The sequence below is a fragment of the Lentzea sp. genome (assembly GCF_036380075.1).
Lineage (GTDB): Bacteria > Actinomycetota > Actinomycetes > Mycobacteriales > Pseudonocardiaceae > Lentzea.
In genome coordinates, this window is sequence record NZ_DASVFL010000112.1 from 1 (window position 1) to 57,252 (window position 57,252).

Sequence of the window (57,252 nt, forward strand, 5' to 3'; positions counted from 1 at the left end):
ACGACTCGAAGCCCACGCCGGGCGGTTTCCGCTGTGTCACGGGGAGAACCTCCTGACCGCGGAGCGCATCGCCTCCGCGAACGCGGGGCTGCCCTTGTGGCCGCTGTCGTCCACGAGGGTCAGTTCGGCGTCCGGCCACGCCTTGGCGAGCGCGTACGCCGTGTCGGCCGGGCAGCTCAGGTCGCGCCGGCCGTGGACCAGCACCGCGGGAATGCCCGCGAGCTTGTCGGCGTGTGCCACCAGGTTGTCGACGAAGCCGCCGTTCGCGTAGTAGTGCGCGATGATCCGCACGAGCGCGATCACGTCGTCGGACGCGCGACCGGCGAACACGTCCGGCTGGCCGTAGTCCTCCAACGACAGCACGGTGTCCTCCCACCGCACCCACTCCAGCGCCGCCGCCTCGCGCACCTCGCGGTCCGGGTTCTCCATCAGGTCCGCGTAGGCCCGCACCACGTCCGGCGCGTCGCCCACGTGTGCGCTGAAGCGGGCCCACGCCTCCGGGAAGAACCGGGAGACGCCCCGGTAGAGCCAGTCCAGCTCGCGGGCGGACGAGAGGGTGATCGAGGCGAGGATCATCTCGGAGACGCGCTCCGGGTGGCGTTGCGCGTAGGCGATCCCGAGCGTCGAGCCCCAGGAACCGCCGTACACCAGCCACTTCTCGATGCCGAGGTGCTCGCGGAGCCGCTCGGCGTCGGCGATGAGGTGGTCGGTCGTGTTCACGCCCATGTCGGCCGACGGGTCGCTCGCGTGCGGCGTGCTGAGGCCGCAGCCGCGCTGGTGGAAGATCACCAGCCGGAACTTCGCCGCGTCCAGCGCCCTGCGGGCGCCCTTCGACGGCGAACCGGGGCCGCCGTGCAGGAACACGGCCGGCTTGCCGTCCGGGTTGCCGACGACCTCCCAGTAGACCTGGTTGCCGTCGCCGACGTCGAGCATGCCGTGTTCGTTGGGCTCCACGACCTTCAGCGTACCGACCCGGACGTCACGTACCGGGCGTCCGAGCCGGTTCCCACTCGACACCCTTCGCCCGGGACGCGGCGAGCGCCCACAGCGCCACCAGGACACCGGCGCCGCCGCTGAGCAGGAACGTCAGCGACGGCCCCACGGCGTCGAGCAGCAGGCTTCCGCCGATGTACGACACCGCCGCCGCCACACCGATCCCGCCGTAGAAGTTGCCGAACACCCTGCCCGTGCGGTCGGCGGGCACGAGTCGCTGGACCAACGTGCTGTGCGCGACGTCCATCGCCGCGATCCCCAGTCCCCGCACGGCTTGCAGCGCGAACGCCGACGCGACGCCCCACGCCAGGCCGGTGAGCATGTTGCCGGCACTGCTGATCACGAACCCGGTGACGAGCAGCGCCACCATGCTCCACCGCGCCGATCCCCTGGACAGCAGCGCGTACCCGAGCAGCAGCCCGATCCCGACCGCGCCGAGCACCACGCCGGCAGCGCTCTCGGACCGGCCGAACGACACCATCGTCAGCTGGAGCACCGCGACGTCGTCGATCGCCGTGCACGCCACGACACCGCAGAAGCCCAGGAACACGATCCGCAGCGCGCGGTTGTGCCAGATCTCCCCCAGCCCGGCCCTGGCGTCGGCGAGCACGCCCGTGCCCGGCTCCGACGGCACGACCAGCCTCGGCAGCCGCAGCAACAGCACCGCGGACAACAGGAACGAGACCGCGTCCACGAGCAGGACGCCCCGCGTGTCCAGGAACGTCAGCAGCACCGCCGCGAGGAACGGTCCGATGACGTCGGCGCTGTTGGACCCGAGTCCGAGCGCGGTGTTGGCCTGCGCGAGGTCCTTCCCGTCCACGAGGCTCGGGACGGCGGCCCGCGAGGCGGGGACGAAGACCTGGCCGAGCACGGCCCGCAGCCCGACGAGCACGAGCAGGACCGGCAGCGGCGGCAGGGTGACCGCGATGACCGCGAGCAGCACGCCCTGCGCGACCTCGCACACGATCATGACGGTGCGCCGGTCGAACCGGTCGCTGACGACACCCGTCAGCGGGCTGAGCAACGCCGGCGCGAAGTCGCCCACCAGCAGCAGCGCGGCCACCGCGACGGCCTTCCCGAGGATCGACTGCACGTGGACCATCAGTGTCACGAGGCTGAGGGCGTCGCCGACAACGGAAACGACCCGTGCGGTGCTGAGCACGCGCAACGGGCCGTTCTCCTTCAGAAGCGTCAGCACATGGCTTACTTTGCCAAGGCCTGGTCCAGCTGGTCAGCCAATTTGTTCATGATCGCGGCGTAGGAGGAGTAGCTGAGCGGCGCGACGGCGTTCCACTCGACGAACCGGTTCGCCTGCACGGAGGGCAGCGCCTGGAAGACCGGGTGGCCCTCCTTCATCTTCTCCGGGCCGAGCACGTGCTGGCGGGTGTCCCACATGATCACGTGTTCCTTGTACGTGCCGGAGTTCTCCCACGACAGCGACTGGAAGTAGCCGCCGCCCTCGCTGTCGGGCTTGTCCGGCGTGAGCAGCGGCAGGCCGAGCTCCTTGACGTACCAGTCGAGGTCGGGGTTGCGCGCGGGGACGGCGACGTAGAAGAGCTTGGGGTCGCCGGCGACGACCTGGATCTTCTGGTTCGCGTCGGTCATCTTCCTGCCGATCGCCTTGAGGCGGTCCGCGGCCTTGGTGAACGCCTCCTCGTCGGCCTTCACCTTCGCCGAGTCGACGTCACCACCCAGGGACCTGGCGAGCTCCTTGTAGCGCTTGACGCCCTCGGGCAGCTGGATCTTCGACTGTCCGATGCCGACGGTCGGGGCGATCTTGGCGACCTTCTCCTCGAACTCGGCGGTGAGGTGCCAGAGCCCGGAGACCTCCGGGTAGTAGCCGGCGACCACGAGGTCGGCGTCGAGCGCCGCGAACTTCTCGAAGTCGATCTCGCCGTAGCCGGGGCCGGTGATGTCGGTGACCTGGCTCGGGTCGGTGCTGCCCGCCTCGGGGTCGGTCGTGCCGTCAGCGCGCTTGAGCGGGCCGAACGTGCCGACGACGTTGACGCCGAAGTCCTTCAGCGCCCCCGCGGCGGACACCTGCGCGACGACGCGCTTGGGCCGCTCCGGTGCGGTGACCTCCTTGCCCCGGTCGTCCTTGAAGGACCACTGACCGGATCCCTGCTGCTGCTCCGCGGGAGCGTTCCCACCGCACCCGGCGACCAAGCCGAGCAGCAGAACCGCGGCGACTGTCCTGCGCATCTGTCCACCTCCTGAGTTTAGGCTTGCCTAACCTATCAAGAGGCTATGCGGTGCCGGACACGCCGGGGTCGGTGTCGCCGACCGGAACCGGCTGGTCACCGCACGGAGCCGGCCACGCGCAACGAGCACCATCCACAAAGGACCGGTATGTTGCTTTTCGTGTTCAACTCATCACGCATCGCAACCACGCTCCTCGCGGCCGCGGGCGCCACGCTCGCCGCCGCCTCCCCCGCTCTCGCGGACAACGACTCGAACTTCGGCGGCGGGGTGAACGCCGCCAACAACTGGAACTTCACGGCCGCCGCCGTGTGCCTCCAGGAGGTGGCCGTCGTGCCCGTTCTCGGCGACTACGTCAGCGACCACGTGAACAACTGCTCGAACGGGAACGTGCTCGACCTGTCCGTCGGCTGAACCCCGGCGGCCGTCCGGCCGTACGCCTCCTCAGAAGCCGATCCCGACTCCTGAGGAGGCCGCGTGCCCGGCCATCGCGCTGCCAGGACCACCGCTCTCGCCGCCGTGATCGCCGCGACGGTGGTGTCGATGCCCTCGGCGCACGCTCAGCCCGCCGCCGACGCGCTGAAGACCTACAACGAGCTCACGCAGCAGGCGGAGAAGCTCAGCCAGGACCACCTCAAGGCCCAGGGCGACCTCGCGCAGGCGAACGCGGTCGCGGGCGCCGCCACCGAGGCGGAGAAGAAGGCGCTGGCCGAGTCCCAGCAGTTCCGCGGCCAGGTCGACGTGCTGACCGAGGCGACGTTCGAGGGCGCGCGCTTCAACAACATCTCGGCGCTGCTCACCTCGTCGTCCCAGCAGGACTTCCTGGAGCGGATGCAGGCGATGACCATCATCGCCGCCGACCAGAACGAGGCGGTCGCCCGGCTCGACGCCACGTTGAGCGCGGCCAGGAAGGCGCGGGCCGACGCCACCGCCGCCGCGAGCGCCGCGGAGAAGTTCGCGGCCGACGTGTCGACCCGCAAGGCCGCGATGGACGAGCAGGTGACGGCGGCGCGGACCAAGTACCAGTCGCTGTCGGCCCCGCAGAAGCAGACGCTCAAGGCTCCCGGCGACACCTCGTCGGTGCCCGTGCCGGCGGGCGCGGCCGGCGCGGCGCTGAACTTCGCGCTGAGCCAGCGCGGCAAGCCGTACGTGTTCGGGTCCAACGGGCCCGACTCGTGGGACTGCTCGTCGCTGATGCAGGCCTCGTACCGCTCGGCGGGCGTGACCATCCCCCGCGTCACCTACGACCAGGCGAAGGTCGGCCGCTCGGTGAGCCGCGCCGAGGTCGCGCCCGGTGACCTCGTCATCTACTACTCAGGGCAGTCGCACGTGGCGATGGTCGTGGACAGCACCCGCGCCGTCCACGCGTCCACCGAGGGCGTGCCGGTCAAGATCGCGGACATCGACTCCATCGGACCCATTTCGGTGATCCGCCGCGTCGTCGGGTGACGCTCGTCTCCACCCCGCGATAAACCCACGTGGACGACTGTGAGAGCGTGCGGGCGGGCAACTGCTGGGGTCCCGGTGCTGGACGAACATCAGGTCGTTCCGTAACCTGTCCGAGACCTTCGGCCCAGCAGTTAACCCACTCGGGGCACACGCCAAGGTTGCCGCCTCACGCGCAGTAGTTCTCGCGGGGCAGCTGCCAGGAAAAAGGAGGACCCGCGACGTGGTGTCGCAACCCTCGCGCCGTACCGTGCGTGGAGCGTTCGTGGCGACGGCAGCAGTCGTCGCGGCAGCACTCCCCACGACCCCGGCCACCGCACAGCCTTCGCCGTCCGACGCGCTCAAGAAGTACAACGAGCTGTCGGAGCAGGCTTCCAAGTTCAACCAGGACCACCTGAAGGCGAAGGACGACCTCGCCGCCAAGCAGGCGGAGCTGGACAAGGCCAAGGGCGACCTGGCCAACGCCCAGAAGGCCGAGGAGTCCCTCCGCGGTCAGGTGGACGTCCTCACCGAGGCCACCTACTCGGGCGCGCGCTTCAACCAGATCTCGGCGTTGCTGGTGAGCGACTCGCAGCAGGACTTCCTCAACCGCATGTCGGCCATCAACATCCTCGCGGCCGACAACGCGGAGGCGCTGAAGAAGCTGACGGACGCCGTCGACGCGGCCGACGCCGCGACGAAGACGGCGAACGACGCCACCGAGGCGTCGAAGAAGCTGCTCGTCGAGATGGACCAGAAGAAGGCCGACCTCGACAAGCAGCTCGGCGAGGCGCAGGCCCAGTACCGGTCGCTGAGCCAGACGGTGAAGAACCAGCTCCAGGCGTCCGGCGACATGTCGAACATCTCGGTCCCGGCCGGCACCGCCGGCAAGGCCCTGCAGTTCGCCCTCGCCCAGCGTGGCAAGCCCTACGTCTACGGCTCCAACGGCCCGGACTCGTGGGACTGCTCGTCGCTGATCCAGGCCGCGTACCGCTCGGCGGGCGTGAGCATCGGCCGCACCAGCTACGCGCAGGCGGCGGCCGGTCGTTCGGTCAGCCGCAGCCAGGTGCAGGCCGGCGACATCATCGTCTACTACTCCAGCCAGTCCCACGTGGCGATGGCGGTGGACGGCATCCGTGCCGTGCACGCCTCGACCGAGGGCGTGCCGGTGAAGATCGCCGACATCGACTCGATCGGCCCGATCTCGGTGATCCGCCGCATCGAGGGCTGATCCCCCGCTTCGCGTGGAACGCCTCCTGCCTCCGGGCGGGAGGCGTTCCGCTTTCACCCCCTCGGCTGCACCTGCCGCGCCTGAACGGCGGACAGCGGCCGGGCTGACTAAGATCCACTTCGGGCACCACCCGGTGCCACAGGTCCGAAGTGGAGCGTTCATTGGACACCTTGCAAGCAGGGCAGGAACTGACCCGCGGCCAGCAGCTCACCACCGCCAACGGCTACAACCTGACGCTGCAGTCCGACGGCAACCTGGTGCTGTCGGAGAACACCGGCACGGTGTGGGCCAGCGGCACCGACGGCAAGGGTGCCGTGCGCGCCGCGCTGCAGGACGACGGCAACTTCGTGCTCTACACGAGCGACGACAACGCCGTGTGGGCCACCGGCACCCAGGGCAACGACGGCGCGCGCCTCGTCCTGCAGGACGACCGCAACCTGGTCGTCATCGCGGGCGACGGCAGCGCGAAGTGGGCCAGCGGCACCAACACCGACACCCCGCAGTCCGCCCCCGAGGCGCCGGCCGCGCCCGTCGAGGAGGCTCCGGCCGCCCCCGCCGAGGAGGCCCCGCAGGCCCCGGCCGCGCAGACCTACACCGTGCAGAGCGGTGACTCGCTGTGGGCGATCGCCGAGCGCTTCTACGGCGACGGCAACCGCTACGGCGAGATCGCCTCGGCCAACGGCATCTCGAACCCGGACCTCATCCACCCGGACCAGGTCCTCACCATCCCCTGACCACGCCGGTCAGACCGCAACGGGCCCGGACCCCCGATGAATAGGGGTCCGGGCCCGTTCGTCTGCGGTCTGTCCTGCCGCGGCCTGTCGTGCCGCGGCCTGGGGGCGGGCTCAGCCCTCCTGCTCCTGCCGCGCGATGGCGAAGGCCGGGTTCCCCTCGTCGTCCTGGCGCACGTCGAGCACCTTGTCGTCCAGGTACTGGGCCGCGGCCGGCTCCATCAGGACCTTGGCACCGGCGGGCGCCGCCACCACCTCGTCCCCGTCGACGGCCTCGCTCAGCGAGAGCTCCAGGGCGGCCTGGTCGTTCTGGTCCGCGGAGAGCGCGAAACGCAGGCCGACCTCGTCGTCGGCGGCCTCGGTCTGCGACGTCAGCTCGTTGATGACCTCGGCGGCCATCGGCGTCACTTCGAGCATGTCGGCCCCTCACATCAGGAAACAAGAAACTCGTTCCAGGTTCCCGGGGTGGGCCGGGTTCAACCACTTCTCGCCGGATCGGTGCCTGATCGCGCTCTGGGGCGGGCGTTGGCGCGACTGTTTTCGCAGGCGAAAGCGTTGTGGGGCGGAAGCGGCCGGATCGCGGTGGTTGGACCAGTGCCAGACGATTCGGCTTCGGTTCGACGGACGCGGGATGGCAGGGCTGCCGACGCCGTCCGGTCATCGGCGGGGCGGTACCCGAGGACGGCCCCGCAGTGCGCCGGCTGAGCCGGACCCACGACGCCACGCGGCACCGGCCGCGGCGCGCGGACCTCGAAGCGAGGACCGCTACGCCACGCGGTGCGCCGGCCTGGCCACCTCGTTGCGCACGTGACCGCACGCCGAGCACACCCGCGGCACGGGGACCAGCTCCGCCACCAGCCGCCACGAGTCGGCGAACGACGGCGCGTGCTCACCGGGCACGAGCAGGCTGTCCAGCACCTCCTGGCGGCGGCGGCCCTTCTCGCGGCTGCGCTCCACCGGGTCGCGGCGGTGCGCCAGGGCACGCGACTCCGCCCGCGCGCGCTCGCCGTCCGAGGTGAGGGCGGAGCGGGTGCGCGGGGCGTGCAGGGCCGCGTTGCGGCGGTTGACGCGGTACCACTCGCCCAGCGACATGCCGGTCAGCGGCGGGCGGGCCAGGCTCGCGCCGTCCGCCGTCCAGGTGCGCAGGCGGGCCCGCAGGAACTCGTGGGCCACCTGGTCGCGGGAGCGCGGGCGGCCCTGGCGGGTGCCGTCGGGCTTGGTGTCGACGGCCACGAGGAGGGCGTCGACGCTCCAGCCGGCCCTGAACCAGGGCTCCAGCAGGCGCCGGACCCACCGGCGGTCGGCGTCCGGCCACAGGGCGCGTTCGCACAGGGCCTCGACGGCGATGTCCACGTCGGCGTCGGTGGAAGGGACCACGCGGCCCGGCCAGCGACTGGGTTCGATCTGCATCGGGACTGACCTCCTTCTAGCACGCACACGAACACCTGTTCGACATGCTGCCACGGGGGTCTGACAAAAAATGAACATCTGCCACTTGACCAGGCAAAACTCACCCGATCAGCACAGTGCCCACGCGCTGCGGGCGGCCGAACGGGCGTTAATCTCCGGCCATGACGCACGAAGAGCCCCACGACGAGGTCACCGGCGACCGGATGAACTGGCTGCGCGCGGGCGTGCTCGGCGCGAACGACGGGATCGTGTCGACCGCGAGCCTCGTGGTCGGCGTCGCGGGCGCCACCACGGACCGGGCCCAGATCCTCGTCGCGGGCCTGGCGGGGCTCTTCGCCGGCGCGATGTCCATGGCCAGCGGCGAGTACGTCTCCGTCAGCAGCCAGCGCGACGCCGAACGCGCCCTGCTGGCCAAGGAGCGCCAGGAGCTGCGCGACATGCCGGAGGAGGAGTTCGAGGAGCTCAAGGAGATCTACCGGGGCAAGGGGCTGGACGACGAGACGGCGGAGGAGGTCGCCCGGCAGCTCACCAAGCACGACGCGCTGGCGGCCCACGCCGACGCCGAGCTCCACATCGACCCGGACGAGCTCACCAACCCGTGGGGCGCCGCGATCGCGAGCTTCATCTCGTTCACCATCGGCGCGCTCCTCCCCCTCGCCGCGATCGTCTTCACCCCGACCGGGCTGCGCGTGCCGGTCACCGTCGTCTGCGCGGTCCTGGCGCTCGCCCTCACGGGCTTCGTCAGCGCGCGGCTCAGCGGCGCCGGGCGGGGGCGCGCCGTCGTCCGCAACGTCGCGGGCGGCCTGATCGCGATGGGCGTCACGTACGCGATCGGCTCGCTCGTCGGCCAAAGCATCGGATAGCGCCGGAGTGGGTACAGAGCCCGGCATGAGTGAAGAACGCGCCGGCTACGTCCCCGAGGACCTCGACTTCGAGGGCCTCGACGAGGACAACCTCCAGAAGGACCCGCTCGAGGAGGCCATGGACCCGCCGGAGGACTGGGCCGAGTCCACGAAGTACGGGATGACCGAGTACGAGCAGGCCCACCCGCGTCCGCTCGACGAACGCCTGGAGGAAGAGCGCGGCGATGTCGGCGAGACGGGTGCATGATCGTCACATGAGCCTCGGCATCCCGGAGAAGATCACGGCGTTGCTGTTCGACCTCGACGGCGTGCTCACGAGCACGGCCGTGCTGCACCGCCAGGCGTGGAAGCAGACGTTCGAAGCACTGGGCCAGCCGTTCGGCGAGCAGGACTACCTCGCCTACGTCGACGGCAAGCCGCGCTACGACGGGGTCCGCAGCTTCCTCACCTCGCGCGGTCTCACCCCGTCCGAGGACGAGGTCCGCCGCATCGGCGACCAGAAGAACGACCTGGTCAACCACATCATCGACGAACAGGGCATCAGCCCGTACGACGGGTCGGTCCGCTACCTCAAGGCGGTGCGCGAGGCCGGCCTGCCCATCGGCGTCGTCACGTCGTCGGCCAACGCCATGCGCGTGCTGCGCGCGGGCAACCTGCTCGACTACGTCGACGCGCTGGTGGACGGCAACGTCATCACCACGTCGAACCTGAAGGGCAAACCGGCGCCCGACTCGTTCATCGAGGGCGCCAGGAGGCTGAAGACGGCACCGGAGCACGCCGCCGTCTTCGAGGACGCGATCGCGGGCGTGCAGGCCGGGCACGACGGCGGCTTCGGCTTCGTCGTGGGCGTCGACCGCGGCCACCACGCGGAAGCCCTCAGGACGCACGGCGCCGACGTGGTCGTCGACGAGCTCGACGAGCTGCTGTCATGAGCTACGCGGTCGAACCGTGGCAGCTGCGCTGGCAGGGCCTGTCGGTCGGCAACCTGCACCAGACCGAGTCGACGTTCGCGCTGGCGAACGGGCACATCGGCATGCGCGGCACGCTCGACGAGGGCGAGCCGCGCGGGCTGCCGGGCACCTACCTCAACGGGTTCTACGAGCAGCACCAGCTGCCGTACGGCGAGGCCGGCTACGGATACCCCGAGGCGGGCCAGACGGTCGTCAACGTCACCGACGGCAAGATCATCCGCCTGCTGGTGGAGGACGAGCCGCTGGACATGCGTTACGGCGACGCGATCGAGCACGAGCGCACTCTCGACTTCCGCACCGGCACGCTCAGGCGCCGGACGGTGTGGGAGTCGCCGACGGGTCGCCGTGTGACCGTGCGCAGCGAGCGGCTCGTGTCGTTCACGCAACGCGCGGTGGCCGCCATCCGCTACGAGGTCGAGCCGGAGGAGGACCTGCAGCTCGTCGTGCAGTCCGACCTGCTGGCCAACGAGCCGATCAAGAGCCGCAGCAGCGACCCGCGCGTCGCACTGGCCCTGGACGCCCCGCTGGTCAACGACTTCACGATGGCGGAGAAGTCGCGCGCGGTGCTGTGCCACCACACCAAGGTCTCCGGTCTGCGCATGGCCGCCGCGATGGACCACGAGATCGAGGTGACCGCGCTCGCCGAGGACGGCACCGAGCCGCGCACGGAGATCCGCGCCGAGGACGACCTGGCCCGCTTCACCGCGGCCGTGGACGTCAAGGCGGGCAGCACGCTCAAGCTCACCAAGTACCTCGCCTACGGCTGGTCCGGCCAGCGCTCGACGCCCGCGCTGCGCGCGCAGGTGGAGGCCGCGCTCGCGGGTGCCCGCCAGACCGGCTGGGACGGGTTGCTGCGCGAGCAGAAGGACTTCCTGGACAACTTCTGGGAGGTCGCCGACATCGAGATCGACGGCGACGACGAGCTGCAGCAGGCGATCCGGTTCGCCCTGTTCCACATCCTGCAGGCCGGGGCCCGCGGGGAGACCCGCGCCATCCCCGGCAAGGGCCTCACCGGACCCGGCTACGACGGCCACGCGTTCTGGGACACCGAGATGTTCGTGCTCCCGGTGCTCACCTACACGCTGCCGGACGCCGCCCGCGACGCGCTGCGGTGGCGTCACTCCACTCTGGACAAGGCCAGGGACAGGGCGAAGGTGCTGGGGCTCAAGGGCGCCGCGTTCCCGTGGCGTTCGATCAACGGCGCGGAGTGCAGCGCGTACTGGCCGGCGGGCACGGCGGCGTTCCACGTCTCCGGCGACGTCGCCTACGCCGTCCAGCAGTACCTGCACGCCACGAACGACGAGGACTTCGACCGCGACGAGGCGACCGAGATCCTGGTGGAGACGGCGCGGCTGTGGATGTCGCTCGGGCACCACGACCGGCACAACGGGTTCCGCATCGACGGGGTGACGGGGCCGGACGAGTACTCGGCGATCGTCGACAACAACGTCTACACGAACCTGGTCGCGCAGCAGAACCTCCGTGCCGCCGCCGATGCGGCGGAACGCCACCCGGACCGGGCGGACGTGTCGGAGGAGGAGATCGCGGCGTGGCGCAAGGCCGCCGACGTGATGTCGATGCCCTACGACGAGTTGCTCGAAGTGCACCCGCAGGCGGACAACTTCACCAAGCACGCGGAGTGGGACTTCGAGGGCACGCAGGAGGACAAGTACCCGCTGCTGCTGCACTTCCCGTACTTCGACCTGTACCGCCGCCAGGTCGTGAAGCAGGCGGACCTCGTCCTCGCGATGCACGTCCGCGGTGACGCGTTCACCGCGGAGGAGAAGGCCCGCAACTTCGCCTACTACGAGGCACGTACCGTGCGCGACTCGTCGTTGTCGGCGGGCACGCAGGCCGTGCTGGCCGCGGAGGTCGGCCACCTCGGCCTGGCGTACGAGTACCTCGCCGAGGCGGCCTTCACGGACCTGCGCGACCTGCACGGGAACGTCACCAACGGCCTGCACATGGCGTCGCTGGCGGGCGCGTGGACGGCGCTGGTGGCCGGGTTCGGCGGGATGCGCGACCACGGCGGCGAGCTCACGTTCGCCCCGAGGCGCCCGGACGAGCTGGCCGGCTACTCGTTCCGGATGGCGTTCCAGGGAACCAGGATCCTCGTCGAGGTGCGCGGCGACGAGGCCACCTACCGGATCGTGGACGGCACCGAGCTCAGGACGAAGCACCACGGCGAGCCGATCACCATCACGGCCGGTGCGCCGGTGACCGTGCCGATCCCGAAGACCCCCGAGCTCGAACGGCCGCGGCTGCCGTTCGGCCGCGAGCCCAGGAGGCGTTAGCCCGGGAGGTGGGAGACCTGGTAGTGCGCGATCAGGTCTCCCACCACCAGCACGCTCAGGTTCACGGTGATCGCCGGCCTGTCGGCGAACGAGAAATCGACTTTCAGATAGCCGAGAACCATTTCATCGTCGCCGCCATCAGCGGCCCGCTCGGCAGCGGCGCCTGGGTGCTCGTCGGCCTCTCCGCGGTCCTCTCCCCCGTCCTCGTCCAGCCGCGCCGCCACGCCCTGCCGATCGCGCTCGCCGTCCAGGCCGCCGGCATCGCGCTGCCCGCGGTCGTCGACGGGTCCGCGCCGGTCGCCGTCGTCCTGTTCGGCGGCACGTTCCTGGGCATCGCGGCCACGGCCCTCAAGCTCGGGGCCGGCCTCGGCGTCCCCCGCGCCGCCGCCATCCTCACCGCCGGCTACTCCGCGGGCCAGATCGCCGGCCCGCTGGTCGCCGCCCCGTTGCTGCGCCACGGCTACGACGCGGCGCTCCTGCTGGCGGCGGCGATCGTGGCGGTAGCCGCCATCACAGCTCCAGCACCACTTTCACGTCGTCCGGCCGGTGCTCGAAGGCCTCGGCGAACGACTCCAGCGGCACCCGCCGGGTGATCATCGCCGACAGCCAGCCGTCGTCCGCGCGGTCGAGGACCGCGGACGCCTCCCGGTAGTGCCGCACGTTCGCGTTGACCGTCCCGAACACGATCCCGTTGCGCAGCACCAGGTCGCGGTTGGCCTGCCCGATGTCGGCCGGCACGACCTCGGTGGACGGCACGCCGGTCAGGCACACCAGGTCGCGGCCGAGCAGCCGCGCCACCAGCGAGGGCGCGCCGGTCGCCTCGATCACCACCGGGCAGTCGGGCAGCTCGCGGTGGTAGGTGGCTCCCAGCGACTCGACCAGCGCGGGCTTCGGGCCGTCGGTGGCGAGGTCGAACACGTGCACGTCCAGCCCCCGCTGCACCCCGATCAGCGCCGCCAGCAGCCCGATCGGCCCTGCCCCCGTCACCAGCACGCTCTCGAACGGGAACAACGCCAGCCGGTCGAGCCGCTCCCACGCCTTGACCACCACCGACGCCGGCTCGACCAGCACACCCGTCGGGGAGCTGACGCCGACGGCGTAGGCCGCGGGCACGGTCCACAGCGTCGAGGCGTACCCGTCGAGGCCGGTGATGCCGCGCTCGGTGTATCGGCCGTTGCGGCACATGTCGAACTCGCCGCGCGCACACGCCACGCACGGCACCGGGTCCGGTCTGCGGACCACCCCCGCCACCAGGGAGCCCGGCGCGAACCCCGGCCCGCTGATCACCCGCCCGAGCGACTCGTGCCCGATCACCAGCCGCCGCCCCACCCCGAACTCCCCGCGGACGATCTCGCGGTCCGTCGCGCAGATGCCGACCGCCAGCCCCTCGACCAGCAGGTCGTCCGGTCCGGGTACCGGGTCGGGCAGTTCGGACAACGACAACGACCCGGCCTGTGCGAGATCCACCGTCAGCGCGCGCATGAGAACCATTCTTGACAGATCAACACGATCACGCTGACTATGAGAGCGCTCTCACGAACCCTGTCCTCAGTGAGGAGATAGTCGATGCGCAAGCTCCTGCTGCTGGCGACATCGGCCCTACTTGGGCTGACAACGATGTCCGCGCCCGCACAAGCCGCCCCACCGAGCCAGCTCCCGCTCACCGTCACCAACAACTCCGGCCGCGGCGACGCGGTCCACCTCTACGTCACCGGCATCTACAACGGCCGGCTCGGCTACGTGAACGGCAACGGCCAGTTCACGCCGTGGTCCGGCGGCGCGATCCCGCCGGTGCCCGCGCCGGACTTCTCGATCCCCGGACCGGCCAACGGCTCCAGCAAGACCCTGCAGATCCCGCTGAACCTGGCCGGCGGCCGCATCTACATGGCCTTCCGCGACAAGCTGAAGTTCAGCCTCGTCCCGGACGGGCTCGTGCAGCCGGCGCCGTGGGCGGGCGGCGACCCGAACCGCGACATCCTGTTCGACTGGAGCGAGTTCAGCTACGACGGCGGCGGTCTGTGGCTCAACAGCTCGCAGGTGGACATGTTCGCGGTCCCGCACGCGGTCGAGGTGACGTCGCAGGGCGGCGCCACGAAGAAGGCGGGCCAGCTCGTCGCGAACGGGCGCAACCGCGTCTTCGACCAGCACCAGCAGCTCGGCGGTGACTGGGCGAGGCTCGCGTACACCCGCTCCGACGGGACGCGCCTGCGCGTGCTGAACCCGAGCAAGGGCCTCGACGCGGGCCTGTTCTCCAGCTCGTACTTCGCCGGCTACGTCAGCAGCGTCTGGTCGACGTACCAGAACACGCCGCTGACCGTCGTGCCCTACCAGGCGGAGCCGAACCGCAAGTTCACCGGCCGCGTCAGCGGTGGCGTCATGCGGTTCACGAACACCTCCGGCCAGCAGGTGGCGGAGTTCCAGCAGCCGTCCACCCGCGACGTGCTCAACTGCGACGGCCGGCTCGCCGCTCCGAACAACGAGCTCGGCGCGATCTCGCGGTCGCTGTGCGCGGCGCTCAACCGGTCGACGCTCGGGTTCCTGCACACCCAGCCGACCTACAACGCGAGCGAGTTCTACACCCGCGCGACGACGAACCACTTCTCGAAGATCGTGCACGCCAACATGAGCGACGGCAGGGCCTACGGCTTCGCCTTCGACGACGTCGGTGGCTTCGAGTCACTTGTCCACGAACCGAACCCGCGTTCGGCAAAAATCACGCTGACCTCTTTTTAATCCGAAGGCTCCTTGATTTTGATCGACTTTCGCTCCACTGTGTGAGAGCCGTCGCCGCGGCTCTCACACAGTGGAGTCTTCCGTGTGCGTACGGGTCCTGCTGGTCGACGACGACGAGCGAATCCGGCAGGCGTTGTGCCTCGCCCTGTCCGACGAGGGTTTCACCGTCGACGAGGCGGGTTCCGGTGAGGTGGCCCTGCGCAGGCTCGAGACCGAGCACTTCGACGTGGTCCTGGTCGACCTGACCCTGCCCGGACTCGACGGGCTGGACGTCGTGCGGACCCTCAGGTCCCGCGGTGACCTGCCCATCATCGTCGTGACGGCGCGGGCGGACGCCCGCGACATGATCGCCGGGCTGGAGGCGGGAGCGGACGACTACGTCACCAAACCGTTGATGGGGGACGTTCTCGCGGCCCGCGTCCGCGCGTTGTTGCGCAGACGCGGACCGGGCAGGGAGGCAGTTCGCGTGGGCGAGCTGGAAATCCGTCCGCAGGAAGGACTCGTGCACCGTGCGGGCGAACGCGTTCATCTCACCAGAACGGAATTCCGGCTGCTGCTGGAACTCGCTGGTGCGGGCGGCCGAATCGTCACGAGAGAACAGCTGCTGCACAAAGTGTGGGGATATGACTACTTCGGCGACACCCGTCTGCTGGACGTGCACATAAGAAGGCTGCGGCGAAAGGTGGAGGCGAACCCGGACGATCCGGCGCTGGTGCTGACCGTGCGCGGCGCGGGTTACCGGATGGGCTCGTGAGGCTCACCCTGCGCCGTCGCGTCACCCTCTCGTTCAGCCTCGGCCTGCTCGTCGTGACGAGCGTGCTGGCGTTCGCGACGTGGAACCTCGCCACCGGCTACCTGCTGCGGCAACGGGAAGCGGGCGCGGCGCGGCAGGCGGAGCTCAACGCGCGGCTGGCCGGGGCGTCGCCGTCGGCCGCCGCGCTCGGCGACCTGCTGGCCGGTCCCGACTCGGCGATCCTCGTGCTGACGCCGTTCGGCCCGGTCACCGCGGGACGGCCGGTGGACCCCGGGCTGCTGCCCGCCGAGCTGCTGGAGCACCCGCCGGGCACCGCGACGGTCACGGTGGACGGGACACCGATGCTCGTCGTGGCGCGGCCGCTGCCGGGCGGCGCCGTCTACGTCGAGCTGTCCGGGTTGCAGCAGCTCGACGGGACGTTCGCGTTCCTCGGCGCGATGCTCGTCGCCGGGACGATCGGGTCCGCGCTGCTCGGTGCGGCGCTGGGCTCGTGGGCGTCGGGACGGGCGCTGAGACCGCTGGCGGAGCTGAGCTCCGTGGCCGGCCGGATCGCCGGCGGCGACCTGCGCGCCCGGCTGCCGGCGCAGGACGACCCCGACCTCGCGGCGCTGGCGGCGAAGTTCAACTCGACGGCCCAGGCGCTGGAGCAACGGGCGTTGCGGGACGCGCGGTTCGCCTCCGACGTGTCGCACGAGCTGCGGTCGCCGTTGACGACGATGGTGAACGCGGGCGCGGTGCTGCGCCGCCGCCGCGAGCACCTGCCGGGCACCGCCGGGACCGCGCTGGAGCTGCTGACCTCGGAGGTCGACCGGTTCGCGCGGATGGTCGTCGACCTGCTGGAGATCTCGCGGGCCGACCAGACCGACGACCCGCCACCGGAGGAGATCGCACTGGACGCGTTGGTGCGCAACGTGGTCGCGACCCGCGAGCCCGTGCCGCTGGACCTCGAACCCGCGGTGGTGATCGGTGACCGCCGCCGGCTCGACCGCGTGCTGACGAACCTGCTGGACAACGCCGACCGGCACGCGGGCGGCGCGGTGCTCGTGCGCGTGCGGGAGTGCGGCGGCCGGGTCAGGCTGGCGGTGGAGGACGCGGGGCCCGGCGTGCCGGAGGACCTGCGGGAGCAGGTCTTCGAACGGTTCGCGCGCGGCGTCATGGCGGGCAGCCGGGGTGACGACACCGGCAGCGGGCTGGGGCTCGCGCTGGTCCGCGAGCACGTGCACCGGCTGGGCGGCCGGGTGTGGGTGGAGGACCGGCTGCCGGCCGGGGCGAGGTTCGTGGTGGAGATGGTCTTACGGAGTTCTGACGGCTAGTCGTCCGGAAGCGCCCGGCGTGCCGTGCGGTCCTACGGTCGGTGCATGCGAGTACTGATCACCGGCGGAGCCGGGTTCATCGGGTCGCACGTCGCGGACGAGCTGGCCGCCCAGGGACATGACTGCGTGCTCCTCGACGCGCTGCTGCCCGAGGCGCACGGCTCGGTCCCCGTGCTGGACCACGAACTGGTGGTCGGCGACGTCACCTCCCCCGACGTGCTGCGGCCATTGCTGTCCACAGTGGACGCGGTGTGCCACCAGGCGGCGATGGTCGGGCACGGCGTCGACCCGTTCGACGCGCCCTCCTACGCCCGCCACAACGACCTCGGCACGGCGGTGCTGCTGGCCGAGATGCACCGGGCCGGGGTGTCGCGGCTGGTGCTGGCGTCGTCGATGGTCGTCTACGGCGAGGGGCGGTACCGGTGCCTGTCGCACGGGATCGTCCGCGCCGAGCGCACCGCGGCGGACCTGGCGCGGGGCGCGTACGAGCCCAGGTGCTCCTGCGGCGACTTCGTGGTGTCCGAGCTGGTGCCGGAGGACGCTCCGCTGGAGCCGCGCAGCACCTACGCCGCGACGAAGCTGGCGCAGGAGCACCTGGCGGTGGCGTGGGCCCGGCAGACCGGCGGGAGCGTGTGGGCGTTGCGGTACCACAACGTCTACGGTCCGCGGATGCCGCGCGACACCCCGTACGCCGGGGTGGCGTCGATCTTCCGTTCGGCGCTGCAGAACGGCGTGGCGCCGCGGGTGATGGAGGACGGCCGGCAGCGGCGCGACTTCGTGCACGTCACGGACGTGGCGCGGGCGAACGTGCTCGCGCTGGCGTCGCCGCGGCCGGGCTTCGAGGCCGTGAACGTCTGCTCCGGCACCCCGCACACCATCGGCGACCTGGCGTTCGCCCTCGCCGACGCGTGCGACGGTCCCACACCGGAGATCGTGGGCGGCGCTCGGCCCGGCGACGTGCGGCACGTGGTCGCGTCGCCCGCGAAGGCGCTGGACGTGCTGGGGTTCGAGGCGCGGGTCGGGTTCGAGGAGGGCGTGCGGGACTTCGCGTTCGCGTCGCAGCGGGAGTCCGTCACCAGTTCGTGAGCACCAGGTGGTTCACCGCCAGGGCGGTCAGCGCCTGGGCGGTGAGCCACCGCCGGTCGAGCCCGGCGGTGCCGACGAGCAGCCAGATCGCGAACGGCAGCCAGATCCGTTCGGTCTCCGCCTTGCTCAGCCCGGACAGGTCCGCGGCGAGGACAGCGGTGCCCGCCGCGAGAACCCACCTGTCCCTGCGCAGTCCCGCGATCCCGGCCGGGCCGATGACGAGCGCGAGCGCCGCGAGGTTGGCCCACACCCAGTACCAGTACGGCCGGGTGGCGCCGATCCCCTGGTAGTAGCGGAGCTTGACGAGCTCGTAGCCCTCGAACCACCAGAACCCGGCGACCGCGAACGCCGCCACGACCGCGAGCACGCCCGCGGCGGCCAGGCCGGCTTTCCGCGCTGTGGCGGGCAGATCTCCCTTGACCCAGACGGCGGCCAGCGCGAGCGGCGCCAGCAGCACCAGGCCGTAGGACAGGAACAGGCACCAGCCCAGCACGACGCCGCCGAGCAGCGGCCACCGCGTCAGCAGGTAGAGGCCCACCGCGGCGACGCCCAGGAACATGCCGTCCGCCGACGCGCCGACCCACACCGCGCCGGGGAACAGCACCAGGAACGGCAGCACTGCGTTGTCGCCGATGGCCTTGGGCACCGCCACGACCGCGAGCGATCCGACCAGGACGCAGAAGAGCGACGCCGCCGCTCCCCCGCCGAGCCCGACGCGGTCGAGCCAGGTGAACGTGAGCAGTGCCGCGGGCGGGTGGCCGGAGACGTGCGTGGTCCACGAGTCGGGCTGGAAGTCGGGGATGCGTCCGGCGAACCCCCGCAGCATCGCCGGGATGTCGGTGACGCCGGGAACCTCGTGCAGGTACTCGTCCTCGGTCGTGAGCCGGGTGGCGAACCTGTCCCAGCCGTCGACCATCGCCAGCGAGAACGTCCACGCCGTCGCCGTGGCGTAGGCGATCGGCAGCGCGTACCGGTGCTGAGCGAGCTCGGGTCCCTTGGCCACCACCAGGAACGCGATCAGCACCGCGGCGGGGGTTCCCGGACCGACGTGCGGGTGCCAGTTGCCGAACAGCGGTGCCGCTGCGGCGTAGAGGATGTCGGGGTCGTGGGCGTTGACGACGATCCCGACGACGACGGCGGCCGCGACGAGCACCCCTGCGATGACTGAACGCACCGCGCCCAACCTAGGGGGTCGCGCGGGTGCGCGCCGGTCGCGCAAGACAACCGTAAGAACTCTTTCGTGCGTCACAATTCCGTAAGCACCACAACGCTTTCCGGTGGTCCAGGGTGGATCCATGGATGTCGTGTTGCCCTGTCTGGACGAGGCCGCCGCACTGCCCGCGGTCCTCGCCTCCCTGCCTCCCGGCCACCGCGCGATCGTGGTGGACAACGGGTCCGTCGACGGTTCTCCCGACGTCGCCGCCTCTTGTGGCGCCCTGGTCGTGCACGAGCCCCGGCGCGGCTACGGCGCCGCCGTGCACACCGGCCTGCTCGCCGCCACCTCGGACGTGGTCGCGTTCGCCGACGCCGACGGCTCGCTGGACTTGGCCGAGCTTCCCGCGATGGCGGCGCTGCTGGCCGGCGCGGACCTCGTGGTGGGCCGCCGCAGGCCGGTGACCGCGGCGGCGTGGCCGTGGCACGCGCGGGCGGGCAACGCGGTGATCTCGGGTCTGCTGCGGCGCCGGGGCCTGGACGTGCACGACATCGCGCCGCTGCGGGTGTGCCGGCGGGAAGCGTTGCTGGCGCTGGACGTGCAGGACCGCGCGTTCGGCTACCCGCTGGAACTGCTGGTGCGCGCCGCCTCCGCGGGCTGGCGCGTGCGCGAGGTCGACGTGGCCTACCGCCCCCGTGCGGCGGGCACGCGGTCGAAGGTGTCCGGTTCGGTGCGCGGCACGCTGCGGGCGGCGCGCGACATGGCGGGGGTGCTGCGGTGAGGTTCTGCCTGCTGGTCATGGCGAAGTCCCCGGTGCCCGGCCAGGTGAAGACGCGCCTGTGCCCGCCGCTCACGCCGGAGGAGGCCGCGTCCGTCGCGGCGGCGTCGTTGCTGGACACGATCTCCGCCGCCCTGGAGACGCCGGACGCGGTGCCGGTGGTGGCACTGGCCGGGGTGGTGCGGCGCGATGACGTGCGGGAGGCGCTGGCCGAGTGCGTGGTGATCCCGCAGCGGGGTTCGACGTTCGCCGAACGACTGGTGCACGCGCACGCCGACGTGGCGCGGTTCGGGATGCCGGTGGTGCAGATCGGCATGGACACGCCCCAGGTGACGCCTTTTCTGCTGGAGTCGTGCGCGGAGTTCGACGAGGCCGCGCTCGGGTTCGCCGCGGACGGCGGCTGGTGGGCGCTCGGACTGCGGGACCCGCTGCGGGCCTCCGTGCTGCGGGACGTGCCGATGTCGCGTGCCGACACGGGCGCGCGGACGCTGGAGGCGCTGGACGGGTTGCGGGTGCGGCAGTTGCCGGTGCTGTCCGATGTGGACACGATGGACGACGCGCGCGCGGTCGCGGCCCTGGTGCCGGGCAGCCGGTTCGCGTCGACTCTGACCGAGATCGCGGCGGTGCCGCGATGATGTTCGACCAGGCCTTGAAGGGCCGCCCCAGCTGGCTCGACCTCCCCGGCACCACACCGCGCGAGCTCAGCGTCGCCCGGTGGCAGGCCGAAGCCGACGACGGCGACGGCGTCCTGCTCGACGCCTGCACCGGCCCCACCCTCGACGTCGGCTGCGGTCCCGGCCGCCTCGTCACGGCCCTGCTGTCGCGCCACGTCCAGGCGCTCGGCATCGACGTGTCCGGCGAGGCGATCCGCCGCACCACCGCGCGCGGCGGCATCGCGCTGCGCCGCGACGTGTTCAAGGAGCTGCCCGGCGAGGGCCGGTGGAGGCACGTCCTGCTCGCCGACGGCAACATCGGCATCGGCGGCGACCCCGAGGCGCTCCTGCGGCGCGCGCACCAGCTGCTCGAACCCAGCGGCACGGTCGTCGCCGAGGTCGAGCGGCCGGGATCCGGGCTGACCGTCGGACGCGCCCGCGTGCGCACCGGGAACGCCAACAGCGGCTGGTTCGAGTGGGCCTGGAGCGACGCGGAGTCCCTCACCGGCGACGGGTTCTTCCTGCTGTGGCACCGGGAACGCGCCGGCCGCTGGTTCGCGTGCTGGGAGAAGCTGTGAGAACACCGGCCTTCAGGACACCTGCTTTCAAAGCACCGGCCCACCACACCGGTGTGACCAGCCGGGTCGGCACGTGGCTCGGCATCGCGTTCGGGCTGTGCTTCGTCACCGGGCTGATCAGCCACGGCGTGCAGCACGACTGGCCGTGGCCGACGCGCCCGGTGCACCTCTACCGCGTCACCCAGGGCGTGCACGTCGTCTCCGGCGTCGCGGCGATCCCGTTGCTGCTGGCCAAGTTGTGGAGCGTCTACCCGAAGCTGTTCGAGAAGCCGCTCGTCAAGTCCGTGCCGCACGCCTTGGAGCGCGGCTCGATCCTCGTGCTGGTCGCGGCGTCGTTCTTCGAGCTGGCGACCGGGCTGTTCAACGCGGCGCAGAACTACCCCTGGTCGTTCTACTTCCCCACCGCTCACTACGCCGTGGCGTGGATCGCGATCGGCGCGCTGCTCGTGCACATCGCGGTGAAGATCCCGGCGATCCGGCGAAGCCTCGAACCCGCGGCCGAGGAGCGGACCGTCCTGTCCCGCAGGGCATTCCTGCGGACGACCGCGCTCACCACCGGTGTCGCGGTGGTCGCGACGGCGGGCGTCACGGTGCCGTGGCTGCGCAAGGTCTCCGCGCTGGCCTGGCGGTCGGACGGCGGCCTGCCCGTCAACCGGACCGCGAAGGCCGCGAACGTCGTCGTGCCGCCGGACTGGAAGCTCAAGGCGGGCACCAGGAGCTACTCGCTCGCCGAGCTGAGGGCGATGCCGCAGACGACGGTCGAGCTGCCCATCGCGTGCGTCGAGGGCTGGAGCCAGGACGCGACCTGGACCGGCGTGCGGGTCGCCGACCTCGTCAGCGGCGGTGACGTGCGGGTCGAGTCGCTGGAGAAAGACGGGCTCTACCGGGCCACGACGCTGCCCGAGGCGTTCGCGCGGGATCCGTTGACGCTGCTGGCTTTGCAGCTCAACGGAGAGGAGCTGAGCCCCGACCACGGCTACCCGTGCCGGCTCATCGCACCGAACAGGCCGGGCGTGTTGCAGACGAAGTGGGTCACGTCGCTGGAGGTCCGGGCATGAACGCGGTACTCGGTGCGAGGGTCGCGCTCGCAGCGGCGGGAACCGCGCTGGGCGTCTGGGGAGCCTGGCTCCTGCTCCCCCAGGTCACGGTCGAGCTCCTGATCTGGCTCGGCGGCGGGGTGGTGCTGCACGACTTCCTGGTCGCGCCGCTCGTCGGAGCGTCCGGCCTCGTCGTGAAGCGGGCGTCGGTCGGCGTGGGCCTCGTCGTCAGCGGAGTCGTCCTGCTGCTCGCGGTCCCGTTGCTGTGGCGGCAGTTCGGCGGTCCGGTCAACCCGGGCCTGCACGACCGCGACTACCCCACCGGCGTCGCGGTCGTGCTCGGCGTGACCTGGGCCGCCGTGGTGCTATACGAGGTCGCGGCGCACCTTCAGCAGCGTCGCCGCGCCCACGAACACCACGACGTACCCGACGAGGAACAGGGCGGCGGTCGTGCCGCTCACCCCGGTCAGGACGCCGGGAGCACCGGCGCCGCCGACGGCGCCGGCCAGGTTGCCCGCCGAGCCGCCGGGCAGGACCTCGGTCAGCGACTCGACCGGCCCGAGCAGGGCACCCACGCCCCGCAACAGGTTCTCGGTGACGATCGCCCACATCAGCCCGAGGCCGACGGCCAGCGCGGGCCCCTTGGTGACGACGCCGAGGAACACGCCGAACCCCGTCCACATCGCGGCGATCAGCACTGACGCGGCCAGCGCCTTCAGCGCGGCGGTGCCGGGCAGGCTCCAGTCCCAGCCCTCCAGCGACGCCACGGTGACCGCCGCGGCCAGGTCGACGACGAACGTCAGCGCCACCAGGACGACCACGACGACCGCCAGCGCCCCGAGCGTGCCCGCCATCGCCGAGACGCGGCGCGGGCCGGCGGTCAGCGTGGTCTTCCAGGTGCCCCAGCCGTAGCCGCTGCCGACCGCCAGCGCCGCGAGCACGAGGATGATCGCGCCGCCGAACATCGGCAGGCCGCGCACGACCGCCGCGCCGACGTTCTCCGGCTGCATCGCGCTGATCATCTGCTGCTGCGACAGGCCGCGCGAGCTCATGTCGCCGTCGAGCGCGAGGTAGTTGAACACGTAGCCGAACGTCAGCGTCATCACCAGCCAGACACCGATCAGCACCCACGTCGCCGGCCACTTCCACAGCCGCAGCAGTTCGGCCTTCACGCTGCCCATCAGGCGGCTCCCGTCATCTCGAAGAAGACCTCTTCCAGCGTCCGGCGCAGCGGCCGGACCTCCCGCACGTCCACGTCGGCGGCGACCAGCGTCCGCACCACCGCGCCCGCGTCCGCCTCCCGCACGTGCAGCACGTCGCCGTGCAGTTCGCTGCCCTCGACCAGGACGTGCGCCTTCTCGATCGGGTCCGCCCTGACCAGCAGCCTGCTGTCGCCGCGCAGCTGCTCGACCGTGCTCTCCGCGACGAGCTTCCCGTTCGCGATCACGCCCACCCGGTCGCAGATCTCCTCGACCTCGCCGAGCAGGTGGCTCGACAGCAGCACCGTCTGGCCCTGCGCCGCGAGCGCCCGCACCAGCTCGCGCATGTCCGCCATGCCGGCCGGGTCGAGGCCGTTGGTCGGCTCGTCGAGGACCAGCAGCTCCGGCCGGCCGAGCAGCGCGGCCGCGACGCCGAGCCGTTGCTTCATGCCCAGCGAGTACCGGCGGAACTTCTCGTCCGCGGCGCCCGTGAGGTCGACCTGCTCCAGGACGGTCTCGACGTGCCGGCGGCCGGCGCCGCGGCGGGCCGCGTGCACGCGCAGGTTGTCGCGCCCCGACAGGTACGGGTAGAAGCCCGGCCCCTCGATGAGCGACCCGACCCTCAGCAACGCCTTGGGGGTGCCCGGCGCCTCCCCCAGCACCAGGGCCGAGCCGCTGGTCGGCCGCACGAGCCCCAGCAGCATGCGGATCGTGGTCGTCTTGCCCGCGCCGTTGGGGCCGAGGAACCCGTAGACCTCGCCCCGCCGCACGGACAGACTGACCTCGTCCACCACGGCGCGGTCGCCGTAGCGTTTCGTCAGCTTCTCCGTCGTCACGATCATGGCGGTAATAGTCGGCCGCGCGGGGGCGCACGGCGTCCGCTCCGGAGCGTCATGAAGATACGCACATCTGCGTACGTCCCCGGCCGTAGGGTCGGCACCATGCGGATCAAATGGCAGGACGGCGCGCTGACGCTGGCGCTGCTCGTCTTCGGCCTCGCGGGCACGCGGTTCGCCGCGCGCCTGCAGGGAGCGGACGCCCTCGACGCCGTCGGCTACCTGCTCATCGCCGTCGCGGCCGCGGGTCTGCTGGTCCGCTCGGCCCGTCCGCTGTGGACGGTCGCGGTCACGACGGTGGCGATCGCCGCCTACCTGGCTCTCGGCTACCCGTTCGGGCCGATCCTGATGAGCGGTGTCGCGGCGATCTACGCGGTGGCCGTGCACGCGCGCATCGAGCTGGCCGCGGCGTCCGCGCTGTTCTACGCGCTGGTGATCCTGCCGTGGTGGAACGACTCGCTGACGTCGTGGGTCACCTGGTCCGCGGGCTGGATCCTGCTGCCCGGCGCGGCCGGTGTGCTGATGAGGCTGCGCCGCAAGTCCGCTGTGGACGTTCGCGAACGCGCCGTGATCTCCGAACGGCTGCGGCTCGCCCAGGAGGTCCACGACGTCGTCGGCCACGGGCTGAGCGTGATCGCCATGCAGGCCGGCGTCGCGCTGTACGTGCTGGACAAGGACCCCGCGAAGGCCCGCGCGTCGCTGGAGGCGATCCGCGACACGTCGAAGGAGGCGCTGGACGGCCTGCGGTCCGAACTGGACACGTTGCGCGGCTCGGCCCCGCTGACGCCGTCGATCGGCCTCGCCGACCTCCCGGCGCTGGCGTCGCGGATGCGCGAGGCGGGCCTGGAGGTGTCCGTCGAGGTCGACGAGGTCGAGCTGCCGGACACCCACCAGCTGGCCGTGTACCGGATCGTGCAGGAGTCGCTGACGAACGTCCTGCGGCACTCCTCCCCCGGCGTCACGGCGTCCGTGCGCGTGTACACCGTGCGCGGCGAACTGGTGGTGCACGTGACCGACACCGGCACACCGGCCGTGTTCACCGAAGGCCACGGCATCACCGGCATGCGCTCGCGGGCCGAGGCGCTGGGCGGCACGCTCGAGGCCGGCGGAGCGCACGGTTTCGCGGTGATCGCCCGGATACCGTTGCCCTCATGATTCGCGTGGTGGTGGCCGACGACCAGCCGCTGGTCCGCATGGGGTTGCGGACGTTGATCGAGACCGAGGACGGCGTGCAGCTCGCCGGCGAGGCGGCCGACGGCCGCGCGGCCCTGGCGCTGATCCAGTCGGTGCGGCCCGACGTGGTGTTCCTCGACATCCGCATGCCGCTGATGGACGGCCTCGAGGTGCTGCGCCGCGTCTCCGCAGACCCGGCGTGCGCCGACGTCCGGATCGTGGTGCTGACGACGTTCGACCTCGACGAGTACGTGTTCGAGGCGCTGCGGACCGGCGCGTCCGGGTTCCTGGTGAAGGACTCCGACCCGGCCGACCTGCTGCGCGCCGTGCACGTGGTGGCCGACGGCGGGTCGTTGCTCTCGCCGTCCGTCACGCGCCGGGTGATCGACAGGTTCGCGTCCGGCGCCTCGGCCCGTCCCGTGCCGCACCTGGACCGGCTGACCGACCGCGAGCGGGAGATCATGCGGCACGTGGCCTCGGGCGCGTCCAACGACGAGATCGCGGACCGGCTGGTGATCTCGCCCGCGACCGTCCGCACGCACGTGTCGCGGGCGATGGTGAAGCTGGGCGCCCGCGACCGCGCCCAGCTCGTGGTGTTCGCCGTCCAGTCAGGCCTGACCTGACGCGAACGCCGCCTCCAGCCCCCGCGCGATCTCCGGCGGGATGGAGTCGTACGGGCGCGGCGGCTGCGGGTCGTACTCGATCCCGACCTGCACGGCCTGCGCGACCACCTCGCCGAACTCGGCCTCGACCAGCCGCAGCGCCATGTCGATGCCCGCGGACACCCCGGCGCCGGTCACGACCTTGCCGTCGAACACGACCCGGTCGGTGCTGACCTCCACCCCGCGCACCGCCAGGTCCTCGCGCGCGGCCCAGTGCGTGGTCGCCCTCGACACCAGGCCGGCCTCCGCGAGCAACGTCGACCCGGTGCACACCGACGTCGTCCACTTCGTCGTCGGGTGGACCTCGCGCAGCCACTCGACGACGCCGCCGGAGTCCGCCAGCAGTTCCTTCCAGTGCCCGGATCCCGGCACCACGACGATGTCGGTGGACTTCAGCGAGTCGAACGTGTCCGTCGGCACGACCGTCAGCCCGTTGTCGGACCGCACCGGGTCCAGCGTCGCGGCGACGAACCGCGCGGTGACCACCGGCACGGCGGCGATCACCTCGTACGGCCCGACGAAGTCGAGCGCGGTCATGTTCGGGTAGAGCACGAAAGCGGCGTCCATCAGGCGACCCCCGTCGTCCGGAAACGGGCGCGGTAGCTGCCCGGCGACACGCCGAGCACGCGCAGGAAGGCCCGGCGCAGGGTCTCGGCGGAGCCGAACCCCGACTGGCGGGCGACGAGGTCGAGCGGGTCGCCGGTGCTCGCCAGCCGGTCGGCGGCGGCCTCGACGCGGGCCCGTTCGACGTACTGGGCGGGCGAGGTGCCCACGGAGCGCGAGAAGACGCGGGCGAAGTGCCGCACGCTCATCATCGCCTTGCGCGCCATCACCGGCACCGTCCACTCGCGTGTCGGGTCGGCGTGGATGTCGTCGAGCAACGCCCGCAGCGAGCCGTCCCGCACGGGCTTGCCGCGGGTGTGCACGCTGAACTGCGACTGGCCGCCGGAGCGTTGCAGGAACACGACCAGGTACTGCGCGATCCGGCGGGCGAGCGCCGGTCCGTGGTCCTGCTCGACCATCGCCAGCGCGAGGTCGATGCCCGCCGTCACCCCGGCGGACGTCGACACCCGGCCGTCGCACACGAAGATCGCGTCCGGCTCGACCTCGACGCCGCGGTTCTCGAGCTCCCCGGTGAACGCCCAGTGCGTGGTCGCCTTCTTGCCGTCGAGCAGTCCCGCGGACGCCAGCACCACGGCGCCCGTGCACACCCCCGCGACGCGGCGCGACCTCAGCGCGAGACGACGCAGGTTCGTCGTGAGCACCGGGTCCGCCGCGGCGTCGTCGTAGCCCCAGCCGCCGACGACGAGCAGCGTGTCGATCGGACGGTCCAGCGTGCGCAGGTCGGCCCCCGCCTCGACCCGCACCCCGGCTGTGGCGGTGAACGGGCCTCCCCCGAGCGTGGCGACGGTGACCTCGTAGCGAGGCGCGCCGTGGTTGGCCGCCTGGAACACCTCCACCGGTCCCGCCAGGTCCAGCAACGCGGTGCGGTCGTACCCCACCACGACTATCTCCCTCGGATTCCCCACACCTCCACTTTCCCCATCTCGTGTGAGGGCGGCAACGCCAAGTCCCCCTCGCATTCGGCCACCCACGTAAACTGGCCGGCGATGCGGAGAGTCCTGCCCCTGGTGGCGATCAGCCTGCTCGCGGTCCTGCTGGTCGTGAGCGACCACCCGTTCCCGCCGCCGTCGGACCCCGACCGCGAGTCGAGGACCGCGGTCGTCGCGCTCGGCGACAGCACGATGTCCGGTGAGGGCGCGGGGAACTACGAGGCCGGCACCGACGGCGAAGAGGGCGGCAACTGGTGCCACCGCTCGCGCGACGCCGAGATCATGAAGACGGCGGTCGAGGCCGACCGGCGGTTCAACCTGGCGTGCTCGGGCGCGAACTCCGACAAGCTGCGCACCGAGCAGCTCCCCCGCCTGCGCGAGATCGCGAACTCGCACCGCGTGGTGGCGCTCGTCGTGGCCATCGGCGCGAACGACGACCCGCGCTTCTCCGACATCCTCAACAAGTGCTTCGAGGCGTGGGGCAAACGCAGCGACTGCACCTCCGCGGTGGCTCCGGAGTGGACCAAGCGCGTGCGGCGGATGGTCCCCAAGGTCGAGAACACGCTGAGCGCCGTCCGCCAGACCATGCGCGACGCCGGCTACCTCGACTCCTCCTACCAGCTGGTCGTGCAGTCGTACGCGGCCCCGGTGTCGCCGAAGATGCCGCGCTCGCTGCAGAACCTGTCCGGCTGCCCGCTGCGCACGACGGACCTGCAGTGGGTCGTCGAGGACGCGGTGCCGGAGCTGTCGAACGGCCTGCGCACCGCCGCGGGCAAGGTGAACGCCCGCTTCCTGGACCTGGCGCGCGCCGGCGAGGGCCACGAGGCGTGCGTCGGCGGGGACGACCCGTCGTCGGAGTGGTTCACGCGGCTGTCCGTCGACTGGGACGGCCTGCGCGACCAGGCCCGGTCGTCGCACGCGCTGCAGGAGTCGTTCCACCCCAACGCCCGCGGCCACGAGCAGATCAGCCGGTGCCTGGCGGAGTTCCTGGCCTCGGACAAGCGCGACGGGGCGTGCGTGCCGCGGCTGGACGGCACGCTGGGGCTGACGACCGAGAGCTGACGCCGGGGGACGGCCCGTCGCCGGGCCGTCCCCCTCACGCCTCGACGGTCACCTGGTGCGAGACGGGCAGCACGCGCAGGTTCGCCGCCGCCCGTTCCAGCTGCGAGAGCACGCTCGGCCGCATCCCGGCGATCTCCTGGTCGGCCAGCGCGCCCGCCATCTCCTGCAGCAGCACCTGCTGCGGGTGGTCGCCCTCGGCCTCGGCCACGGCCAGCACCCGGAAGGGCGTGCCGGGCGGGAAGAGCACGCGCTCCTCGGTCGACGCGGTCACGCGGTCCGCCACCTCGACGCGGCGGCCGGTGGCCGACCAGATCAGGTACTCGGTGGCGCCCTCGATGCGGCCCGCCGGGTTCACGACGGCGTCGAGCAGGCCGTGCTCCACCAGCACGTCGCCGCTGCGGTAGCGGCGCGGGCCGGTCTGGCCGGTGACGCCCCACACCGTCGCCACGCCGCTGTGCACGGGCAGGCGGTTCAGGCCCGAGACGATGCAGGCGACGTACGGGCGCAACCGCCCGAGGCGGCCCATGCGCAGCGTGTCGACGACCATCTCCTCGTCCTGCGACACGTACGCGAGCAGTGCCGTCAGGTCCGTGACCATGGCCTCGAACGCCGCCGGGTCCTCCTCGGCGTCGGGACGTTGTGCGAGCAGACGGCAGACCGTGGCCGCGAGGGCGCCGTAACGCTCGCCCAGCGCGCGTCGGACCGTGTCGCGTTCTGCGTCCGAGCTGCTGTGCTCGGGCAGAACGGTCTCGCGCTCGACGCTGCCGTCGTCCGGGAGCTCCCACAGCGCCAGCGGCGCCAGCGGCAGCGGGCCGTCCACGCGGAAGCGGATGGGGGCGGAGTCCGGGTCGTCGGACGGGAACGCGGCCTCGTCCGGGTCGTCGAGCGCGTGCGACGGCACGGTCGCCATCGCCGGACCGGCCTCCATCGACGCGTACGCCGGGCGTTCCGGTTCGGGGTCGGCCGGCGTGACGGCGGCGAAGAAGCCGGTGCCGTTGTCCGTCGAGTCACGGGCCGACAGCGCCTGCTTGGCCGCGTTCAACGCCGAGGCGAGCTGGCCGGAGCCGGCCGCGGGTGCGGCGGGAGGAGCCGCCGGAGGCGGCGGGGGCGGAGGTGACACCTTGGCGTCGCAGAACACCAGCCGCAGCAGCTTGCGCACCTCGGGTTCGAGGCGTTCCACGAGAGCGGCACCGTGCACCGCGACCGCACCGGGCGTCGTACGTCCGGGCGTGCCCACGGTCAGACGCGCCCACTCCGGGTCGACGGGCTGAGAGCGCACCTCGGCCGCGTTGTACGGCTCGTCGTGCTCACGCACCCACAGGCCCGAGGGCACGACCTCCAGCACGACACCGTCGCCGAGGGAGAACACGCCGGGTGAGACCTCGGCGAGTCCCGGCACCGGCGCGCGATAGCCGGACACGGTCGGGAAGGTCTCGTCGGGCAGGAACGTCACCTCGGTGACGAACGGCCGCCACGTCTGCTGCCCGCGCGGGTCGACCGCGATGACCGCGGGACCGCCGGTGCGCAAGTTGCCGGACGGCAGGCCGGTGAACATCGCGATCGGCTCGCCGAGCTGGTCCGCGACGAGCCGTCCCAGCGAGGCGTCGACGCCGTACGGGACGAGCCGCACGCGCGACCGGGCCGCCTGGGGCAGCGCCGTGAGCAGGCGGCACACCTCGTCGGTTGGGATCGCGGACTGGCCGGGACCGCCGACGACGACCGTCAGCACGTTCTCGCGGCACGGCAGCGCCACGATCGGCCGCGAGTCCTGGGCGGACGGGTCGAACGGCGGCTGCTGCGCGCGCAGCCACAGGCCGGCGGGCACGGGTTCGGAGATGCCGACCTCGCCCGTGGGCCACGGGGAGTTCGGGTCCATCGCCTCCCACTGCGGCACCGGGAAGCGGCGGCCGAACGGCATCGGCGACGCGTTGGGCTGGAACTTCACCCAGCTGCCGTAGCCCTGCGCGCCCACGACGAACGCGGCGCCGGGCACCGTGGTCAGCACGCCGTCCGGCGCCACGACCTCGGCCTGCAGCTGCTCGGACAGCCACTGCGCGGGCGCCGTCGGCCGCATCGAGCCCGCGTGCGAGACCGCGAGCCGGATCGGCCCGCGGCCGTTCAGCGCGGTCACGACGTGCGGCCAGAAGGTGCTCTGGTCGCCGCTCGGGAAGTCGACGACGACCACGGTGCGGCCGCGGTCGACGGGCAGGGTGCGCGCGAGGTTGGTCGCAGCCTGGTTCGGTCCCTCCGCGGAGGAGACCACGAGCGTCGCCCCGACGAAGTTCGCCGCGTACGGCTCCCTGCGGGGTGCTGCCGGTTCCGGCGGCGGTGGCGGTGGTGGCGCCACTGCTGCCGGGGGCTGCTCGACGGGGTACAGATCCGAGTTCGTGAGCTCGCTCGAACTCGGTGTCTGTGTCTGCTGGTCGCCATGGGCGGCGGCACGTCGGCCCATCAAGCGCCTGATCACCTCCGTGCCATCCCGTTCACTCGCCCTTTCGGCTTAACCGGGCAACGGTGGTGCACGCTATCAAGACGCGCAGCATCCATGTCACCCAGTCGGGTGGTTTGACCTCATCCGATCGATACCCACACGGCGCGCGCTCGTCCACACACCCCGTGAGGACCGATGATCGCCGAGGCCGAGTAGGCCTTCCGCCCGTCCCTGCCGAGCTCCCACGCCAGGAGCACGTGGTCCACGCCGAGCTCCACCGGGTGCTCCACCTGCGCGACGAACGTGCCCAGCACGAACGCGGGACCGCCGTCCGGGGCGACGGGCTGCGCCGACGGGCAGTCGAGCGCGGCCCAGACGACCTCCGGCAGGACGTGGGTCCCGTCGTTCGGCAGCACGTCCGAGGGCCGCCAGACCCCGGCCCACTCCGGCCGGCCGTCGAGCGGGCCGAGCAGCGCCCCGATGCCGTCGTCCCGGCCGGAGCCGCACCCGAAGCAGGTCGGGAACGGGTGCCGCTCGCGCCACGGCACCTTCGCCTGGGCCTCCAGCGCCTCGTCGAGCGTCGGCGCGGCGGGCACGTCGAGGTCGAGCACCGCGGGCTCGGCCGAGGCGACCACGGTCTCGCCGTCGAGCAGCTCACCGTCGCGGACCTGCATCTCGCGGTCCAGCGGAACGGGTGTGCGCAGGCGGACGCTCACGGCGCGCGAGTCGACGTGCGCGGCGAGCAGCCCCGCCGAGTAGCCGCCGTTGCCCGACCCCGGCGGGCCGTTGAACCGGGACGCGACCAGCACGGTGCTCACGACAGCGCCTCCGCGTACACCCACTGGCCGTTCTCGCGGACGAACCTGCTCCGCTCGTGCACGATCCCGCCGACGTAGTGCGCCCGGAACTCGACGACGCCCTCGTTCTGCAGCAGCCCGCCGTTCTCGGTGGCCACGACCTCGAGCTTGAGCCAGCGGTCGGTGGAGTCGATCCCGGCGGTCTCGGGACGGTTCTTCGCGGCCCACGTGCGCAGCAGGTAGTCCTCGTCGGACACGGCGAAAGCGCTGTAACGCGACCGCATCAGCTGCTCGGCGGTGGCCGCGGTGCGGGCCCCGGAGTGCAGCGCGCCACAGCAGTCCACATAGGACTGACCGGTCCCGCAGGGGCACAGTTTGGTGTTCACGTCCACATCATGCCTGGTGAACCCGTTAGAACCGATGGCGCACCGCGTACGTACCCCTTGTCAGGACTGACTCGCGGGAGGCGGAGGAGGCTGGCGTGAGCGTCGACAGCAGGACTGAGCTCGTACCGCTGCGCACGTGGTTCGGGCTGCGGTGGCGCGGCTACGACCGCGACGAGGTGGACGACTACGTCGCCGAACTGGAGGCCGAGCTCCGCCTGGTCACGGCCGACCGCGACGCGTCGGAGGCCCGCGCGGACGCCCTGGCGAGCCGGCTGATGTCGGTCCAGGAGGAGAACGTGGCGTTGCAGGACGGCCTGCACCGCATCTGCCTGACCCCGATCGACCCGAAGGGCCTGCCCGAACGCCTGGCCCGCATGGTCGCCCTGGCCGAGGAGGAACGCCGCGACGTCATCAGGGACGCCCAGCTCCAGGCCCTGATGATCGTGGGCGAGGCCGAGCAGCGCGCCCGGCAGCTCGACGAGGAGGCCGCCGCGAAGCGCGAGGACGTCCGCGAGGACTTCCGCCTGGCGATGTCGGCCCGCCGCGCCGAGGCGATGCGTGCGCTGGCCGAACTGCGCAGCGTCGCCCGGGACGAGGCGGAGCGGATCATCGCGGAGGCGAAGGTGCAGAGCCTGCACATCGAGTAGCCGCCGGGCGGGGTCGCCGCTAGGCGAAGAACCGGTTCATCCCGTCCACGTCCGACAGGAACGTCTCGATCCGCGCGACCTTGCCGTCCCGCAGCGTGAAGACGGTCGCGAGGTGCTCGTCGAGCACGGCGTCGTCCCTGGTCGCGGTGTTGTGCAGGTTCAGCGCCACGTTGTCGCGGCTGACCAGCACGTGCAGCAGCGCGAAGTTCACGCCGAACGACGAGATGAGCTCGGCCCGCTCCGCCACGCCGGCGGGGCCGGTGGCGGTGCCGGAGATCCGGTTGTCGCCGGGCAGGGTCCAGGTCACGTCCTCGGTCATGAGGTCGCGCAGCAGCGACCAGTCCTTGCCGCCCAGCGCCTTCATGAAGGTCGCCGCCACGTCCTGCTTGACCTGTTCGGCCGTCATCGTGCACTCCTCACTGTTCGATTCAATTCGAACCGTAACAGTTCGATTCAAGTCGTACAATCGGGCCGTGGAGAACGACGAGGGGCCGGCCAGGGGCGACATCACCATCGAGGCGGTGCTCGCGGCGCTGGACCACCCGCTGCGGCTGCGGGTGGTCAGGGCGCTCGCGGCGACCCGGGAGATGACCTGCCAGGAGATCCTCCCGGAGGTCACCAAGAGCACCGCGAGCCACCACTGGAAGGTGCTGCGGGAGGCCGGGGTCGTCGAACAGCGGCGCGAGGGGCGGTACCTGTACCTGCGGCTGCGGCGCGACGACCTGGACAGCCGGTTCCCCGGCGTGGTGGACGCCGTCGTCCTCGGGTGAGCGGACTCAGGCGGTGTCCACGACCTCGTGCATGCCGAGGCGGCGGTTCAGCGCACCGGTGGCCCGTGCGATCGTCCTGCGCGGCAGCAGCCGCGGGACCCACGTCATCGACCGGTTGACGAGCCGGCTCGCCGTCCGGCCCGGGAAGGACACCGCGCGCCGCCGCGCGAAGTCGTCGAGCGTGCGGGCCGCCACGGTCTCGGGCGTGTCCGCGATCGGGTGGATCGTGGCCGACGTGCCGTCGAAGAACGCCGTCGCGACCGGGCCGGGGTGCGCGGCCATGACGTGGACGCCGGTGCCGCGCAGCTCCTCGGCCAGCGCCTCCGTGAACGACAGCACGAACGCCTTGGTCGCGGCGTAGGTGGCCTGGTACGGCATGGGCTGGAAGGCCGCGGTCGAGGCGACGTTGATGATGCCGCCCGTGCCGCGGGCGACGAGGCCGGCGCCGATCGCGTACGTCAGGGCGAGCAGGCCGTCGACGTTGAGCGCGACCGAACCGAGCTGCGGCTCCAGCGGGCGGGTGAGGAACGGCCCGGCACTGCCCGCGCCCGCGTTGTTGACGAGCAGGTCGACGGTCAGGCCGCGCTCGCGCAGCTCGTCCAGGACCCGCCGCGGCCCGTCGGCGGCGGCCAGGTCGCCCACGACGATCTCCGCGCTGCCGCCGCGCTCGCGGATCTCCGCGGCGAGCCCCCGCAGGCCTTCCTCCGACCGGGCCAGCAGCACCACGCGCGCACCCCGCTCGACCAGCTCGACCGCGATCGCGCGACCGATCCCCTTCGACGCGCCGGTGACGAGCGCGGTCAGTCCTTCGTAGCCCACGGTCCACTCCACTAGTTCGAGTCTCGAAGCATCTTCCTCCCGGCACGATACTTCAAGTTTCGAACTAACGTAAGATGTGGGCATGACCGGGTCCGACCTCACCGCGGCGGTCGTCGCGGTCTACGACACGTGGATGCGGACCGTCGACCTGGTCGAACCGGTGCTCGCCGCACACCGCCTCACGACGGCGACGTTCCAGGCGCTGTGGGCGATCTCGCCGGACGAGGACCCGCCGTCGATGAAGACGCTGGCCGAGCGCCTCTACTGCAACGCCCCGAACCTGACGTTCATGACGAACCAGCTGGCCGACCGCGGCCTGGTGGAACGCGTCGTGGACCCGTCCGACCGCCGCTCCCGCGTGCTGGTGCTCACCGCGAAGGGACGCGAGGTCCGCGGCGAGGTGGTCGAGGCGGTGCTGGCGAAGACGCCGCTGGGCACCCTGTCCGAGGCCGAGCTGCACCAGCTGTCCGGGCTGCTGGCCCGCGCGCTGCGCCGTTAACCGAACGCGCGGCGCACCGTCTGCGCCAACGCCTCCCGCCGGCGTTCGTGGTCGGCGTCCGGGTCGGCGGTCGTCGCGGTGAAGAACAGGCTGGCGGGCGACCACGTGAGCGCGAGCGTGGACACCATCGCGAGGACGTCGCCCGGGTCGAGGGCCGGGTTGACGACGCCGGAGCGCTGCGCCTCGGCGATGGCCCCGAGCTTCTCCGCGGTCTGCTCCGGCATCGAGTCGACCAGCACTCCCGCCGGGATCCGTTCCAGCCTCGCCCACGTGGCCAGCCGCACGAGCTCCGGCCTGGCCAGGCACTCGTCGTAGAGGCGGACGGCGTAGCCGGGCAGGTCGTCCGCGGTGAACGGCACGATGGTGACGAGCTCGTCGGCCTGCTGGCGGAACACCGTGTCGAAGAGGCGCTCCTTGTCGCCGAAGTAGGCGTAGAGCTGCGCCTTGTTCGCCTTGGCGGTGGCCGAGATGCGGTCGACCCGCGCGCCCGCGATCCCGTAGGTCGCGAACTCCCCGGCCGCCGCGTCGAGCAGACGCTGCCGGGTGGCGTTGCCGTCCTTCACGACCGCATCCTAACCAACCCGTTGGTTTGCCCGGAGCGTGACCTTGTGCTTACCTGAAGGAGTAACTAACTAGTTTGTTTGACCGCGAGGGAGCGATTGTGCAGGTCCACGCCTACGCCGCACGGAAAGCCGGCGGCCCCCTGGAGCCCTACGAGTACGACAGCGGGCCGTTGGGCGCGCACGAGGTCGACGTGCGGGTGACCCACGGCGGCATCTGCCACACCGACATCGGCGTGATCGACGACGAGTTCGGCGCCTCCCGGTTCCCGGTGGTCGCCGGGCACGAGGCCGTCGGCGTCGTGCACGCCGTGGGCTCCGCGGTCGACCAGTCCGTCCTGCCGGTGGGGCGACGGGTCGGCGTGGGCGCCATCGCGGGCTCGTGCTTCCACTGCGAGTGGTGCCTGGGCGGTCAGACCAACCTCTGCCCCGCCAGGGACGACACCGTCCTGCGCGGCGACCGCGGCGGCTTCGCGAGCCACGTCCGCGCGAGCGACTGGCGGCACGTGCACCCGATCCCCGACGCCCTCCCGTCCGCGCAGGCCGCGCCGTTGCTCTGCGCCGGCACGACGGTCTTCTCCCCGCTGCTGGTCAACGGCGTCCTGCCGACCCACCGCGTCGCCGTGGTCGGCATCGGGGGCCTGGGCCACCTCGCGATCCAGTTCCTGGCGAAGTGGGGCTGTGCCGTCACCGCGATCTCGCGTACGGAGGACAAGCGCGCCGACGCGGAACGCTTCGGTGCCACCGGTTTCCTCGCCTCGGGCGAGGAGGGCGCGGTGCGGGCGGCCGCCGGGACGTTCGACTTCGTCCTGTCCACGGTCTCGGCGAACCTGCCGTGGGACGACTACGTCGGTCTGTTGCGGCCACAGGGAAAGCTCTGCGTCGTCGGCGTGCCGGACAAGCCCGTCGCCGTCTCGCCGCTGAGCCTGCTGCCCGCGGCCAAGCAGGTGATGGGCGGCATCGTCGGGTCCGCCGCGCACACCCGGCAGATGCTGGACTTCGCCGCCCGCCACGACATCCGGCCCGTCGTGGAGACCTTTCCCGTCGCGGACTTCGACGAGGCGCTCGGCCGTGTCCGCGCGGGCACCGCCCGCTACCGCGCGGTCGTCGAGTTCGGGTGAGCGGTCAGCCCGACCGCTGCGCGATGCGGTCGGCGGCCCGGTGGAGGTTCTGCCCGCGGTAGAGGTCGACGGCCTCCTGCCAGGACCGCTCCGCGGCGTCGCGCTCGCCGAGGTCGCGGTGGGTGTCGCCGAGCGCGGCGAGGGTGCCCGCCTGCCGGTAGGTGTTGTCGAGGTCGCGCCACAGGTCGAGCGCGCCCGCGTAGTGCCGGAGCGCCTGGGCGTGGTCGCCGGTGTTGCCCGCGATCGCGCCGAGGCTGTCGAGGCTGTCCGCCTGGCCGTAGACGTCGTGGTGGCGCAGGCACAACGCGAGCGCGGACTCGCAGAAGTGCCGGGCGCGGGCGTGCTGGCCGAGCCGGGTGTACGAGGCGCCCATCATGCTCAGCGCCCGGACCTCCCAGCGCGTGGTGCCGGTGCGCCGGTACAGGACCATCGCCTCGGTGAGGTGGGCCAGCACGCCGCGGTCGTCCTTGCGCCACGTCAACGCCAGCGCCAGCACGAGGTGCGCGCCCGCCAGGCCGACCGTGTCGCCGACCTGCTCCGCCAGCGCCAGCGACCGCCTCAGGTGCAGCAACGCCTCCGCGTCGCGGCCCAGCGGCGCGTAGACCAGGCCGAGCCGCCGGTGCGCGCGGGCCTGCACGGCGAGGTCGCCGAGCCGTTCCGCGGCGACCAGGCCCACCCGCCAGGAGGCGATGTTGTCGTGCAGGTGCCCGCGCCGGTAGTGGAAGTTGTCCAGCGACCAGGCCAGCTGCCAGACGACGGTGTCCCAGCCCTGGTCCTCGGCCGCGCGGCGGGCCGCCAGGACGCAGCCGTGGTTGGCGTCGAACCACGCCATCGCGGCGGCCCCGTCGGGCAACGGCCGCGGGGCGCAGTCGGCCGGTTCGAGCGCGATCGGCGGGTGCTGCCGGTCGAGCAGCCTGCTGCCGTCGTGCGCGGTGTGCAGGTAGTAGTCGACGACCCGCCGCAATGCATTGCGCCGCACCGGTTCCGGTTCGTCCGCCAGTGCGACGGCGTGGGCGTGCTGGCGGACCAGGTCGTGGAAGCGGTACCGGCCGGGAGCGGGTTCCAGGAGCAGGTGGTCGTCGACGAGGCTCTCCAGCAGCCGTTCGGCCTCGGCGAGGCCCACGGCCGCGAGCGCCGCGGTGGCGTGCGCGTCGAAGTCCGGGCCGGGGTGGATGCCGAGCAACCGGAAGACGCGGCGCCGTGGCGCGTCGAGGTGTTCGTAGGACAGGGCGAACGCCGCCGCCACGCTCCGGTCGCCCGCCTCCAGCTCGGTGAGCGGGGAATGCGCCTGCCGCAGGCGTTCCGCTAGGTAGCCGGCCGTCCACGCCGGACGGGCGCGCAGCCGGGCGGCGGCGATGCGGATCGCCAGCGGCAGATGACCGCACAGCGCGACGACCTCGTGCACCGAGCACTCCTCGCCGTCACCGCCCGCGACGCTGGTGAACAGGGCGACCGCGTCCTCCTGCGGCAGCACGTCCAGCGACACGACCTGCGTGGCGTCGAGGTCGACCAGCCGGCGGCGGCTCGTGATCAGCGTCAGGCTGCGCGACGTGCCGGGCAGCAGCGGGCGCACCTGCGCGGCGTCGGCGGCGTTGTCGAGCACCACGAGCACCGACCGGGTGGCCAGCTCCGCCCGCCACAGGGCCGCCCGCGCGTCCGGGTCCTGCGGGATCCGGTCCCCCGGCACGCCCAGCGCCCGCAGCAACGTGTCCAGCGCCGCCATCGGGGTCAGCGGCCGCTGGCTCGACGCGTGGCCGTGCAGGTCGATGAACAGCCGGTCGTGGTAGTCGGCCGCGAACCGGTGCGCCGCGTGCACCACCAGCGTCGTCTTGCCGACCCCGGCCATCCCGTCGATCGCCTCGATCACCACGGCGTGCCGGCCGGTGTCGCGCGCGGCCGCCAGCAGGGCCAGCTCGGCTTCGCGCCCGGCGAAGTCCGGGACGTCGCCCGGCAGGTCGTCGCGGGCCGGTTCGTCCGGGGTGGCGGCGGGCACGCCGAACAGCCGGGCGTCGTTGTCGAGCACCTGCTGGTGGATCTCGGACAGCCGCGGGGACGGGTCGAGCCCGAACTGCTCGACGAGCACCGTGCGGGCGCGCAGGAACGCGTCGAGCGCCTCGGCCTGCCGGCCGGACCGGTACAGCGCCGTCATCAGCTGCCCCCACAGGCGTTCCCGGCCGGGATGCCGTTCGGTCAGCACGGCGAGCTCCTCGACCAGCGCCACTCCCGCGCCGGTCGCGAGCTCGGCGTCGACGCGGTCCTCGACGGCGCCCAGCCGCAGGCCCTCCAGTCGCGCGGCCTCCGCCCGCAGCACCGGCGTCGCCGAGAACTCGCCGTAGGCGTCGCCCCGCCACAGCGTCAGCGCGAGCGACAGCTGCTCGGCGGCGTTCGCGGCCCTGCCCGCGGACAGCGCGTCCCGCCCCGCCTCGACGAGCCGTTCGAACCGGCGGGCGTCGACGACGTGCGGGTCGAGCCGCAGCACGTACCCCGCCGGGTGCGTGACGATCAGCCGGTCGACGGCGAGCGCGCGCCGCAGCCGGGAGACGTAGCTGCGCACGGTGCGGTGCGCGTCGGGCGGGGACTGCGGTCCCCACAACGCCTCCACCAGCGTGCCGACGGTCGTCACCCGCCCCGCGTTGGCCGTCAGCAGCGCGAGCAACGTCCGGATCCGCGGACCACCCAGGTCGAGCACCTCGTCCTGCACCCGCACCTCGAACGGCCCCAGCACCTGGAACTGCGGCGGCTGTGCGGCGGAAACCGTGTCCACGCAAGACAAGGAGTCGGCCGACGCGTCCCGGATACGGTGCGATGTGTCGCGGTCCGACAAACCCAGTCATCACCGGAAACCCTGTCAGGAAAAGGACAAACGGCCGTATCCGCCGTCGTAGTGGACGAGCGGCCTCGCGCCCGGCGCGCCGCGCTCGACCGCCACCACCAGACCGATCACCAGGGCGTGCCGGCCCAGCCGGACCCGTTCCAGCGGCGCGACCCGCCACCGGGACAGCACCCCGTGCAGCGCGGGCAGCCCCGCGCTGTCGCGGTACCACCTCGTGCCGGGACCGAACTTGTCCGCCCCCGGCCTGCTGAACGCGCGGGCGACGTCCTCCTGGTCGTCCGCCAGCAGGTGGACCGCGACGTGCTCGGCGGTCTCGACGACCGCCCACGACGCCGCCTTCGTGCTGATGGCGAACGACACCACGGGAGGGTCGAGGGACACGGGCGCGATCGACGTGGCGCAGAACCCCACCGGCGCGTCCAGTCCGGCGGTGACGACCGCGACGCCCTTGGCGTGCTGGTGCAGCGCCACCGGCAGGCCGGTCGCGGCGGTGGTCGTCATGCCACGCCCTCCGCGATCTTTCCCGCGTGCGGCGAGACCTCGTCGCCGTAGCCCGCGAGGTGCGCCTCCCAGTCGACGCGGGCTCCGGCGTCGTCACCGAGGGCCTGCCGGCTCACCCCGCGCAGGTAGAGCAGGTCCGGGTCGCCGGCTCCGGCGGCGAGCGCGGCGTCGAGGTCCCGGACGGCCTGGCGGTGGTTGCCCAGCTCCTGCGACGCGATCGCGCGGTTCACGCGCAGCACCGGGTCGTCGGCGATGCGGAGGGCCTCGGTGAGGTCCTCCACCGCCTGGTCCGGGCGGCCGGTCGTGAACGCCAGCACCGCCCGGTTCCCCCACGCCGCCACCAGGGTCGCGTCCTGCTCCAGCGCGGCGGAGTAGGCCGCCCACGCCGCCTCGTGCTCTCCCGCCTCGGCGAGCAGGCTGCCGCGGGCCGCGAGCAGCCGGGCGTTGCGCGGGTCGAGGGCCAGACCGTGCTCGACGTCGACGCTCGCGCGACCGGCGTCTCCCCCGGCCAGCAGCAGGTCCACCCGGTTCACGAGCGAGTCGACGTGGTCGGGTTCGAGCTCCAGCGCGTAGTCGAGGTCCCGCAACGCGCCCTCGTCGTCCCCGAGCTCGCGGAGCAGGTCCGCGCGGTTGTAGTGCGCCTCGTGGAACGGCGGGCTGAGCCGGATCGCCGCCGCGTAGTCGTCCATCGCCTCCGCGGTGCGGCCCGCCGCGCGCCGGACCGTGGCGCGGTCGAAGTAGTACTCGCCGTAGTTCGGGTCACGCCGGATGACGTCGTCGTAGTCGCGCAACGCCTCCGCGTGCTTCCCCATCGCCGCCAGCACCTGGGCCCGGTTGTGCGTGAGCACCGACCGGTGCAGGAGCTGCTCCTCGTGCCCGAGGTGCGAGTCGGTCATCCCGATGGCCTCGTTCACGAGGTCCAGCGCCGCCTGCAGATCACCGCGGTGCAGCTCGACCAATGCCTTGCCGTTGCGCATGAACGCGCCGTTGAACGTGCGCCGTTCGGGCTTGGGGTAGTTGTCGGCGAGGACGATCGAGATGTTCGACCACTCCAGTGCGAGCTCGTGGTCCAGCGCGTCCTTCGGCAGGTAGCGGGTGTGCAGCATCGCGGTCATGTAGCTCGACCGCATGTGCATCTCGGCGTCGGTGGTGTGCCGCAGCTCCCCCAGGTACCGCGCGGCCTCCTCGCCCGGCCCGAGGTACGACAGGCACGCGGCGACCTTGGTGGTCAGGTTCCAGTACAGGTGCGGGTGCTCGGCCGCGGAGACCAGCTCCCGGCCGCGCAGCGCCAGGTCCATCGAGGCGTGGTAGTACCCCAGCTCCAGGCAGCGCGTCGTGGCGGTCAGCAGCGTCTCGCCCGCGACGACGGGGTCCGTTCCGCGTTCGCGGTGGTACGGCACGGCACCGAGCTCGAAGCTCGGTTCTCCCGACGCCAGCAGCACTTCCGCCCGCGCGGAGTGCCGCCGCGCCCGTTCGTCCGCGGGAAGTGCCCGGTACGCCTGGAGAACAGCCTCGTCGTCCAGCACGCCGTCGGAGTCGACGTACAGCTGCGCGAGGTCGCCTTCCAGCACGGGCGTCCGCACGCGTCGCGCCCCGGTGTCGGCGTACCGGGCCAGCGCGGCCGCGAGCACCTCGTCGTCGCCGGGGTCGTCGAGCTCGACCACGACCGTCAGCCGCCGGGGATCGCAGCGCCGCAACAACACCCGCAGCAGCTCGCGGTCCGTCTCGTCGGCCTGGTCCACGTCCGTGAACGCGACGACGACGCCGTCCGGGTGCAGCACCCGCGCCCAGTCCAGCAGCAGCTCCGCCACGCCGTGCACCAGCCGTTCGGTGCGGCCGGCGGAGTAGAACCGCGTCCGCTCCCTCGGCTCGGCGGCCTCGGTCAGCGTCTTCTCCGGCAACGGCAGCACGACGGCCAGCTCCGGCGCGACCGCGACGACGTTCGTGGCCCGCGGCAGCACGAGATCGGCGTTGTGCGCCAGCAGTTCCGGCACGACCCGCCGCAGCAGCGCACCGGCCCCGGTGTAGGGCCCGCGCAGCCGGCGGTGGCATCCAGTCTCGACGTGCGGGCTCGGTGCGGGTGGCAGCGAGTCCGAGGTGACCGCCCGGCAGTGCCGGGCCCGCGGTGAGGTCATGAGAGCTCTCCTTGAGCAACCCTGGTGCGGTTCCGGGCGCGCCGGTCCCGCACGGTGACGTGGATCAGCAGGCCCGCCTGCGCGACGGCCATGCCGAGGAAGACGAGCGTGTCGACCACTTCCGAGGCCGGCGTGTCCGGCGCGGCGAGCCGTTCGAACACCGTCGACCAGAACCGCCACACCGTCGGGATGCCGGCCCAGGCGAGGCTGCCGAGTGAGAACCCGTAGCCCAGCACCAGCAGCGGCGCGTACCAGCGGGCCACCACGAGGTCCCGGTCCGTCCACTCCCCGTCCGGAGCCCGGGCGGGCCGCCGCAGCAGCCGCCGCACCCGCGACCGGATGAGGAACCGCGTGGCGTTCTGGAGGTCCGCGCACCGCAGGGCCGTCGCGATCACGTGGTACAGGTCGGTTTCCAGGTAGAACATGAACTGCCACACCAGCCGCAGCAGCGTGCTGAACGAGATGGCGAGCAGCATGCCGGGCACCCACCCCGGCGCGTGGCCGTCGAGTGCAGCGGCGGCCAGCGTGAACACCGCCACCAGCAGCGCGTCCAGCAGCATCCCCGCCAGGAACGGCAGGTACCGCTGCCGGCGCGGCACGCTGAGCAACGAGTCCAGCCGCGTCTCCGCGACCAGGTAGTACAGCCGGCGCCCGATCCCGAGCGTCGACGGCAGCCCGAGCCGGCGCCCGGCCAGCACGTGGAACCACTCGTGCAGCAGCACCAGCGGGATCTGCGTGAACGTCAGCACGATCGGGATCAGCGAGATGTGGTCGGTGAAGAAGAACGCGTGGTACGACGGGCGCAGCGCCGGGTCGCGCACCATCGCGGCGACCGCAGCCACGACCAGCGAGACGTACAGGACCCACGCGGGCCACGAGAAGGCCCACCGCCCGGCGCGCTGCCACCGCACCGGCTTCTCGACCGGCGCCTCCGCGTCCTCGGCGACCAGGAACCCCAGCTCGTCGAGCACCTCGAAGAAGTCGTCGAAGTCGAGCGGCGTCCCGCACTCCCGCTCGTACCACGCGGCGACCTCGCCGACCGGCCTCCCGGCCCCCAGCAGCCGCAACGTCTCCGCTCCCTCCTGCGGGAACATCGCGTAGGAACCGGTGTCCGGGCGGCCGACCATGACCCCGTCGCGTTCCGCCACCATCGTGAGCCGGTGCAGGCGAACGGACATGCGACACCCCCTGTCTGATGAGGAGAAGTGGAAGGCCGGAGCCGGCCGCGCCCTCCGCGGGCCGGCCCCGGCCGGGGCACTCGGATCAGCTGGCCGAACACGGGCAGTAGTAGCTCGGGCTCGTCAGGCGGATCGTCCCGGCCTTGCGGATCGACATCTTCTGCATGGTTCCTCCTCCCCTCGGTCGAACGACTCCGCCGACGGTGCCAGGCGCCGTCGACAGTCCGTCGACAGTCGGTCGACAACACGCGAGAACGGCCTGGCCGCTGTGCGCGACCAGGCCGTTCTCGTTGCAGGACAGGGGGATCAGGCAGGCAGGGTGTCTCCGGGGAAAACGAGGCACGGCAGCGTCGCGAGGCTGTAGGGCCTGGCCGTCGCGGCCGGCACCCGGATCTGGTCGTCGGTCACGAGGTACCTCCCACGCGTTCGGCCAGCGAGACGATGATGCCCTCGGGCCCCCGGACGTAGGCCATCCGCCACACGTCCTCGTACTGCCCGATGCCGCCCACCAGTCCGTACCCGGCCGCGGCGGCGTGGTCGACGGCCGCCTGGAGGTCGCGCACCTCGAAGGCGACGTTGCGCAGGCCGAGCTCGTTCGCGGGCGCGGCGGGTGAGCCGGGCAGGTGGTCGGGCCGCGTGAAGCTCGACAGCTCCAGCGTCGTGCCGCCACCGGGCACGCGCAGCATGACGATCTCGGTCCGGGCGCCGGTCATGCCGATCACCGTGTCCAGGAACTCGCCTTCGACGGCCATCTTCTCGCCGGCCTCGAGACCGAGACCGACGAAGAACGCCGTCACGGCGTCCAGGTCGGCCACGGTGATGCCGATGTGGTCGAAGCGCTGCACGAACGTCATCGGACTCCGCCCTCCCGGGGATTGGCTGGGAGGACCGTAACACTCGAAGTTCCTTAAGGGAACTCCACAAGTCTGGCCAGCTTCGCCGGGGCGAGCTTGCGGTAGCTCTCCGCGAGCAGCTCCCCGATCTCCGCCCAGTCCGCACCGGGCAGCACCTTCACGCCCACGACGTCGTGCCCCCACGCCGCCCGGAAGAACGGCTCCCCGCCCTCGACCAGCGCCTCGAACTCCTCGGGCCGCGCGCGGAACGTCATGACCACCGTCGGCTCGGTCAGCTCCGCCGCCCGGCTGTACGCGCCGTCCTGACCGGGGTGCGCCGTGAAGACGTGCACGAACGTGCGGGTGCGGACGCGCCACCGCGTCCCCACCCACGCCGCCTCCTCACGGCTCTCCGGCAGCCGCGCGCAGATCGCGCGCAGCTCGTCGAGCACCTCGGCCGGCACGTCCGCGCGATCGCCCACTAGTCCCTCTCGAGGAGATGCCCGACCACGTCCGGGCCGGGATGCGCGTGACCGGACCCGTCACGGCGCGGGTCGACGTCCGGCAGCTCCACCGGCGAACCCTTGTCGTCCGCACCGGCCGGCCTGCTGCCGATCCACGCCACCACCAGGTGCGTCTCGCCCTTCAGGAACCGCTGCGACCGCACACCGCCCGTGGCACGGCCCTTGGCCGGGTACTCGCTGAACGGCGTCACCTTCACGCTCTGCCCGGACGACGTGACGACCATCGGCTCGCCGTGCTCGGCGTCGTCCGTGCGGATCGCGCCGAAGAACACCACGTACGCGTCACCGCTGAGGTTGATGCCCGCCATGCCGCCGCCCTTGAGACCCTGCGGCCGCACCAGCTTCGCGTCGTAGCGCAGCAACGACGAGTCGGAGCTGACGAACGCCAGCGTCTCGCTGCCGTCGGTCAGCCACGTGCAGCCCACGACCTCGTCGCCGTCCTTGAGCGAGATGACCTCGAACTCGTCCGACCGCACCGGCCACTCGGGCACGCACACCTTCACCGTGCCCAGCTTCGTGCCGAGCGCGATGCCCGGCGAGTCCTTCGGGTCGAGCGGCGCGATGCCGACGACCTTCTCGCCCTTCTCCAGCGGCACCAGCTCACTGGCCGCCATCCCGCCGCGCAGCGACACCGTCCCGCTCTGCTCCGGCAGCACCGGCAACGGCAGCACGTCCGTCTTGAACGCCCGCCCGCGGTTCGTGACCAGCACGACCTGCCCCCGCGCGGTCGAGTGCACCACCGCCGCCACCGCGTCGTGCTTCACCCGCCCCGCCCGGCGCTTGCCCTCCGACGCCTCCTCCGACTCCGCCGCGGTCCGCGCGACGAGCCCGGTGGCGCTGAGCACGACCTGGCACGGGTCGTCCGCGACCTCCAGCGGCCCGGCGGGCTTCGACGCCGCCAGCACCTCCTTCAGGTCGCCGTCGATCAGGCTGGTCCGGCGCTCCCCGCCGAGGTCCTTCGCCACCGCGGCCAGCTCGGCCGACACGAGCTTGCGAAGCACGCTCTCGTCGTCGAGGATCGCCGACAGCTCGGCGATCTCCTTCGTCAGCTTGTCCTGCTCCCCCTCGAGCTCGAGCTTGTCGAACTTCGTGAGGCGGCGCAGCGGCGTGTCGAGGATGTAGGACGACTGGATCTCCGACAGCTTGAACTGCTTCATCAGGCCGTCCCTGGCGGCCGCGGCGTTCTCGCTGCCCCGGATCAGCTTGATGACCTTGTCGATGTCGAGCAGGGCCTTGAGCAGACCCTCGACCAGGTGCAACCGCTCCTCGCGCTTGCGGCGCCGGAACTTCGTGCGCCGCGTGACGACCTCGTAGCGGTGCCGCAGGAAGACCTCCAGCAGCTCCTTGAGCCCGAGCGTCTGCGGCTGCCCGTCGACCAGCACCAGGTTGTTGATGCCGAACGACTGCTCCATCGGCGTCAGCCGGTACAGGTCCGCCAGCAAGGCCTGCGGGTTCACGCCCACCTTGCACTCGATGACGAGCCGGATGCCGTTCTCGCGGTCGGTGAGGTCCTTGACGTCCGCGATGCCGGTCAGCCGCTTGGACTTGTTGACCTCGTCGGTGATCTTCTCGACGATCCGCTCGGACCCCACCCCGTACGGCAGCTCGGTGACCGTGATGGCCTGACGGCCGCGGGAGCCCTCCAGCGGCCCGATCTCGACCTTGGCGCGCATGCGCACGACACCGCGCCCGGTCTCGTAGGCCTTGCGCACCTCGTCCAGCCCCAGCAGGATGCCGCCGGTCGGCAGGTCGGGCCCCGGCACGAACTCCATCAGCTTGTCGAGGCTCGCGTCCGGGTGCGTGATGAGCCACCGCGCCGCGCCCACGACCTCCCGCAGGTTGTGCGGGATCATGTTCGTGGCCATTCCGACCGCGATGCCGGACGTGCCGTTGACCAGCAGGTTCGGGAACGCCGCCGGCAGGACGCTCGGCTCCTCCAGCGAGCCGTCGTAGTTGGGCCGGAAGTCGACCGTGTCCTCGTTGAGCTCGCCGACCAGCTGCATGGCGGCGTGCGACATGCGCGCTTCCGTGTTGTGGTTGACGAACCCGCCCGCGAGGAACGAGTGGTCCTCGGAGACGACCCGAACCGAGTACACCTCCGCCGGCTCCGCCGCTTCGACGGACGTCACCGCTTCGAACCGGTAGCCGGAGTCCATGATCGGCAGGATCGTCGCGAGGATCTCCGGATCCTTGATCCGGTCGATGATCCTCAGGCGCTCGGTCTCCCACCGCTCGACCCGGTCGAAGTTGTGCGTGGTCAACCACTTCCGGCCGCTGCCGCGACGGTCGAAGTCGAGCGCGCTGCGCACGTAGTCGGCGACGAAAGGCACGGAGTCCTGGCTGAGCCGGTGCGGTCGCAGCGGCGAGTGCCTGAGCAGCTCCTGCAGCTTGGCCTGCTTGGTCCTGAGGAAACCGACGCGCTCGGCGAACGCCGTGACGTTGCGCAGCCCCGAGACCACCAGCCTGTGTTCGACGGAGCCACTGGGTCGCGTGTAGCGGCGGTGCGCCGCGATGACGCCGAACTCGGCGAGCAGCTCCTGCATCTCCGCGGTCAGCCGCTCGCTGTACGACGAGTACTGGATCGTGAAGCCGTCCTTCGCGACCCGGCAGCCACCGTCACCTTCGAACGCCGCCATCAGGAACGCGCGCTTCACGCCCCATCCACCACGCCACACGCACTCGGGAACGAACTTGTCGCGCGCCTGGTGGCCGATGAGTTCCGCCAGCGGACTCGCCCGGAACGCGTCCATGCCGCCGGAGAACTCCTGGACGTCGAGTTCCCAGATCTTCTTGCGGTCGCGGCGAGTCTCCCTCTCCCCGAGGTAGCGCCGACCGCCGACCACTTGGTCGTAGGCGTGCAGAACCTCGCGGAAGAAGTGCTCGTCCGTGTTGTTGAAGCCGGCCCTCGTCTCGGACGCGAAGCCCTCCGACACCCATGCCCCGGCAAGGATGCCGAGCACGTACTCCTGCGCGGTCGGAACGACCTGTGACCAGGCATTGCGGGCCACCGCGACGATCGCGCCGGGCTGCAGCTCGTCCAGGCGTCGCCACTGGAACAGCGGCACGCCCATTGGCGCCTCCAGGCACAGCACGAGGTGGTTCTCGCTACCGCGGACCGAGAAGCCGGACTTCGTGGTCATCCGGAGGGTCGGGTGCACACCGGAGTTGAAGACCTTGTCGACCTGGACCGCTTTGCCGTCCTTGTCGAGCACCTCGAAATCGGCGTCGGCCTCGGAGTCAGCTGGAAGATCGACCAGATCGGCGATCCGCGCACTGGCCCCGTCGGCGAGCCGAATTCGGGTGTCGCCGACGACGCAGTAGCGGCTCGCGGCCGGTCCGTCGTCCGGGGATCCGAAGTTCCCATGCCCGTCGATCAACGGCTCGTTCAGGCTGAAGTCCTGCGCGAGACGCACCAGCGCGTCGTAGATCGCCGTGTCGCCGTGCGGGTGGTAGCGGCCCATCGTGTCGCCGACCACGCGCGACGACTTCACGTACGGCGACGTCGGCCGCTGACCGTTGTCGTGCATCGAGTACAGGATGCGGCGGTGGACCGGCTTGAGGCCGTCCCGCGCGTCCGGCAGTGCCCGCGAGTGGATGACCGAGTACGCGTACTCCAGGTACGAGTCCTCGATCTCCGTCTTCAGCGAGTTGTCGAGCACTCGGGCGCCGGCCCGGTCGAAGGCGGCGGGGTCGACCTTGGTCGTGGGTCCCTTGCGGCGTGCCATGACTTCGTAACTCCGGTCTGTCTCTAGGGCTTAGAGGTCGATGGCCGACTGGTCGACCCGTGCGGCGGACTCGACGAGCCAGTTGCGGCGCGGCTCGACCTTCTCGCCCATCAGCAGTTCGAGGGCCTCCTCTGCGGCCTCGGCGTCGTCCATGGTGATGCGCCGGACCGACCGCGTGGACGGGTTCATCGTGGTCTCCCACAGCTCGTCCGCGTCCATCTCGCCCAGACCCTTGAACCGCGGCACCGGCGTGACGACCGACTTGCCCGCCTTCTCCAGCCGCGCGACCGTCTGCTCCATCTGCCGCTGGGTGAACGTGAAGTGCGTCTCCGCGTTGCGCCCGCGCGTCATGACCTTGTGCAACGGCGGCATGGCCGCGTAGAGGCGGCCGTCCTCGATCACGGGCCGCATGTACTTGGCGAACAACGTGATCAGCAACGTCCGGATGTGGCTGCCGTCGACGTCCGCGTCGGCCATCAGGATCACGCGGCCGTACCGCATCTGCGGGAGGTCGAACGTGCGGCCGGTGCCGGCGCCGAGGACCTGGACGATGGAGGCGATCTCGGCGTTGCGCAGGGTGTCGGCCAGGGAGGCCTTCTGGACGTTGAGGATCTTGCCGCGCAACGGGAGCAGCGCCTGGTACTCGGAGACGCGCGCCATTCTGGCCGAGCCGAGAGCGCTGTCGCCTTCCACGAGAAATAGTTCGCTACGCGAAACACCTGTGGTGCGGCAGTCGACCAGCTTGGCCGGCATCGCCGCGCCCTCCAGCGCGGTCTTGCGGCGCGCCGCGTCCTTCTGCTGCTTCTGGGTCAGCCGGACGCGGGAGGCGTCGACGACCTTCTGCAGCACGGTCTTGGCCTCGACCTTGGTCTTGCGGTCCTCGGTCCACGCGCGGACCTGCGCGTCGACGATGCCCTGGAGCACCTTGGTGATGCCGGCGGTGGACAGCTCGTCCTTGGTCTGCGAGGTGAACTGCGGTTCGGGGATGCGGACGTGGATGACGGCGGTCATGCCCTCCAGCACGTCGTCCAGGGTCGGCATCTCCTCCTTCGGCTTGAGCAGGCCGCGGGTCTTGGAGATGGCGTCCTGCACGGACTTCAGGACGGCGCGGTCGAAGCCGCGGCGGTGGGTGCCGCCGTGCATGTTGCGGATGGTGTTGGTGAAGCACTCGACGGTGCGCTCGTAGCCGGTGCCCCAGCGCAGGGCCACCTCGACCTCGGCCTGGCGCTCCACTTTGGACCGCATCACGCCGTTCTCGTCGGCGGCGTTCTCGAAGTAGGTGCCGGTGCCGGTGATCACCAGGGTGCCGGAGACGGCGCGGTCGCCGGACGGGGCCAGGAACTCGACCATGTCGGTGAGGCCGTTGGGGTAGTGGAAGACCTCCTCGGAGATCGCGTCTTCCAGGGCCGAGCGCAGCACGTAGGTGACGCCGGGGACGAGGAACGCCGTGTTGCGCAGCTTCATGCGCACCACGTCGACGTCGAGGTCGGCGTTGTTCTCGAAGTAGCGGGCGTCGTACCAGTAGCGGATCGAGGTGCCGGTCGACTCGCTGCGCTTCATCTTGCCGACGACGTTCAGCCCGTTCTGGCGGGTGAACTTGGCCTTGGGACCGGGGCCGTCGAAGACACCGGGAACGCCGTGGGCGAACGACATCTCGTGGACCTTGCCGCCGCGGCGGACCGTGACGTCGAAGCGGTGGGAGAGGGCGTTGACGGCGGAGGCGCCGACGCCGTGCAGGCCGCCGGAGGTCTTGTAGCCGGAGCCGCCGAACTTGCCGCCGGCGTGCAGCTTGGTGAGGACCAGTTCCACACCGGACAGACCGGACTTCGCGTGGACGTCGGTGGGGATGCCGCGGCCGTCGTCGTCGACCTGGACGCTGCCGTCGGCGTGCAGCGTGACGACGATCTTGGAGGCGTGGCCCGCCACGCCCTCGTCGGTCGAGTTGTCGACGATCTCGCTGAAGAGGTGGTTGATGCCGCGGCTGTCGGTGGACCCGATGTACATGCCGGGCCGCTTGCGGACGGCCTCCAGACCTTCGAGGTGCGTGAGGTCGTCGGCCCCGTACAGGGTCTCTGCGGTCACGGGTACTGCTCCCTGGATCGTGTGCGGACTGCCAGCAGGGTATCCGCCTGGACCGACAATTTTTCGCAGGACGCCCGTCACGGGAGCCGAATCCGCGCCGGTCCGGGCGGTGCGCCGCCCTCCCTGGCCGTTCGGCACCCCGTTCCGCACGTCGCTGAGCTGCGAAGACGGCCGGATCCGTCCCAAACGACACGGGTGGTGGGCCCGTTTGGTGAATGTCACGCGCCCGGTCGCGCTCCGGGGCGGGTACCCGAGCACGTGCGGGGCCAACCGGACCACCGACCAGGTCGTTTCGGAAGTCCTAAGTGGACGGAACACTGCTCCGACGACCCCTCCGAGCAGCGGCGGCGGGCGAGGTTGCGCCCGTGACCCGGTCGAGACCTTCCCGACACTGACCCGTGAACCGCGGTGAACATCGGCACGTATGCCCCGGTGTCGGAAACGGACCGAGGGACGGAGTGATCGCGTGCGCCATGGTGTGGACTCGGGTCTTTTCCAGCAGACCGCACACAGCCCGTCCTATTTCGAGCTGTCGAGGACCGGCGCCGGGGAACTCGTCGACTTCTGCATCCCGTGCAACCCGTACTTCCCGACCCCCGAGATGTTCGAGGAGCTCTCGAAGAACCTCGAGGCGGTGCTGAAGTTCTACCCGAGCGACTCCGCCAAGATCGCGCAGCAGCTCAGCACGGTCCTCGGGCTGAACCCGGCCACCATCGCGATGTCGAACGGCAGCACCGAGCTGATCACGTGGATGGACCACATGTGGATCCACGAGAGCGTCGCGATCCCCATCCCGACCTTCGGCCGCTGGACCGACCAGCCGATGGAGAGCAACAAGCGCGTCGACATGTTCCTGCTCCAGGAGAGCAACAACTTCGAGCTGGACGTCGACGAGTACATCAAGTTCATCCGGGCGCGCGGCAGCAGGGTCGCCGTCATCTGCAACCCGAACAACCCCGACGGCGGCTACCTGCCGCGCCGGGAGATCGTCCGGTTCATGGACGAGCTGGCGGACCTCGACCTGATCGTGATCGACGAGTCGTTCATCGACTTCGTGGAGGTCGAGCGGATGCCGTCGGTGGCGGCGGAGGCGTCCATCCGGCCCAACGTGGTCGTGCTGAAGAGCCTCGGCAAGAACTTCGGCCTGCACGGCATCCGCTTCGGCTACCTGGTCGCCAACCCCGGCCTGGCCGGGAAGATGCGCCAGACGCTGCCGAAGTGGAACCTCAACTCCCTGGCCGAGACGGTCGTGTTCATGCTGGCCGAGCACGAGGCCGAGTACGCGGAGAGCCTGCGGCTGCTCTCCCGCGACCGCTACCGGATGGGCGTGGAGCTCTCGCGCGTCCCCGATCTCACCGTGTACTCGTCGCAGGCGAACTTCCTGCTGGTCAAGCTCGGCAACGGCATCGACGGCCGCGAGCTGCGCGACCACCTGCTGTCGCGGCACCAGGTCTTCATCCGCGAGTGCGGCAACAAGCTCGGCATGAGCAGCCGCTTCGCGCGCCTGGTCGTGCGCCCCGAGCAGGACGTCGACCGGCTCGTCGAAGGAATCCGCGACTTCACCCAAGCGAGGTGGACGACAGACCACGCAAGCCATTCGAGCCATTCCAGCGAACCGTCGCTCCTCATGCACAGCGCGTGACCCCCTTGAAAGGCAGACCAGAGATGTCATCACCGCACGTCCTGAGCGGCCGGCGCGGCCAGGTGGCCGCGGCCGCGCTGGTGGGCGCGACCATGCTCAACGCCGCGCTGTTCGGTGGCACCAACGCCACCGCGTCGTCGCACCGCGAGGCGCCGCTGATCGCGGGCGACCCCGCCGTGGACAACACGGACCTGTACGCGTTCGTCAGCCCGGACCACAAGGACACGGTGACGCTGATCGGCAACTGGTCCGGGTTCCAGGAGCCCAACGGCGGCCCGAACTTCTTCCCGTGGGCCGAGGACGCGCAGTACGACTTCAACGTCGACAACGACGGTGACGCGAAGCCCGACGTCACGCTGCGGTTCATGTTCCACAACGACGACAAGCGCAAGAACAACACGTTCCTCTACACCAACGGCGTCGTGGACTCGCTGGACGACGAGAACCTGCTGTTCCGCCAGCGCTACGACCTGGAAGCGATCTACGAGAACGGCCAGAAGGTCAAGCTCGTGAACAACGCCCAGGTCGCGCCGTCGCCGAACGGCCCGGCGTCGATGCCGGACTTCAAGAAGCTGCGCGACCAGGCCACGGTGCAGATCCCCGGTGGCGGCAAGGTGTACGTGGGCCCGTCCGAGGACTCGTTCTTCGCCGACCTGCGGGTGTTCGACCTGCTCTACGGCGGCAACCTGAGCGAGGTCGGCCAGGACACGCTGCGCGGCTACAACGTCAACACGATCGCGGTCCAGCTGCCCAAGCACGCGCTGGCGTTGAAGAACGACGTGCACCGCAACCCGAACATCGGCGTCTGGAGCACGACGTCGCGGCGCACGATGAAGCTCTCGCCGGGCAAGGCGGAGGCGGTCGGCGACTTCGTGCAGGTCTCGCGCCTGGGCAACCCGCTGGTCAACGAGGTCGTGGCGCCCGCGGGCCTGAAGGACGCGTTCAACGGCCTGCGCCCCGACCAGGACGCCGGCGTGAAGGAGCTCGTGGACCGGGTCGTGAACCCGGAGCTGCCGAAGCTGGTCGAGCAGATCTACAAGATCCCGGCGCCGAAGGGCCAGCGCGACGACCTGGCCGAGATCTTCCTGACCGGCATCACGACGAAGCTGGGCGCGCAGATCAACGCCGACCTGAACTCGCAGGTCAACAACGCCGACGCGGACAAGAACAAGTTCCGCCCGGCCGAGATGCTGCGGCTGAACCTGATGATCGACCCGAACGCCAACCCGAACCGCCTGGGCCTGCTCGCGGGTGACACGCAGGGCTTCCCGAACGGCCGGCGCCTGGCCGACGACGTGGTGGACATCGCCGTGCAGGCGATGGAGGGTGCCGCGGCGTCCGGACAGATCGTCGAGGCGCTCGCCACCGGTGACAAGGTCGACGCGAACGATCAGCCGTTCGAGGCGAACTTCCCGTACGTGGGCCTGCCCCGCAACGGCACGGCCGTGAACACCTCGGGCACGACGGCCGAGGTCGCGGTCAACCCGGTCGGCAAGATCGGCAACCTGGACCCGATGGCGATGACGACCGCGGTGGGTTCCGCGGCGGTGTTCGGCGCCGGTTTCTTCCTGTGGCGCAAGCGCCAGGCCTCGATCCGCAAGTACGGGTCGCACTCGAAGTGAGGTACCAACAACGGCAGGCAGTCGCGGTGGGTCTCCTGGTCACCGCGGCGCTTGCCTACCTAGCCGCCTCCGGTCCTGCCGACAGCAGGGCCGGGGGCGAGCCCCCTGTTCCGGCCGTGGCGCAGCAGAACCAGATGCACCGGGTGGTGCACCAGCTCCAGCAACGGCTGCACACCCTGCCCGAGGACAAGCCGTCCTGGGCACGCCTCGGCGCGTCCTATGTGGAGCTGGCGCGCGTCACGGCGGACCCGGCGTACTACGCCAAGGCCGAGGGCGCGTTGAAGAACGCGGGCGACACGGGCCTGGCGGCCCTGGGCATGGGCACGCTGGCCAACGCCCGCCACGACTTCTCCGCCGCCCGCGACTGGGGCCTGAAGGCGGTGGCCGCGCTGCCGTCGTCCGCGGAGGCCTACGGCGTGCTGGCGGACGCGTTGACGCAGCTGGGCGACGACGAGGGCGCCGAGAGCGCCGTGCAGAGGATGCTGGACCTCAAGCCGAACACGGCGTCCTTCGCCCGTGCTTCCTTCCACCTCGAGCTCCACGGCGACGTCGACGGCGCCCGCACCGCGATGACGCGTGCGCTGACCGCGGCCACGACGCCCGAGGAGATCGCGTTCTGCCGCTACCGGCTGGGCGAACTCGCGTTCGACCACAACCGGCTCGACGAAGCCGCGCAGCACTACGAGCAGGGACTGGCGGCGAGAGGAGACGACATGACTCTCACTCAGGGCATGGCCAAGGTCGCGGCGGCACGGGGTGACGTCCCGGCCGCGCTGGAGGACTACCGCAGGCTCACCGCCCGCGCTCCCCTGCCGCAGTACCTCCAGGAGTACGCGGAGCTGCTGGAGGCCGCCGGCAAGGCCGACGAGGCCGCGAAGCAGTACGAGGTGCTCACCGAGCAGCAGCGGCTGATGGAGTCGCAGGGCGCGTTCGACGACCTGGCGGCCGCGCTCTTCGCCGCCGACCGCGGTGACGGCGCGCAGGCGCTGCGGCACGCCGAGACGGAGTGGAGCAAGCGGCAGAGCGTGTTCGTGGCCGACGCGATGGCGTGGGCGCTGCACATGAGCGGCCGCGACGCCGAGGCGCTGGGCTACTCGGACCGCGCGATGGCGCTGGGCTGGCAGAACGCCACGTTCTCCTACCACCGCGGCATGATCCTCGCGGCGCTCGGCCGGATCGGCGAGGCGCAGGACGCGCTCGTGCAGGCGTTGCGGCTCAACGCGAACTTCTCCCCGTTGCATGCGCTGAAGGCGGGCCGCACGCTCGCGGAGCTCCGAGGCGGCCGGTGAGCCTGCCGGGCTGGGTGGTGCGCCCGGTCCTGGTGCTCGCGCTGCTGGTCGCCGGGTTCTTCCTCATCACCGGCGAGGCGTCGGCCCACCCGCTGGGCAACTTCAGCGTCAACCACTACCACGGGCTGCACCTGCACCCGGACCGCGTGGACCTGCGGTCCGTGGTCGACGTGGCGGAGATCCCGACGCTGCAGGAGAACCTGAAGACCCGCGACGCGGGGCAGTGGTGCGACGAGGTGGCCCGCACGGACCGTTCGACGGTGGACGGCCGGCGGATCTCCTGGACGCTCTCCCGCTCCGCCAAGGAGCACCCGCTCGGCCAGGCCGAGCTCAGCACCACCAGGCTGGTCTGCGAGTTCACCGCCAAGGTCGACCTCACGCGGCCGGCCAGGCTGGAGTTCCACGACGAGTCGAACGCCGACCGGGTGGGCTGGCGCGAGATCACCGCCGCCGGCACCGGGGTCAGGCTGACGGACTCGAAGGTCCCGACCGAGAGCGTCAGCGACGAGCTGCGCGCCTACCCGGAGGACCTGCTCAGCAACCCGATGGACGTCCGTTCGGTCGCGTTCACCGCCCAACCGGGCAGCGGGTCCGAGCCGAAGCGGGCGTCCGGCTCCCCCGTCCAGTCGTTCAGCGTCACGGCGGCGCGCCTCAACGACATCCTGGGCAGCGACGACCTCACGCCGTGGCTGGGGTTCCTGGCCGTGCTGCTGTCGCTGCTGCTCGGAGCGACGCACGCCGCGTTGCCCGGCCACGGCAAGACCCTCATCGCCGCCTACCTCGCCGGCCGGCAGGGCACGCCGAGGGACGCGTTCATCGTCGGCGCCTCGGTCACCGCGACCCACACCGGCGGTGTGCTGGTCCTGGGCCTGGTCATCAGCGCCTCCAGCGCGCTGGCCGGCGAACAGGTGCTGCGCTGGCTGGGGCTGGTGAGCGGCGTGCTGATCGCGGTGATCGGCGTGATGCTGCTGCGGTCCGCGCTCTCGACGACCCGCGAACCCGCCCTCGCGGGAGCCGGCCACGGACATGGGCACGGTCATGGCCACGGACACGGTCATGGGCACGGCCACGGACACGGGTACAGCCGCGCGAGCCTGGTCGGCATGGGCGCGGCCAACGGACTGGTCCCGTCGCCGTCCGCTCTCGTCGTCCTGCTGGGCGCGATGGCGCTCGGCCGGACGTGGTTCGGCGTCCTGCTGGTCCTCGGCTACGGAATCGGCATGGCGGGCACGCTCACCGCCGTCGGACTGCTGCTCGTGAAGGCACGGGAACGCGTGGAGAAAATCCTGGACGGCCGTGCCACCCGCGCTCTCTCCCATTACGCACCCGTCGGCACAGCCGCGATGGTGATCGTGGTCGGAGCGTGGCTGACTTTGCAGGCCGTCTAAATCACATCAATGTGAGCCGCAACGTCGAAGGGCCCGGATTCTGACCGAATCCGGGCCCTTCGACGTTTTCCGTTCTCACAGGTTCGCCACCACGAACTGCTTGCCGTCCGCGGTCTCGACCGAGATCGACTTCACCTGGTCCGGCGACACGCTGACCATGCCCCGCACCTTGGAGCCCTCGACCCGTTGCTTCTCGGTCGTGGTCCAGGCGAACGCCTCGGTCTTCGTGCCGTCCTTGCCGACGACCACCAGCCTGCACTTCTGCGCGGCGGGCAGCCCGTCGACGTTCGCCGTGACCAGGTAGCGGTCCTGCGACGACGGCGCGATCTCCGCCACCATCCTGATCCCACCCGCCGTGGCCTCGCCCGTGCGAGCGGCGGCGATGTTCGAGCCCGGTGCCTCGTTGTTCTGCATGAGCACCGCGGCGCCCCCGAACGCGACCACCGCGGCGACTGCCGCGGCGGCGAGATAGCCCGGCCAGCGCCGGGGCTTGGCGTGCTGCGGCTCGGGGAGCTCCTCCACCTGCCGCGGACTGGCTCTGGGGCTCGGAGGATCGGCGACCCGCGGCTGCGGGATCGCCGACTCCTGCCTGATCTGCCGCAGCGTGCGCTGCAGCACCAGGTCCGACGGCTTGGGCAGGTCGTCCTCGAGCTCGTGCAGGAACGCCTCACGCGGCACCCCGTCGAGCGCTGTGCGGATCCGACGGAAGTCAGCGACCTGCGCACGGCAGGACGGACAGCCCATCAGGTGCTGCTCCACACCAAAACTCTCGTGCGCGTCCAG

The 57,252-nt window shown here is 71.5% G+C and carries 53 protein-coding genes and 1 pseudogene (1 of these 54 only partly in view); 28 read left to right on the forward strand and 26 right to left on the reverse strand.

What is annotated here, in order from left to right:
- Positions 1–36: 36 nt before the first annotated feature.
- The 3 genes from pip to VF330_RS14250 are packed head-to-tail and all read right to left on the reverse strand — an operon-like array spanning position 37 to position 3,195.
- Complete coding sequence (gene pip / locus VF330_RS14240; protein WP_330852049.1) at positions 37–954, reverse strand: prolyl aminopeptidase; 918 nt, start codon at positions 952–954, stop codon at positions 37–39.
- 25 nt (positions 955–979) lie between these two features.
- Positions 980–2,191, reverse strand: coding sequence for an MFS transporter (locus tag VF330_RS14245; RefSeq protein WP_330852050.1), 1,212 nt, complete (start codon positions 2,189–2,191; stop codon positions 980–982).
- 5 nt (positions 2,192–2,196) lie between these two features.
- The gene (locus tag VF330_RS14250) at positions 2,197–3,195 is read right to left on the reverse strand and encodes an ABC transporter substrate-binding protein (protein ID WP_330852051.1); all 999 of its coding nucleotides are present in this window, start codon (positions 3,193–3,195) and stop codon (positions 2,197–2,199) included.
- A 159-nt stretch (positions 3,196–3,354) separates the two neighbouring features.
- On the opposite strand from VF330_RS14250, the gene VF330_RS14255 reads away from it, so the two are divergent.
- The 4 genes from VF330_RS14255 to VF330_RS14270 all read left to right on the forward strand — a co-directional run bounded on the left by VF330_RS14255 (position 3,355) and on the right by VF330_RS14270 (position 6,582).
- Positions 3,355–3,606, forward strand: coding sequence for a hypothetical protein (locus tag VF330_RS14255; RefSeq protein ID WP_330852052.1), 252 nt, complete (start codon positions 3,355–3,357; stop codon positions 3,604–3,606).
- A 63-nt stretch (positions 3,607–3,669) separates the two neighbouring features.
- Positions 3,670–4,641 carry a C40 family peptidase gene (locus VF330_RS14260; protein ID WP_330852053.1) on the forward strand — a complete coding sequence of 324 codons (972 nt, stop codon included), beginning with the start codon at positions 3,670–3,672 and terminating at the stop codon, positions 4,639–4,641.
- A gap of 262 nt (positions 4,642–4,903) precedes the next feature.
- Entirely contained in the window at positions 4,904–5,848 is a 945-nt protein-coding gene (locus tag VF330_RS14265; RefSeq protein WP_330852054.1) for a C40 family peptidase, read from the forward strand.
- 161 nt (positions 5,849–6,009) lie between these two features.
- Positions 6,010–6,582 carry a LysM peptidoglycan-binding domain-containing protein gene (locus tag VF330_RS14270; RefSeq protein ID WP_330852055.1) on the forward strand — a complete coding sequence of 191 codons (573 nt, stop codon included), beginning with the start codon at positions 6,010–6,012 and terminating at the stop codon, positions 6,580–6,582.
- A gap of 111 nt (positions 6,583–6,693) precedes the next feature.
- On the opposite strand, the gene VF330_RS14275 is transcribed toward VF330_RS14270, so the two are convergent.
- Both VF330_RS14275 and VF330_RS14280 read right to left on the reverse strand, forming a co-directional pair.
- Positions 6,694–6,996, reverse strand: a complete 303-nt coding sequence (locus VF330_RS14275; protein WP_330852056.1) for an iron-sulfur cluster biosynthesis protein — start codon at positions 6,994–6,996, stop codon at positions 6,694–6,696.
- Between the two features lie 348 nt (positions 6,997–7,344).
- On the reverse strand, positions 7,345–7,989 hold the full coding sequence (locus tag VF330_RS14280; protein WP_330852057.1) for a hypothetical protein: 645 nt from the start codon (positions 7,987–7,989) through the stop codon (positions 7,345–7,347).
- Positions 7,990–8,150: 161 nt separating this feature from the next.
- Between VF330_RS14280 and VF330_RS14285 the strand changes: the two genes are divergently transcribed.
- The 5 genes from VF330_RS14285 (at position 8,151) to VF330_RS14305 (ending at position 12,710) form a co-directional block, all read left to right on the forward strand.
- Complete coding sequence (locus VF330_RS14285) at positions 8,151–8,852, forward strand: VIT family protein (RefSeq protein ID WP_330852058.1); 702 nt, start codon at positions 8,151–8,153, stop codon at positions 8,850–8,852.
- A gap of 25 nt (positions 8,853–8,877) precedes the next feature.
- A complete protein-coding gene (locus tag VF330_RS14290; protein WP_330852059.1) occupies positions 8,878–9,099 on the forward strand; it encodes a hypothetical protein in 222 nt (73 codons plus the stop codon).
- Positions 9,100–9,106: 7 nt separating this feature from the next.
- A complete protein-coding gene (locus tag VF330_RS14295; protein WP_330852060.1) occupies positions 9,107–9,784 on the forward strand; it encodes a beta-phosphoglucomutase family hydrolase in 678 nt (225 codons plus the stop codon).
- Positions 9,781–12,117 (forward strand): glycoside hydrolase family 65 protein, encoded by a 2,337-nt coding sequence (locus VF330_RS14300; RefSeq protein WP_330852061.1) that lies wholly within the window; start codon positions 9,781–9,783, stop codon positions 12,115–12,117. Before VF330_RS14295 ends, VF330_RS14300 begins: the two co-directional genes overlap by 4 nt.
- Before the next feature lie 167 nt (positions 12,118–12,284).
- Positions 12,285–12,710 carry a YbfB/YjiJ family MFS transporter gene (locus tag VF330_RS14305; protein ID WP_330852062.1) on the forward strand — a complete coding sequence of 142 codons (426 nt, stop codon included), beginning with the start codon at positions 12,285–12,287 and terminating at the stop codon, positions 12,708–12,710.
- Here the strand turns inward: VF330_RS14305 and VF330_RS14310 are convergent.
- On the reverse strand, positions 12,628–13,599 hold the full coding sequence (locus VF330_RS14310; protein ID WP_330852063.1) for an alcohol dehydrogenase catalytic domain-containing protein: 972 nt from the start codon (positions 13,597–13,599) through the stop codon (positions 12,628–12,630). The genes VF330_RS14305 and VF330_RS14310 overlap by 83 nt on opposite strands.
- A gap of 84 nt (positions 13,600–13,683) precedes the next feature.
- Between VF330_RS14310 and VF330_RS14315 the strand changes: the two genes are divergently transcribed.
- The 4 genes from VF330_RS14315 (at position 13,684) to VF330_RS14330 (ending at position 18,003) form a co-directional block, all read left to right on the forward strand.
- Positions 13,684–14,850 (forward strand): beta-1,3-glucanase family protein, encoded by a 1,167-nt coding sequence (locus VF330_RS14315; RefSeq protein ID WP_330852064.1) that lies wholly within the window; start codon positions 13,684–13,686, stop codon positions 14,848–14,850.
- Between the two features lie 82 nt (positions 14,851–14,932).
- Positions 14,933–15,604 (forward strand): response regulator transcription factor, encoded by a 672-nt coding sequence (locus tag VF330_RS14320; RefSeq protein ID WP_330852065.1) that lies wholly within the window; start codon positions 14,933–14,935, stop codon positions 15,602–15,604.
- Complete coding sequence (locus tag VF330_RS14325) at positions 15,601–16,917, forward strand: HAMP domain-containing sensor histidine kinase (RefSeq protein ID WP_330852066.1); 1,317 nt, start codon at positions 15,601–15,603, stop codon at positions 16,915–16,917. The genes VF330_RS14320 and VF330_RS14325 overlap by 4 nt, the downstream gene beginning before the upstream one ends.
- Positions 16,918–16,962: 45 nt before the next feature.
- Positions 16,963–18,003 (forward strand): NAD-dependent epimerase/dehydratase family protein, encoded by a 1,041-nt coding sequence (locus VF330_RS14330; RefSeq protein ID WP_330852067.1) that lies wholly within the window; start codon positions 16,963–16,965, stop codon positions 18,001–18,003.
- On the opposite strand, the gene VF330_RS14335 is transcribed toward VF330_RS14330, so the two are convergent.
- Entirely contained in the window at positions 17,990–19,177 is a 1,188-nt protein-coding gene (locus VF330_RS14335; protein ID WP_330852068.1) for a hypothetical protein, read from the reverse strand. The genes VF330_RS14330 and VF330_RS14335 overlap by 14 nt on opposite strands.
- A 121-nt stretch (positions 19,178–19,298) precedes the next feature.
- Here VF330_RS14335 and VF330_RS14340 point away from each other — a divergent pair, with 121 nt between their 5' ends.
- From VF330_RS14340 to VF330_RS14355, 4 genes and pseudogenes are all read left to right on the forward strand, one after another.
- Positions 19,299–19,937 (forward strand): glycosyltransferase family 2 protein, encoded by a 639-nt coding sequence (locus tag VF330_RS14340; RefSeq protein ID WP_330852069.1) that lies wholly within the window; start codon positions 19,299–19,301, stop codon positions 19,935–19,937.
- Positions 19,938–19,954: 17 nt separating this feature from the next.
- A complete protein-coding gene (locus tag VF330_RS14345; RefSeq protein ID WP_414675378.1) occupies positions 19,955–20,569 on the forward strand; it encodes a TIGR04282 family arsenosugar biosynthesis glycosyltransferase in 615 nt (204 codons plus the stop codon).
- A pseudogene (locus VF330_RS14350) lies at positions 20,569–20,976 on the forward strand (class I SAM-dependent methyltransferase); the annotation flags it as partial. The gene VF330_RS14345 and the pseudogene VF330_RS14350, both read left to right, overlap by 1 nt.
- A 185-nt stretch (positions 20,977–21,161) precedes the next feature.
- Positions 21,162–22,223, forward strand: coding sequence for a molybdopterin-dependent oxidoreductase (locus VF330_RS14355; RefSeq protein ID WP_414675375.1), 1,062 nt, complete (start codon positions 21,162–21,164; stop codon positions 22,221–22,223).
- A 344-nt stretch (positions 22,224–22,567) separates the two neighbouring features.
- Here VF330_RS14355 and VF330_RS14360 read toward each other — a convergent pair whose 3' ends face one another.
- Together VF330_RS14360 and VF330_RS14365 are read right to left on the reverse strand one after the other, a co-directional pair.
- Positions 22,568–23,383 (reverse strand): ABC transporter permease, encoded by an 816-nt coding sequence (locus tag VF330_RS14360; RefSeq protein ID WP_330852073.1) that lies wholly within the window; start codon positions 23,381–23,383, stop codon positions 22,568–22,570.
- On the reverse strand, positions 23,383–24,243 hold the full coding sequence (locus tag VF330_RS14365) for an ABC transporter ATP-binding protein (protein ID WP_414675376.1): 861 nt from the start codon (positions 24,241–24,243) through the stop codon (positions 23,383–23,385). The genes VF330_RS14360 and VF330_RS14365 overlap by 1 nt, the downstream gene beginning before the upstream one ends.
- 99 nt (positions 24,244–24,342) lie before the next feature.
- Here VF330_RS14365 and VF330_RS14370 point away from each other — a divergent pair, with 99 nt between their 5' ends.
- Positions 24,343–25,392, forward strand: a complete 1,050-nt coding sequence (locus tag VF330_RS14370; protein WP_330852074.1) for a sensor histidine kinase — start codon at positions 24,343–24,345, stop codon at positions 25,390–25,392.
- Positions 25,389–26,033 carry a response regulator transcription factor gene (locus tag VF330_RS14375; protein ID WP_330852075.1) on the forward strand — a complete coding sequence of 215 codons (645 nt, stop codon included), beginning with the start codon at positions 25,389–25,391 and terminating at the stop codon, positions 26,031–26,033. The genes VF330_RS14370 and VF330_RS14375 overlap by 4 nt, the downstream gene beginning before the upstream one ends.
- On the opposite strand, the gene VF330_RS14380 is transcribed toward VF330_RS14375, so the two are convergent.
- Complete coding sequence (locus VF330_RS14380) at positions 26,019–26,639, reverse strand: DJ-1/PfpI family protein (RefSeq protein ID WP_330852076.1); 621 nt, start codon at positions 26,637–26,639, stop codon at positions 26,019–26,021. The genes VF330_RS14375 and VF330_RS14380 overlap by 15 nt on opposite strands.
- Positions 26,639–27,577: a GlxA family transcriptional regulator gene (locus VF330_RS14385; RefSeq protein ID WP_330852077.1), complete on the reverse strand. Its 939-nt coding sequence runs from the start codon at positions 27,575–27,577 to the stop codon at positions 26,639–26,641. The genes VF330_RS14380 and VF330_RS14385 overlap by 1 nt, the downstream gene beginning before the upstream one ends.
- 105 nt (positions 27,578–27,682) lie before the next feature.
- On the opposite strand from VF330_RS14385, the gene VF330_RS14390 reads away from it, so the two are divergent.
- Complete coding sequence (locus tag VF330_RS14390) at positions 27,683–28,687, forward strand: GDSL-type esterase/lipase family protein (RefSeq protein ID WP_330852078.1); 1,005 nt, start codon at positions 27,683–27,685, stop codon at positions 28,685–28,687.
- A 34-nt stretch (positions 28,688–28,721) separates the two neighbouring features.
- Here VF330_RS14390 and VF330_RS14395 read toward each other — a convergent pair whose 3' ends face one another.
- The 3 genes from VF330_RS14395 to VF330_RS14405 form a co-directional block, all read right to left on the reverse strand.
- Positions 28,722–31,139: a hypothetical protein gene (locus VF330_RS14395; protein WP_330852079.1), complete on the reverse strand. Its 2,418-nt coding sequence runs from the start codon at positions 31,137–31,139 to the stop codon at positions 28,722–28,724.
- A 119-nt stretch (positions 31,140–31,258) separates the two neighbouring features.
- On the reverse strand, positions 31,259–31,936 hold the full coding sequence (locus tag VF330_RS14400; RefSeq protein WP_330852080.1) for a hypothetical protein: 678 nt from the start codon (positions 31,934–31,936) through the stop codon (positions 31,259–31,261).
- Positions 31,933–32,301: a YchJ family protein gene (locus VF330_RS14405; RefSeq protein WP_330852081.1), complete on the reverse strand. Its 369-nt coding sequence runs from the start codon at positions 32,299–32,301 to the stop codon at positions 31,933–31,935. The genes VF330_RS14400 and VF330_RS14405 overlap by 4 nt, the downstream gene beginning before the upstream one ends.
- A 95-nt stretch (positions 32,302–32,396) precedes the next feature.
- Between VF330_RS14405 and VF330_RS14410 the strand changes: the two genes are divergently transcribed.
- Complete coding sequence (locus tag VF330_RS14410) at positions 32,397–32,948, forward strand: DivIVA domain-containing protein (protein WP_330852082.1); 552 nt, start codon at positions 32,397–32,399, stop codon at positions 32,946–32,948.
- 19 nt (positions 32,949–32,967) lie between these two features.
- On the opposite strand, the gene VF330_RS14415 is transcribed toward VF330_RS14410, so the two are convergent.
- Entirely contained in the window at positions 32,968–33,354 is a 387-nt protein-coding gene (locus tag VF330_RS14415; protein WP_330852083.1) for a nuclear transport factor 2 family protein, read from the reverse strand.
- Between the two features lie 67 nt (positions 33,355–33,421).
- On the opposite strand from VF330_RS14415, the gene VF330_RS14420 reads away from it, so the two are divergent.
- Positions 33,422–33,718, forward strand: coding sequence for a metalloregulator ArsR/SmtB family transcription factor (locus VF330_RS14420; protein ID WP_330852084.1), 297 nt, complete (start codon positions 33,422–33,424; stop codon positions 33,716–33,718).
- Positions 33,719–33,724: 6 nt separating this feature from the next.
- On the opposite strand, the gene VF330_RS14425 is transcribed toward VF330_RS14420, so the two are convergent.
- On the reverse strand, positions 33,725–34,537 hold the full coding sequence (locus VF330_RS14425) for an SDR family oxidoreductase (protein WP_330852085.1): 813 nt from the start codon (positions 34,535–34,537) through the stop codon (positions 33,725–33,727).
- 82 nt (positions 34,538–34,619) lie between these two features.
- Here VF330_RS14425 and VF330_RS14430 point away from each other — a divergent pair, with 82 nt between their 5' ends.
- Positions 34,620–35,036, forward strand: coding sequence for a MarR family winged helix-turn-helix transcriptional regulator (locus VF330_RS14430; RefSeq protein WP_330852086.1), 417 nt, complete (start codon positions 34,620–34,622; stop codon positions 35,034–35,036).
- Here VF330_RS14430 and VF330_RS14435 read toward each other — a convergent pair.
- Positions 35,033–35,599 carry a TetR family transcriptional regulator gene (locus VF330_RS14435; protein WP_330852087.1) on the reverse strand — a complete coding sequence of 189 codons (567 nt, stop codon included), beginning with the start codon at positions 35,597–35,599 and terminating at the stop codon, positions 35,033–35,035. The two genes, VF330_RS14430 and VF330_RS14435, sit on opposite strands and share 4 nt — an antisense overlap.
- 98 nt (positions 35,600–35,697) lie before the next feature.
- On the opposite strand from VF330_RS14435, the gene VF330_RS14440 reads away from it, so the two are divergent.
- The gene (locus tag VF330_RS14440; RefSeq protein WP_330852088.1) at positions 35,698–36,717 is read left to right on the forward strand and encodes an NAD(P)-dependent alcohol dehydrogenase; all 1,020 of its coding nucleotides are present in this window, start codon (positions 35,698–35,700) and stop codon (positions 36,715–36,717) included.
- Between the two features lie 4 nt (positions 36,718–36,721).
- Here the strand turns inward: VF330_RS14440 and VF330_RS14445 are convergent, their stop codons facing one another.
- From VF330_RS14445 to VF330_RS14480, 8 genes are all read right to left on the reverse strand, one after another.
- Complete coding sequence (locus VF330_RS14445; protein WP_330852089.1) at positions 36,722–39,481, reverse strand: AfsR/SARP family transcriptional regulator; 2,760 nt, start codon at positions 39,479–39,481, stop codon at positions 36,722–36,724.
- A gap of 84 nt (positions 39,482–39,565) precedes the next feature.
- On the reverse strand, positions 39,566–40,051 hold the full coding sequence (locus tag VF330_RS14450; protein ID WP_330852090.1) for a flavin reductase family protein: 486 nt from the start codon (positions 40,049–40,051) through the stop codon (positions 39,566–39,568).
- The gene (locus tag VF330_RS14455; protein WP_330852091.1) at positions 40,048–42,186 is read right to left on the reverse strand and encodes a tetratricopeptide repeat protein; all 2,139 of its coding nucleotides are present in this window, start codon (positions 42,184–42,186) and stop codon (positions 40,048–40,050) included. Before VF330_RS14455 ends, VF330_RS14450 begins: the two co-directional genes overlap by 4 nt.
- Entirely contained in the window at positions 42,183–43,364 is a 1,182-nt protein-coding gene (locus tag VF330_RS14460) for a hypothetical protein (protein WP_330852092.1), read from the reverse strand. Before VF330_RS14460 ends, VF330_RS14455 begins: the two co-directional genes overlap by 4 nt.
- A gap of 404 nt (positions 43,365–43,768) precedes the next feature.
- A complete protein-coding gene (locus VF330_RS14465; RefSeq protein WP_330852093.1) occupies positions 43,769–44,218 on the reverse strand; it encodes a VOC family protein in 450 nt (149 codons plus the stop codon).
- Between the two features lie 53 nt (positions 44,219–44,271).
- Positions 44,272–44,679 carry an MmcQ/YjbR family DNA-binding protein gene (locus VF330_RS14470; RefSeq protein WP_330852094.1) on the reverse strand — a complete coding sequence of 136 codons (408 nt, stop codon included), beginning with the start codon at positions 44,677–44,679 and terminating at the stop codon, positions 44,272–44,274.
- On the reverse strand, positions 44,679–48,446 hold the full coding sequence (locus tag VF330_RS14475) for a DNA gyrase subunit A (protein ID WP_330852095.1): 3,768 nt from the start codon (positions 48,444–48,446) through the stop codon (positions 44,679–44,681). The genes VF330_RS14470 and VF330_RS14475 overlap by 1 nt, the downstream gene beginning before the upstream one ends.
- A 30-nt stretch (positions 48,447–48,476) precedes the next feature.
- Complete coding sequence (locus VF330_RS14480; protein ID WP_330852096.1) at positions 48,477–50,528, reverse strand: DNA topoisomerase IV subunit B; 2,052 nt, start codon at positions 50,526–50,528, stop codon at positions 48,477–48,479.
- Between the two features lie 466 nt (positions 50,529–50,994).
- Here VF330_RS14480 and VF330_RS14485 point away from each other — a divergent pair, with 466 nt between their 5' ends.
- From VF330_RS14485 to VF330_RS14500, 4 genes are read left to right on the forward strand one after another with little or no spacing between them, the layout of a single operon-like run.
- Entirely contained in the window at positions 50,995–52,170 is a 1,176-nt protein-coding gene (locus tag VF330_RS14485; RefSeq protein WP_330852097.1) for a histidinol-phosphate transaminase, read from the forward strand.
- 23 nt (positions 52,171–52,193) lie between these two features.
- Entirely contained in the window at positions 52,194–53,792 is a 1,599-nt protein-coding gene (locus tag VF330_RS14490; protein ID WP_330852098.1) for a DUF4331 domain-containing protein, read from the forward strand.
- 26 nt (positions 53,793–53,818) lie between these two features.
- Complete coding sequence (locus VF330_RS14495; RefSeq protein WP_330852099.1) at positions 53,819–55,081, forward strand: tetratricopeptide repeat protein; 1,263 nt, start codon at positions 53,819–53,821, stop codon at positions 55,079–55,081.
- Positions 55,078–56,469: a nickel/cobalt transporter gene (locus VF330_RS14500; RefSeq protein ID WP_330852100.1), complete on the forward strand. Its 1,392-nt coding sequence runs from the start codon at positions 55,078–55,080 to the stop codon at positions 56,467–56,469. The genes VF330_RS14495 and VF330_RS14500 overlap by 4 nt, the downstream gene beginning before the upstream one ends.
- Positions 56,470–56,544: 75 nt before the next feature.
- On the opposite strand, the gene VF330_RS14505 is transcribed toward VF330_RS14500, so the two are convergent.
- Positions 56,545–57,252, reverse strand: the 3' portion of a protein-coding gene (locus VF330_RS14505) for a zf-HC2 domain-containing protein (RefSeq protein WP_330852101.1). The gene runs 54 nt beyond the window's last position; only the last 708 of its 762 coding nucleotides appear in the window; the start codon falls outside the window, past its right edge; the stop codon is at positions 56,545–56,547.

Coding starts and splice junctions, on each gene's coding strand:
- VF330_RS14360 (WP_330852073.1), bottom strand. CDS start 23,383: ATGGGCAGCGTGAAGGCCGAACTGCTGCGGCTGTGGAAGTGGCCGGCG.
- VF330_RS14430 (WP_330852086.1), top strand. CDS start 34,620: ATGACCGGGTCCGACCTCACCGCGGCGGTCGTCGCGGTCTACGACACG.
- VF330_RS14370 (WP_330852074.1), top strand. CDS start 24,343: ATGCGGATCAAATGGCAGGACGGCGCGCTGACGCTGGCGCTGCTCGTC.
- VF330_RS14250 (WP_330852051.1), bottom strand. CDS start 3,195: ATGCGCAGGACAGTCGCCGCGGTTCTGCTGCTCGGCTTGGTCGCCGGG.
- VF330_RS14380 (WP_330852076.1), bottom strand. CDS start 26,639: ATGGACGCCGCTTTCGTGCTCTACCCGAACATGACCGCGCTCGACTTC.
- VF330_RS14475 (WP_330852095.1), bottom strand. CDS start 48,446: ATGGCACGCCGCAAGGGACCCACGACCAAGGTCGACCCCGCCGCCTTC.
- VF330_RS14390 (WP_330852078.1), top strand. CDS start 27,683: ATGCGGAGAGTCCTGCCCCTGGTGGCGATCAGCCTGCTCGCGGTCCTG.
- VF330_RS14490 (WP_330852098.1), top strand. CDS start 52,194: ATGTCATCACCGCACGTCCTGAGCGGCCGGCGCGGCCAGGTGGCCGCG.
- VF330_RS14345 (WP_414675378.1), top strand. CDS start 19,955: ATGGCGAAGTCCCCGGTGCCCGGCCAGGTGAAGACGCGCCTGTGCCCG.
- VF330_RS14275 (WP_330852056.1), bottom strand. CDS start 6,996: ATGCTCGAAGTGACGCCGATGGCCGCCGAGGTCATCAACGAGCTGACG.
- VF330_RS14455 (WP_330852091.1), bottom strand. CDS start 42,186: ATGACCTCACCGCGGGCCCGGCACTGCCGGGCGGTCACCTCGGACTCG.
- VF330_RS14290 (WP_330852059.1), top strand. CDS start 8,878: ATGAGTGAAGAACGCGCCGGCTACGTCCCCGAGGACCTCGACTTCGAG.
- VF330_RS14330 (WP_330852067.1), top strand. CDS start 16,963: ATGCGAGTACTGATCACCGGCGGAGCCGGGTTCATCGGGTCGCACGTC.
- VF330_RS14450 (WP_330852090.1), bottom strand. CDS start 40,051: ATGACGACCACCGCCGCGACCGGCCTGCCGGTGGCGCTGCACCAGCAC.
- VF330_RS14315 (WP_330852064.1), top strand. CDS start 13,684: ATGCGCAAGCTCCTGCTGCTGGCGACATCGGCCCTACTTGGGCTGACA.
- VF330_RS14300 (WP_330852061.1), top strand. CDS start 9,781: ATGAGCTACGCGGTCGAACCGTGGCAGCTGCGCTGGCAGGGCCTGTCG.
- VF330_RS14375 (WP_330852075.1), top strand. CDS start 25,389: ATGATTCGCGTGGTGGTGGCCGACGACCAGCCGCTGGTCCGCATGGGG.
- VF330_RS14460 (WP_330852092.1), bottom strand. CDS start 43,364: ATGTCCGTTCGCCTGCACCGGCTCACGATGGTGGCGGAACGCGACGGG.
- VF330_RS14285 (WP_330852058.1), top strand. CDS start 8,151: ATGACGCACGAAGAGCCCCACGACGAGGTCACCGGCGACCGGATGAAC.
- VF330_RS14465 (WP_330852093.1), bottom strand. CDS start 44,218: ATGACGTTCGTGCAGCGCTTCGACCACATCGGCATCACCGTGGCCGAC.
- VF330_RS14340 (WP_330852069.1), top strand. CDS start 19,299: ATGGATGTCGTGTTGCCCTGTCTGGACGAGGCCGCCGCACTGCCCGCG.
- VF330_RS14280 (WP_330852057.1), bottom strand. CDS start 7,989: ATGCAGATCGAACCCAGTCGCTGGCCGGGCCGCGTGGTCCCTTCCACC.
- VF330_RS14395 (WP_330852079.1), bottom strand. CDS start 31,139: ATGGGCCGACGTGCCGCCGCCCATGGCGACCAGCAGACACAGACACCG.
- VF330_RS14415 (WP_330852083.1), bottom strand. CDS start 33,354: ATGACGGCCGAACAGGTCAAGCAGGACGTGGCGGCGACCTTCATGAAG.
- VF330_RS14310 (WP_330852063.1), bottom strand. CDS start 13,599: ATGCGCGCGCTGACGGTGGATCTCGCACAGGCCGGGTCGTTGTCGTTG.
- VF330_RS14295 (WP_330852060.1), top strand. CDS start 9,107: ATGAGCCTCGGCATCCCGGAGAAGATCACGGCGTTGCTGTTCGACCTC.
- VF330_RS14365 (WP_414675376.1), bottom strand. CDS start 24,243: ATGATCGTGACGACGGAGAAGCTGACGAAACGCTACGGCGACCGCGCC.